Genomic DNA, 57671 nt, shown 5'->3' with positions numbered 1-57671 from the left:
TCGGGTGTTCCGGAAACGAGGTTTGGGTTGGACCGGCTGGATTTCGGCGGAAACGGCGAAACTGGTGACGGACGTGGAGACTCTGCGGAGTACTTCCCGCTCTCGCCCGCACAGCTGGGTATCTGGTACGCGCAGCACGTCGACCCACTGGTGCCGATCAACATCGCCCAGTTCGTCGACCTGCGTGGCCGCCTCGATGTCGCGATCCTCGAGCGCGCCAGCTCCGAGGCCGCCGCGGAGCAGCAGTCGGGCTTCCTGCGCATCGTCGAGATCGACGGCGAACCGATGCAGACCGTCGACCTCACCCAGGACGACACGCTGATCTATGTCGACCTGCGCGGCGAGTCCGACCCCGAGGCCGCCGCCGCGGAGTGGATGCGCGGCGAGTACAGCCGCCCGCTCGACATCGTCGCCGACCGCCTGGTCCAGGCCGCCGCGCTGCAGCTCGAGGACGAGCGCTGGTACTGGTATGCCCGCGTCCACCACATCGTGCTCGACGGTTTCGGCGCCAACAACTTCGTCACCCGCACGGCACAGCTCTACACCGCGGCCGTCACCGGCACCGAGGCACCGGCCGACAAGGCCACCGACCTGCGCACGCTCTACGAGTCGGAGATCGCCTACCGCGACAGCACCCGCTTCGAATCCGACAAGGCGCACTGGGCTCAGCGCGTCGCCGGGCTGGAAGAGGGCAGCAGCCTCACCGGCCGCTCGGCGGCGCCCTCGCCGGTCAACGATGTCACCAGCGCGGCACTGAGCCCGGCGCAGGACGCGCTGTTCAGCGATGCCATCACCCGCCACGACTCCACCTCGGCGCCGCTGCTGATCGCCGGTTTCGCGGCGTACCTGGCACAGATCACCGGCACCGAGGACGTCATCCTCAGCCTGCCGGTCACCGGCCGCACCACCGCCGTGATGCGCCGCTCCGGCGGTGTGACCTCCAACATCGTCCCGCTGCGCCTGCGCGTCGGCCACGACACCACCGTCGCCGACCTGCTGCGCTCGGTCACCACCGAGGTCTCCGGTGCCCTGCGCCACCAGCGCTACCGCCACGAGGACATCCGCCGTGACTCGGCGGGTGACGGCATGGTCGCCACGGAGTTCTTCGGCCCGTGGGTCAACATCATGCTGTTCGACAACGAGCTGCGCTTCGGTGACATGGACGGCACGCTCAACGTGCTCTCCACCGGTTCCATCGAGGACCTCGGCGTCAACTTCTATCAGTCGCACGGCGGCACCCGCTCGCACATCGACTTCGAGACCAACCCGAACCTGTACTCGGCGGCCGACGCGGCCACCCACCACAGCCGCTTCCTCGAGTTCTTCGACCGCTTCCTCGCCGCCGACGCGGTGGCCCCGGTGTGGAGCCTGCCGGTCACCGGCGCGGCCGAGCTGGAGCGCTCGCTGACCGAGTGGAACGACTCGGCGCACGAGGTCCCCGCGACCACGCTGCCCGCGCTGCTCGACGCGCAGATCCCGCTGACCCCGGACAGCATCGCCCTCGACTTCGAGGGCCAGACCCTCACCTACGCCGAGTTCGGCGCCAGGATCAACCGGCTGGCCCGGTTCCTGATCGCCGACGGCGTCGGCCCTGAGTCGCTGGTGGCGCTGGGCATGCGCCGCTCGCTGGACCTGGTCATCGGCATGCACGCCGTCCTGCGGGCCGGTGGCGCCTACGTGCCGATCGACCCGGATCACCCGGCCGACCGCACCGCCTACATCCTCGAGTCCGCGGCACCGGTCTGCGTGCTCACCACCACCGGCGACGACCTGGACCTGCCGGACACGGTCGCCAGGGTGGAGATCGACACCCTCGACACCACCGCGTTCGCCGACACCCCCGTCACCGACGCCGAGCGCTTGGCGCCGCTGCGCCCCGACAACACCGCCTACGTCATCTACACCTCGGGTTCGACCGGCCGCCCCAAGGGCGTCGCGGTGACCCACCACGCGATCGTCAACCAAGAGCTGTGGATGCTCGACGAGTACCGGTTGACCGCGGACGACGTCTACCTGCAGAAGACCGCCACCACCTTCGACGTGTCGCTGTGGGGCTACTTCCTGCCGCTGATGGTCGGCGCCAAGCTGGTCATCGCCTCGCCCGACGGCCACCGCGACCCGCTCTACGTCGCGGACATGATCGAACGCCACGGCGTCACCGTGACGGACTTCGTTCCGTCCATGCTCACCGTCTTCGTCTCGCACGCCACCCAGGCCCAATGCGCAACGCTGCGTGCAGTTTTCGTCATCGGTGAGGCGCTGCCGCCGGAGACCGCCGCCGGTCTGCGCGCGATCTCCACCGCCGGCCTGCACAACCTGTACGGCCCGACCGAGGCCGCGGTCTCGGTCACCTACTGGGAGGCCACCGAGGCCGACACCGTCACGGTGCCGATCGGTATCCCCGAGTGGAATGTCGAAGTCTACGTCCTGGATTCGCGGCTGCGCCCGGCCGCGATCGGCGCACCGGGTGAGCTGTACCTCGCGGGCCGTCAGCTGGCCCGCTGCTACCGCGGCCGCCCCGACCTGACCTCGGACCGCTTCGTCGCCAACCCGGTCGGTGCCCCCGGCGAGCGCATGTACCGCACCGGTGACCTGGTGCGCTGGAACGCCGACGGCGTCCTGGAGTACATCGGCCGCACCGACTTCCAGGTGAAGTTCCGCGGTCAGCGCATCGAGCTCGGCGAGATCGAGACCGACCTGCTCGCGCACCCGACCGTCAGCCAGGCCGCGGTGCTCGTTGTCGACACCGCGACCGGCCAGCAGCTGGTGGCCTACATCGTGTCCGCGCCCGGCCAGTCCGCCGATCCGGCGACGCTGACCCGTTTCGTGTCCGAGAAGCTGCCCACCTACATGGTGCCCGCGTCGATCATGGTGCTCGACGCGTTCCCGCTCAACACCTCGGGCAAGCTGGACCGCAAGGCCCTGCCCGAGCCCGTGTTCAGCGCGGCCGCGGGCGATTTCCGCGCGCCGCGCACCCCGGCCGAGCAGATCGTGGCCGGCATCTTCGGCGATGTGCTCAGCCAGGAGCGGGTCGGCGCCGACGACAACTTCTTCGAACTCGGCGGCAACTCGCTGGTCGCCACCCAGGTCGTCGCCCGGATCGGCGCCGCGTTCGGCATCCAGCTCGGTGTGCGCGCGCTGTTCGAGACCCCGACCGTGGCAGGCCTGGCCGCGCGCGTCGAATCCGCGACGCCTGCCGATGTTTCAGGCACGCGTCCGCCGCTGGTCGCCAAGCAGCATCCGGATCAGGTGCCGCTGTCGCTGGCCCAGCAGCGGATGTGGTTCATCAACCAGTTCGACCCCGCGGCGCCGACCTACAACCTGCCCTTCGTCGTGCGGATGAAGGGCCGGGTCGACGTCGACGCGCTGATCGACGCGCTGAACGACGTTGTCGTGCGCCAGGAATCGCTGCGCACGATCTTCCCGGACGCCGACGGCGGCTTCCAGCAGGTGCTCGGCGCCGACGAGTTCGACCTTGGCATCACGGTGACCCCGATCGATCAGTCGCTGCTGCACGACGAGCTGATCAACTTCGCCTCCACCGGTTTCGACGTCACCCTGGAACTGCCGATCCGCGTGCGGATCTACCAGGTCACCGGCGGAACCACCAACGGCACACCGGAATTCGCGGTCGCCTTCGTCGTCCACCACATCGCGGCCGACGGTTTCTCCTTCGGCCCCCTGGCCCGCGACGTCGCCACCGCCTACCTGGCCCGCTCGGCGGGCGAGGCCCCCGGCTGGGCGCCGCTGCCGGTGCAGTACCGCGACTACACCCTGTGGCAGCGCGAACTGCTCGGCGCCGAGAGCGATCCGGCGTCGATGGCCGCGCGCCAGCTCGACTACTGGCAGCGGGCGCTGGACGGCCTGCCCGACCAGCTCGACCTGCCCAGTGACCGCCCGCGTCCGCAGCAGCAGAGCTTCCGCGGCGCGCGCGTCGGCTTCGACATCGACGCCGAGACCCACGAGCAGCTGGCCGCGCTGGCCCGCGCCAACGGCGTCACCCTGTTCATGGTCGTGCACGCCTCGCTGGCCGTGCTGCTGGCGCGGCTGTCGGGCACCACCGACATCGCGGTCGGCACCCCCATCGCCGGCCGTGGCGAGCAGGCGCTCGACGACCTGATCGGCATGTTCGTCAACACCCTGGTGTTGCGCTCCGACGTCGACCCGACCCAGCCGTTCAGCGAATTCCTCGCGCGCACCCGCGAAACCGACCTGAGCGCGTTCGCCAACGCCGACGTGCCGTTCGAGCGGCTCGTCGACGTGCTCAACCCGTCGCGTTCGCAGGCCCGCCACCCGCTGTTCCAGGTGGTGCTCTCGTTCCAGGAGATGTCGCACGGCACCCTGGAACTGCCCGGTCTTTCGGTCGATGCCGACGAGGTCGAGGTCGACATGGCCAAGTTCGACCTGCAGTGGACCCTGACCGAGGAGCACACCGGTTCGGGCTCGCTGTCGGGTATGACCGGCGTGCTCACCTACGCCGTCGATCTGTTCGACCGGTCGACCGTCGAGGAACTGCTGCTGCGCTGGCGGCGCGTGCTCGGCGCGATCCTGGCCGACCCGGCCGTCACCGTCGGCGCGATCGACGTGCTCGACGACGCCGAGCGCACCGACCTGGTCACCCGCTACGGCGCACCCGCCGCGGTCGCGCGCACGCTGCCGCAGCTGATGGCGCAGGCCGCCCTCGACACCGAGGCGACCGCGGTCGTGTTCGAGGGGACAGCTGTCTCTTATGGCGAGCTCGATCGCCGCTCGAACCAGGTGGCGCGCTTGCTGATTCAGCAGGGCCTCGGCGCCGAGGACTTCGTCGCCGTCGCCGTGCCGCGCTCGCTGGAGTCGGTGCTCGCGGTGTGGTCGGTCGCCAAGACCGGCGCCGCGTTCGTGCCCGTCGACCCGAATTACCCGGCCGACCGCATCGCGCACATGATCACCGATGCCGGTGTGTCCGTTGGTATCACGGTCACCTCCGACGCGGGGGAGCTGCCGGAGTCGGTGCGCTGGATCGAGATCGACGACATCGATCTCGACGACTTCTCCGACGCCCCGCTGGCGCCGCGCGAGCTGGTCCGCCCGACCGATCCCGCGCAGCCCGCCTACCTGATCTACACCTCCGGTTCCACCGGTGTGCCCAAGGGCGTCGTGGTCACCCATGCCAGCGTCGCCAACTTCTGCGCCGAGCAGATCGACCTGTACTCGCTCGACTCCGACACCCGCGCACTGCATTTCGCCTCGCCCTCGTTCGACGCGTCGGTGCTGGAACTGCTGCTGGCGCTGGGTCGCGGCGGCACGCTCGTCGTCGTCCCGCCGGGCGTCTACGGCGGTGAGGAACTGCGCGACATCCTCATCACCGAGGAAGTCACCCACGCGTTCGTGACCCCGGCCGCGCTGGCCACCTTCGACGCGCGCGGCCTGGACCACCTGCGGGTGCTCGCGGCCGGTGGCGAGGCGGTCCCGCCGGAGCTGGTCACCAAGTGGGCGGTCCGCCTGCCCGACGGCTCGCGCCGCATGCTGGGCAATGTCTACGGCCCCACCGAGACCACCATCGCCTCCAACCTCTCCGAGGGCCTGATCCCGGGGGAGCGGGTCGTCATCGGTGGCCCGATCCGCGGTGTCCACACCCTGATCCTCGACGACCGCCTGCGCCCCGTGCCGGTGGGCGTGGCCGGTGAGCTCTACATCGGCGGCGTCGGCATGGCGCGCGGGTACCACGCGCGCGCCGCGCTGACCTCGGATCGCTTCGTCGCCAACCCGTACGCGCCCGGTCAGCGGATGTACCGCACCGGTGACGTGGTGCGCTGGACCGCCGACCGCAATGTCGAATACGTCGGCCGCTCCGACTTCCAGGTGAAGGTCCGCGGTTTCCGTATCGAACTGGGCGAGATCGACTCCGCGCTCGCCTCGCACGCGACCGTCGACTTCGCGGTCAGCATCGGCCACAAGAACAAGGGCGGCAGCACCTCGCTGGTGTCCTATGTCGTCGCGGTGCCGGGCAGTTCGATCGACATCCCCGCGCTGACCGAGCATGTCGCGCAACGCCTGCCCGCGTACATGGTGCCGTCGTCGATCATGGTGCTCGCCGCCATCCCGCTGACGGTCAACGGCAAGCTCGATCGCCGTGCGCTGCCCGCGCCGGTGTTCGAGGTGCGCGAGTTCCGCGCCCCGACCACCCCGATCGAGCAGATCGTCGCGCAGGTCTTCGCCGAAGTGCTCGAGCTCTCGCGGGTCGGTGTCGAGGACGACTTCTTCGAGCTGGGCGGCAACTCGCTGATCGCCACCCAGGTCGCCTCCCGCATCGGCATCGCCCTGGACACCCGTGTCCCGGTGCGCATGCTGTTCGAGGCGCCCACCGTCGCGGCCCTGGCCGCGCGGGTGGAGTCCCAGGCCGGTGACGGCGCGCGCAAGGCGCTGGTCGCCCGTGAGCGGCCCGGCCAGGTGCCGCTGTCGCTGGCTCAGCAGCGCATGTGGTTCCTGAACCGCTTCGACACCGCCTCGGCGGTCAACAACATCCCGGTCGCGATCCGGCTGTCCGGTGACCTCGATGTGGCCGCGCTGCAGGTCGCCGTCATCGACGTGATCGACCGGCACGAGTCGCTGCGCACCGTGTTCCCCGAGTCGGGCAACGGCCCGGTGCAGGTGGTGCTCGACGCCGCGCAGATCGTCCCCGACCTGACCCCGTACCGGGTCACCGAGGACAACCTCATCGACCACCTGATCGACCTGGCGTCGATGGCCTTCGACGTGACCAGCGAAGTGCCGCTGCACGCACGGCTTTTCGAGATCAGCGAGACCGAGTACGTGCTCGGCATGGTGGTGCACCACATCTCCGCCGACGGCTGGTCGATGGCGCCGCTGTCGCGCGATGTCATCGTCGCCTACGCCGCGCGCACCTCGTGGGAGGCGCCGACCTGGGCCGAATTGCCGGTCCAGTACGCCGATTACGCGCTGTGGCAGCGCGAGGTCCTCGGTTCCGAGGACGACCCGCAGTCGCTGATCTCCTCCGAGATCGACTACTGGACCCGCGAACTCGCCGATCTGCCCGACGAGCTGGTGCTCCCGGCCGATCACCCGCGCCCGCCGGTCGCCACCTATCGCGGCGGCACCTACAGCTTCGTCATCTCCGGCGACACCCAGCGCGCCCTGGTCGAACTGGGCCGCCGCTACAACGCCTCGCTGTTCATGGTCATGCACAGCGCGCTGGCCGTGCTGCTCGCCCGCGCCAGCGGCACCAGCGACATCGCCATCGGCACGCCGGTGGCCGGTCGTGGTGACCAGGCCCTCGACGACCTCGTCGGCATGTTCGTCAACACCCTGGTGCTGCGCAGCCAGGTCGACGGCGCGACCCCGTTCGCCGCCCTGCTCGACCAGGCCCGCGAGACCGACCTGCAGGCGTTCGCGCACGCCGACGTGCCGTTCGAGCGGCTCGTCGAGGTGCTCAACCCGCCGCGCTCGCAGGCGCGTCACCCGCTGTTCCAGGTGATGCTGTCGTTCCAGAACAACAAGCAGGCCTCGCTGCAGCTGCCCGGCCTTTCGGTCAGCGGCATCGACTACGACTCCCAGCTGGCCAAGTTCGACCTGCAGCTGACGCTGACCGAGGTGCAGGACACCGACGGGGAAGCCGGCGGCATGTCGGCCGAATTCTCTTACGCGCTCGACCTTTTCGAGGAGTCGACGGTCGCCGCGTTCGCGCGCAGGCTCGACAACATCTTCGCCGCCATCGTCGCCGATCCCGAGGTGTCCGTCGGCGACATCGATCTGCTGGCTCCCGAGGAGCACGCGCAGGTCCTCGTCGACTGGAACGACACCGCGCGCGAGGTGCCCGCCGGCACCCTGGTCTCGCTGTTCGACGCGCAGGTCGAGCGGACCCCCGACGCGGTCGCGCTGGTCTTCGAGAACGAGTCGCTGTCCTACCGCGAGCTGCAGGAGCGGGCCAACCGCATCGCCCGCAGCCTGATCGCCTCCGGCGTCGGCCCCGGTGACCATGTGGCACTGGCGATCCGGCGTTCCACCGAACTCGTCGTCGCCATGTACGCGGTGCTGCAGACCGGTGCCGCGTACGTGCCGCTCGACCCGGACCAGCCCGCCGACCGCATCGGCCACATCATCGAGACCGCGCAGCCACGGCTGGTGCTCACCAGCCGCCGCGACGCGTTCGAGGCCGACGGCGTCACCGTCCTCGCGGTCGAGAACATCGAGCTGCCCGCCGATTTCAGCGCAGCGCCGATCACCGATGCCGAGCGCGCCCGCCCGCTGCGGGCGTCCAACACCGCCTACGTGATCTTCACGTCGGGTTCGACCGGCCGCCCCAAGGGCGTCGGGGTCGACCACGCCGCGATCGTCAACCGCCTGCTGTGGATGCAGCACGAGTACCCGATCGACGCCGCCGACGCGGTGCTGCAGAAGACTCCGGCCACCTTCGACGTGTCGGTGTGGGAGTTCTTCTGGCCCTTGCAGACCGGCGCGCGCCTGGTCGTCGCCAAGCCCGACGGCCACCGCGACCCCGTCTACCTGGCGCAGATTATCGCCGAACGTGGCATCACGACAGCGCATTTCGTGCCGTCGATGCTGTCGGTGTTCGTGTCCACCCTCGGCAGCAACGGCAATGGTGACGCGGTCCGGCTGCGTCAGGTGTTCGCCTCCGGTGAGGCGCTGCCAGCGCCGACCGCGCAGCGCCTGCGCGAGCTCACCGGTGCGCGCCTGCACAACCTGTACGGCCCCACCGAGGCCGCGGTCGACGTCACCTATCACGAGGTCGTCGACACCGACGTGGAGTCGGTGCCGATCGGCCGTGCGGTGTGGAACACCAGGGTGTTCGTGCTGGATTCGCGCCTGCATCCGGTGGCCCCCGGTGTCGCGGGTGAGCTGTATCTGGCGGGCGATCAGCTCGCCGTCGGCTACCTCAACCGCTCCGATCTCACCGCCGACCGTTTCGTCGCCAACCCGTACGGCGCGGCCGGTTCGCGCATGTACCGCACCGGTGACCTCGTCACCTGGACCCGCGACGGTGAACTGAACTACCTGGGCCGCACCGACTTCCAGGTCAAGCTGCGCGGTCTGCGCATCGAGCTCGGCGAGATCGAGGCGACGCTGCTGGCCCAGCCGGGTGTCGCGCAGTCGGTCGTCGTCGTTCGTGCCGACGCGCACGCCGGTGACCAGCTCGTCGGTTATGTGGTGCCCGAAGCGGATTCGAGCATCGATATCGCCGCGGTGAAGGCGGGGATCACCGCCGAGCTGCCCGTCTACATGGTGCCCGCGGCGCTGGTCGTGCTCGACGAGTTCCCGCTCAACGCCTCCGGCAAGCTCGACCGCAAGGCGCTGCCCGCGCCGGTGTTCGAGGCCAAGGTGTTCCGCGCGCCCTCGACCCCGATCGAGGAGATCGTGGCCGAGATCTTCGCCGACCTGCTCGGCGCCGAGCGCGTCGGCGTCGACGACGACTTCTTCGCCCTCGGCGGCAACTCGCTGGTGGCCACTCAGGTCGCGGCCCGGCTGAGCAAGGCCCTGGACGCCGAGGTCGGCGTGCGCACCCTGTTCGAGGCGCCGACCGTCGGCGCGCTCGCGGCCCGCGTGGAATCGCACGCGGGCACCGGCGTGCGCGCCGAGCTCACCGCGCGTCAGCGTCCCGAGCACCCGCCGCTGTCGCTCGCGCAGCAGCGGATGTGGTTCCTCAACCGCTTCGACCTCGGCGACACCGGCGACACCGGCACCTACAACATCCCGGTCGCCGTGCGCCTGCAGGGCCTGCTCGACCTGCCCGCGCTGCGCGGCGCGGTCGCCGACGTGATCGCGCGGCACGAGTCGCTGCGCACCGTCTACCCGTCCTACGACGGCACCGCCTTCCAGAAGGTCCTCGCGGCCGCCGTTTCCATCCCCGAGCTGGAACTCGTCGAGGCCGACGAGACCGACATGGCGACCTCGCTCTACGAGTTCGCCCGTCGCGGTTTCGACGTCACCGCGCACGCCCCGGTCCGCCTGCGGGTCTACGAGCTCGGCGAGCGCGAGCACGTGCTGGTGATGGTGGTCCACCACATCGCCGCCGACGGTTTCTCGCTGCGCCCGCTGGTGCGCGACCTGATGACCGCCTACGTGGCGCGCACCGCCAACGCCGAGCCGGGCTGGCCGCCGCTGGAGGTGCAGTACGTCGACTACGCGCTGTGGCAGCGCGAAACCCTCGGCGAGGAGACCGATCCCACCTCGCTGATCTCCGAGCAGCTCGACTACTGGCGCGGCGCGCTCGCCGATCTGCCCGACGAGCTGCGCCTCGGCCACAAGTCGCGGCCCGCGCAGGCCACCTACCAGGCGGGCACGCACCGCTTCGACGTGCCAGGCGAACTGGTCGACGCGCTGAACCGGGTCGCGCACGAGCACGGCACCACGCTGTTCATGGTGGTGCACAGCGCCTTCGCCGCGCTGCTGTCGCGCCTGTCCGGCACCGAGGACATCGCCGTCGGCATCCCCGTCGCCGGTCGTGGCGAGCAGGCGCTCGACGACCTGGTCGGCATGTTCGTCAACACCCTGGTGCTGCGCGCCAGGGTCGACCCCGCGGTCTCCTTCGCCGACCTGCTCGGTCAGGTCCGCGAGAACGACCTGGCCGCCTTCGCGCACGCCGACGTGCCGTTCGAGCGCCTCGTCGAGGTGCTCAACCCGGCCCGCTCGCAGGCGCGGCACCCGCTGTTCCAGGTGATGCTCTCGTTCCAGAACCTGGGCCGCACCACCCTGGAACTGCCCGGCCTCACCGTCTCCGAGCTGGGCATCGACCAGCACGTGGCCAAGTTCGATCTGCAGCTGGCGCTCAGCGAGGTGCCCGCCGACGACGACAGCCACATGGAGGCCGAACTCGTCTACGCCACCGACCTTTTCGACGCCGGTTTCGCCGCGACCTTCGGCGCGCGTCTGCTGCGCGTGCTCACCGGCATCGTGGCCGACCCGTCGATCGCCGTCGGTGACATCGAACTGCTCGACGACGCCGAGCGCACCCTGGTGCTCGACCGGTGGAACGACACCGAATTCGCCGTCGACGCCGCGCTGAGCACCCCGAGCGACGACGACCCGGCCACCCTCAACGCCCTGTTCGAAGCGCAGGTCGCGCGCACACCCGACGCGACCGCGCTCACGTTCGAGGGGACGAGTCTGTCCTACGCCGAGTTCGCGGTGCGGGTGCGTCAGCTGGCGCGCTGGCTCAAGGACGCCGGTGTCGGCCCGGAATCGTATGTGGCCCTTGGTATGCGGCGCTCGATCGACCTGCTGGTCGGCATGTACGCCGTGTCCGCCGCCGGTGGCGCCTACGTGCCGCTCGACCCCGATCACCCGGCCGAGCGCATCGAGCACATCCTCGACACCGCGCAGCCGGTGTGTGTGCTGACCGCCGGGGAGAGCCTGCCCGGAGCCGCCGGTCGCGAGGTGCGCATCGACCAGCTCGACCTGTCCGGCCACTCGGCCGAGCCGGTCACCGACGCCGACCGGCATCGCCCGCTGCGCTCGGACAACACCGCCTACGTCATCTTCACCTCCGGCTCGACCGGTCGGCCCAAGGGTGTGGCGGTCAGCCATGCCGCGATCGTCAACCGCCTGGTGTGGATGCACGCCGCCTACGGCCTGGCCGCCGACGACGTGGTGCTGCAGAAGACGCCAGCCACCTTCGACGTGTCGGTGTGGGAGTTCTTCTGGCCGCTGCAGGTCGGCGCGCGTCTGGTCGTCGCCAAGCCGGACGGGCATCGCGACCCGGCCTACCTGGCCCGCCTGATCGCGGCCGAGCAGGTCACCACGGTGCACTTCGTGCCGTCGATGATGGCCGTGTTCGTCACCGAACCCCTTGCCGCGGACTGTGTCTCGCTGCGCAATGTGTTCGCCTCCGGTGAGGCGCTGCCCTCGCCGACCGCGCAGCGCCTGCGCGAGCTGACCGGCGCCGCGCTGCACAACCTGTACGGACCCACCGAGGCCGCGGTCGACGTGACCTATCACGAGGTCACCGACGCCGACACCGACACCGTGCCGATCGGCGCGCCGGTGTTCAACACCCGTCTGTACGTGCTGGATTCGCGGCTGCGGCCCGTTCCGGTCGGTGTCGCGGGTGAGCTCTATCTCGCGGGTGTGCAGCTGGCGCACGGCTATGTCGGTCGCCCCGACCTCACCATGGACCGCTTCGTCGCCGACCCGTTCGCGCCCGGCGAGCGCATGTACCGCACCGGTGACCTCGTCACCTGGACCGCCGACGGCGAGCTGGAATACCTGGGCCGCACCGACTTCCAGGTGAAGCTGCGTGGTCTGCGGATCGAGCTCGGCGAGATCGAGTCCGCGCTCACCGCGCTGCCGCAGATCGCCCAGTCGGTGGTCGTTGTCCGCGCCGACGAGCGCACCGGTGACCAGCTGGTCGCCTATGTCATCCCGCAGGCCGGTGCCACCGTCGACACCGACGCGGTCAAGGACGCGCTCGGCGCCGAACTGCCGGTGTACATGGTGCCCGCCGCGTATGTGGTGCTGAACGCGTTCCCGCTCAACGCTTCCGGCAAGCTCGACCGTAAGGCGCTGCCGGCGCCGGTGTTCGCCGCGCGCACCTTCCAGGCGCCGGTCACCCCGGTGCAGCAGATCGTCGCCGCCACCTTCGCCGAGGTGCTCGGCGCCGGTCAGGTCGGCCTCGACGACGACTTCTTCGAACTCGGCGGCAACTCGCTCGTGGCCACCAGGGTCGCGGCGCGCCTGTCCGAGGCGCTCGACACCCAGGTGCCGCTGCGCGCGCTGTTCGAGGCCTCGACCGTCGCCGCGCTGGCGGCCCGCGTCGAGACCGCCACCGGTCGCGGCGGGCGCATCCCGCTGGTGCCGCAGCCGCGCCCCGAGCTGGTGCCGCTGTCGCAGGCTCAGCAGCGGATGTGGTTCCTCAACCGCTTCGACAACCGCACCGCCGTCAACAACATCCCGGTGGCGATCCGGCTGACCGGCGACCTCGACGTCGCCGCGCTGGAAGCCGCCATCGCCGATGTGACCGCGCGGCACGAGTCGCTGCGCACCTTCTACCCCGAAGTCGAGGGCGCCGGCTACCAGCAGGTGCTGCCCGCCGACGAGGTCCGCTTCGCGCTGCCCGCCCAGCCGGTCACCGCGAACGAGGTCGTCGCCCGCGTGGTCGAGCTCGCGAGCGTGCACTTCGACGTCACCCGCGAGGTGCCGTTCCGCGCGAGCCTGCTGCGCGTCGACGAGCGCAACCACGTCGCCGTGCTGGTCATGCACCACATCAGCGGTGACGGTTTCTCGCTGCGCCCGCTGCTGCGCGATGTCGTCGTCGCCTACACCGAGCGTGTCCGCGGCGAGGTCCCCGCGTGGGCCCCGCTCGAGGTGCAGTACGCCGACTACACGCTGTGGCAGCGTGAGGTGCTCGGCGAGGAGTCCGATCCGGAGTCGGTCTCCGCGAGCCAGATCGGCTACTGGACCGAGCAGCTGCGTGACCTGCCCGACCAGATCGAGCTGCCCGCCGACCGGCCGCGTCCCGAGATCGCCACCAATGCCGGTGACCTGTACCGCTTCTCGGTCGACGCCCGACTGCACCAGGCGCTGACCGACATCGCCCGCGCGCACGGCGTCACCCTGTTCATGGTGATGCACGCGGCACTGGCCACCTGGGCCGCGCGCCTGTCCAACAGCACCGACATCGCCATCGGCACCCCGATCGCGGGCCGTGGCGAGCGTGCCATCGACGACCTCGTCGGCATGTTCGTCAACACCCTGGTGCTGCGCAGCGAGGTCGACCTCGGCGGCAGCTTCGGCGACCTGCTCGACCAGGTCCGCAAGGTCGACCTGTCCGCGTTCGCCAATGCCGACGTGCCGTTCGAGCGCCTCGTCGACGTGCTCAGCCCCACCCGTTCGCAGGCCCACCACCCGCTGTTCCAGGTGGCGCTGACCTTCGAGGCGGCCACCGCCGCCGACACCGGCACCGTCGCCCTGCCCGGCCTCGATCTGAATGTCGTCGACTTCGACCCGGGCACAGCGAAATTCGACGTGCAGCTCACCGTGGGCGAAGCCGCCGACGGCTCGCTGGCCATGTCGTGGAACTACGCCACCGATCTGTTCGACCCCGAGACCGTCGCCGCCTTCGGCGACCGCCTGATCCGCATCCTGCGCAGCGTCGCCGAGAACCCCGACGTGATCGTCGGCGACATCGACCTGCTCGGCGAGGCCGAACAGCGCGACGTCGCCCAGCGCTGGGTGTCCTCCGGCGCCGACGCCATCGCCCTGCCGGTCATCCACGACGCCAGCACCCCGGCGGGCCACCGCCGCGGCCTGTTCGGCAACAAGCACACGACGCTGGTCGACCTGTTCGACGCGGCGGCCGCCGCCTACCCGGACCGCATCGCGGCCAAGTTCGGCGTCGAATCGCTGACCTACGCCGAGCTCGACCGCGGCGCGAATGTGCTGGCGCGCAGGCTGATCGCCGACGGCGCGGGCCCGGAGTCGCTGGTCGCGGTGATCCTGCCGCGCTCGCTCGACCTCGTCGTCGCGCTGCTGGCCGTCGTCAAGACCGGCGCCGGTTACGTGCCGGTCGACCCGACCTACCCGGCCGAGCGCATCGCCTACGTGCTCGAGGATTCCCGCCCGACCAGCGTCGTCCTCGACTCCACCGTCCAGGTGACGGTGCCCGCCGACCTGCCCTCGGTGGTGCTCGACGGCTTCGCCGTGGAGACCGGCAATGTCGAAGACGCCGACGACCTGCCGATCACCGACGCCGACCGGCTGGCCCCGCTCTCGCCGGACAATGTCGCCTACGTCATCTACACCTCCGGCTCGACCGGCCGCCCCAAGGGTGTCGCGGTCGCGCATCGGAACGTGGTGCGCCTGTTCGCCAATACCGATCGCGACTTCGGCTTCGGCCCGCGCGACGTGTGGACGCTGTTCCACTCCTACGCCTTCGACTTCTCGGTGTGGGAGCTGTGGGGTCCGCTGCTGTTCGGCGGCTCGCTGATCGTCGTCGACTACTACACCTCGCGCTCGCCCGAACAGTTCCTGGAACTGCTGCGCGTGGAGCAGGTGACGGTGCTCAACCAGACGCCGTCGGCGTTCTACCAGCTCGCCGAGGCCGACCGGATCGCCGGACCCGGCCTGGAACCGCTTGCCCTGCGCTACGTCGTCTTCGGTGGCGAGGCGCTCGAACTGCGCCGCCTCTCGGATTGGGTCGCCCGCCACGGCGACAGCTCGCCGACGCTGGTCAACATGTACGGCATCACCGAGACCACGGTGCACGTGTCGTTCCGCGCGCTCGACGCGAAAACCATTGCCGCCGCGGCCGGTTCGGTCGTCGGCCGGGCCATCGCGGGCCTGAGCGTGTACGTGCTCGACAACCGGCTGCGCCCGGTGCCGGTCGGTGTCGCGGGTGAAATGTATGTCGCCGGACCGCAGTTGGCGCGCGGCTACCTCGGCCGCCCCGACCTGACCGCGACCCGCTTCGTCGCCAACCCCCTCGCCGGCCCGAACCAGACGGGTTCGCGCCTGTACCGCTCCGGTGACCTCGCGCGCTGGAACCGCTTCGGCGAACTGGAATACCTCGGCCGCGCCGACGATCAGGTGAAGGTCCGCGGCTTCCGCATCGAACTCGGCGAGATCGAAGCCGCCGTGCTCGCGCAGCCTGGCATCGCGCAGGCCGCGGTCATCGTGCGCGAGGACCAGCCGGGTGACCAGCGCATCGTCGCCTACGTGGTCGCCGACGGCGACGCCCAGCCCGACCTCGACGTCGTGCGCAGCGGTGCCGCCGAACAGCTGCCCGCCTACATGGTTCCGGCCGCGCTGGTCCGCCTCGAGTGGATCCCGCTGACCGTCAACGGCAAGCTGGACCGCCGTGCTCTGCCCGCTCCCGCGGTGCAGGCGCGTGCCTTCCGCGCGCCCGTCACCCCGGTGCAGGAGACCGTCGCCGCGGTCTTCGCCGACGTCCTCGGCCTGGACCGGGTCGGTGTCGACGACGACTTCTTCGACCTCGGCGGCAACTCGCTCATCGCCACCCGCGTGGTCGCCCGCATCGGCGCCGCGCTCGGCGCCACCGTGCCGGTGCGCGCGCTGTTCGAAGCCTCGACCGTGGAAGCCCTCGCGGCCCGGGTGGAATCGCACACCGGCGGCACCGCGCGCGCGGCGCTCGTCGCCCGCGAGCGCACCGAGGGTGAACTCGTGCCGCTGTCGTTCGCGCAGCAGCGCATGTGGTTCCTCAACAAGTACGACACCACCTCGGCGGCCTACAACCTGCCCGTCGCGATCCGCCTGACCGGCGCCCTCGACACCGAGGCGCTGTCGCTGGCGCTGGCCGACCTGGTGCGCAGGCACGAGTCGCTGCGCACCCGCTACCCCGAGCACGGCGGCACCCCGGTGCAGCAGATCGTCGCGGCGGAACGTATTTCGCTGGACCTGCGCCCGGTCACGGTCGCGCAGGATCAGCTGTTCGGTACCGTCACCGAGTTCGTGTCCACCGGTTTCGATGTGGCCGAACAGGTTCCGCTGCGCGCCCGCCTGTTCAAGGTCACCGACACCGAACACGTCCTGGTCGTGGTCGTGCACCACATCGCCGCCGACGGTTTCTCCATCGCGCCGCTGACCCGCGACGTGATGCTGGCCTACACCGCCCGCGCCCAGGGCACCGCGCCCGGCTGGGCGCCGCTGCCGGTGCAGTACGCCGACTTCGCGATCTGGCAGCGCGCGGTCCTCGGCACCGAGGACGACACCGATTCGCTCCTGTCGCGCCAGGTCGGATACTGGCAGCGCCAGCTCGCGGGCATCCCCGACGAGCTGACCCTTCCGTTCGACCGTGCCCGCCCGGCCATCGCCTCGCATCGCGGCGCCACCGTGCACCGCGAGCTCGCGCCGGAGCTCATCGCCAAGCTCGACGAGGTGGCGCGCCGTCAAGGCGCGTCGCTGTTCATGGTCATGCACACCGCGCTGGCGGTGCTGCTGGCGCGCCTGTCCGGCTCCGACGACATCGCCATCGGCACGCCCATCGCCGGCCGTGGTGAGCAGGCACTCGACGACCTGGTCGGCATGTTCGTCAACACCCTGGTGCTGCGCACCGGCGTGCGCCCGGCCGAGTCCTTCACCGACCTGCTCGAGCAGTCCCGCAAGGCCGACCTCGACGCCTACGGCAATGCCGACGTGCCGTTCGAGCGCCTGGTGGAACTGCTGGCGCCGGAGCGCTCGCAGTCGCGCAACCCGCTGTTCCAGGTGATGCTGGCCTTCCAGAACCTGGACCGCACCACCCTGGAACTGCCCGGCCTGGCGGTGTCGGCGCTCGATCTCGACGAGAGCGTCGCCCGCTTCGACCTGCAGTTCACCCTCTCCGAGCTCGGTGAGCCCGGCAGCGGCGGCATGGCGCTGGCACTGAACTACGCCACCGAACTGTTCGACGAAGCCACCGTCGGCACCATCGCGACCCGCTGGGAGCGCGTGCTCGAAGCGGTCGCCGCCGATGCCGCGGTGACCGTCGGCGCGATCGACGTCCTCGATGCCGCCGAGCGGGCCGACCTGGTGTTCCGCGTCGGCGAACCGCCGGTACCCGCCCGCACCCTGCGCAGCCTGCTGGCCGACGCCGTCGACCAGAACCCGACCGGCGATGCCGTCGTGTTCCAGGGGACAGCTCTCTCTTACGCCGAGCTCGACGAACGCTCGAACCGCCTGGCGCGCTTGCTGATCGCCGAGGGCATCGGCGCCGAAGACCTCGTTGCGGTCGGTATCCCACGTTCGGCCGACTCGGTGCTGGCCGCGTGGGCTGTCGCCAAGACCGGCGCGGCCTTCGTCCCGGTCGACCCGACCTACCCGGCCGACCGCATCGCCCACATGGTCACCGATTCCGGTTCGCCGCTGGGTATCACCGTCGCGTCGGTGCTGGGCGGCCTGCCCGACATCGCGCCGCCTGCCGCGAGCGACTCCTCGCCCGCTGAGCGTGCCGACATCGCGCAGGCTGGGGCGCAGGAGTCCGAGACCACGCTCGACGGCCCGGCTACGGACGCGTCCGCGGCCGGTTGGCTCGTGCTCGACGATCTCGACCTCGCTCGCTTCGACGGCGGCCCGATCGCCGACGACGAGCTCGTGCGGGTGACCACCCCCGAGCAGCCCGCCTACGTCATCTACACCTCCGGCTCGACCGGTGTGCCCAAGGGCGTCGTCGTCACCCATGCCGGTCTGGCGAACTTCGGCGAGGAGCAGGCCAAGCGCTACGCCCTCGACTCCGGCACCCGCGCACTGCATTTCGCCTCACCCTCGTTCGACGCATCGATCCTCGAGCTGCTGCTGGCGCTGGCCCGCGGCGGCGCGCTGGTCGTCGTCCCGCCGGGTGTCTACGGCGGTGACGAACTGTCCGAGCTGATCCGCGCCGAGCGGGTCACCCACGCCTTCATCACCCCCGCCGCGCTGGCGACCTTCGACCCGAGCGGCCTGGATTCGCTGCGGGTGCTGGTCGCCGGTGGTGAGGCGGTGCCCGCCGATCTGGTGAGCAAGTGGGCGGTTCCGTTGCAGGCGCTTCCGGCGGGCCCGGAGGCGGCAGCGGAGCGTGACCACGCAGGGCCCTCGGGAGCGCCCGTCGGCTCAGTCGGCACGGCTCGCGCCTTCCACAACGGCTACGGCCCCACCGAGACCACGATCATGACCAACATCAGCGCCGCGCTGGTGCCGGGCGAGCTGGTCACCATCGGTGGCCCCACCCGCGGCATGCGCTCGCTGATCCTGGACGCCCAGCTCCAGCCCGTTCCGGTGGGTGTCGCGGGTGAGCTGTATCTGTCGGGCATCCAGCTGGCGCGTGGCTACCACGCCCGCGCCGGGCTCACCGCCGACCGCTTCGTGGCCGATCCGTTCGTGCCGGGGGAGCGGATGTACCGCACCGGTGACGTCGTGCGCTGGACCGCCGACGGCACCGTCGAATACGTCGGCCGCTCCGACTTCCAGGTCAAGATCCGCGGTTTCCGTATCGAACTTGGCGAAATCGACTCGGCCCTCGCCTCGCACGAGACCGTCGACTTCGCGACCACCGTCGGCCACAAGAGCACCGCGGGCGCGGTCTCGCTGGTCGCGTATGTGGTTGCCGCGCCGGGCCGTTCGATCGACGTCGCGGCGCTGACCGCGCACGTCGAGGATCGCCTGCCCGCCTACATGGTGCCCTCGTCGATCATGGTGATCGACCACGTGCCGCTGACCCCGGTCGGCAAGCTCGACCGCAAGGCGCTGCCGGAGCCGGTGTTCGCCACCGAGGTCACCTTCCGCGCCGCGCGCACCTCGATCGAGCAGACCATCGCCGAGGTCTTCGCCGAGGTGCTCGGTGTCGAGCGCGTCGGTGTCGACGACTCGTTCTTCGCCCTCGGCGGTGACTCGATCGTCTCCATCCAGCTCGTCTCCCGGGCCAAGGCCCGCGGCGTGCTGTTCACCCCGCGCCACGTCTTCGAGCAGCGCACCGTCGCCGGTCTGGCCTCGGTCGCCGAAACCGCCGATGTGGCAGCGGCCGCCGCGGTCACCCTGGCCGAGCTGCCCGGTGGCGGCGTCGGCGAGCTGCCACTGACCCCGGTGGTCCGGTTCATGGCCGAGCGGCCCGGTTCGTTCGACCGGTTCAACCAGACCATGGCGCTGGAACTGCCGGTCGGCATCGACCGGGCGGGCATCACGGCTACCGTCGGCGCGGTCATCGACCGCCACGACATGCTGCGCTCGCGCCTGCACCAGGTCGACGGCCGCTGGGTCGTCGACACCGCGCCTGCCGGCGCCGTCGACGCCGACGCGCTGATCGACCACAGCACCTTCGACGCGAACGTCACCGACGACGAGCTTGTCGAGATCGCCTCCGCCGCACTGGATGCCAGCCTGGACCGGCTCGATCCGGCCGCCGGTGTGGTCGTCCGCTTCGTGTGGCTGGAGCCGGCCGTGAGCGCGTCGGCGCCCGTGGTTTCGCTGCCCGGCACCGAAGCCGCGGCTCCGGCGAAGGCCACCCGCGCCGGACGCTTGATCGTCGTCGCCCACCACCTCGTGGTCGACGGTGTCTCCTGGCGCATCCTGGTGCCCGACTTCGTCGCCGCCTGGGGCCAGCTCTCCGCTGGTCAGCAGCCGGAACTGGTCGCCCCGGCCACTTCCATGCGGGCCTGGGCGCACGCGCTCGCCGACGAGGCGCGCGCCCCGGAACGCGCCGCCGAGCTCGACTTCTGGCGCGAGGTCGTCGCCACTCCGGATCCGCTGCTCACCGAGCGGCCGATGGACCCGGCCGTCGACGTCTCCGGCGTCATCGAGAAGCTGCCGGTGGAGGTGTCCGCCGAGGTCACCAAGGCCCTGCTGACCACCGTGCCCGCCCTGTTCCACGGTGGCGTCAACGACGGTCTGCTGACCGCGCTCGCCCTTGCCGCGGCGAAATGGCGCTCCACTCGCGTCCCCGCCACCGGCGCGGTCGACGGCTCCGCGCACCGCGACGGCCGGCGCACCGACTCCGCCCGGTCCGACCGCGATGCGCTGCTGGTCCGCCTCGAAGGCCACGGCCGTGAGGAAGAGGTCGCGCCCGGCGCCGATCTGTCGCGCACCGTCGGCTGGTTCACCGCGATCTTCCCGGTCCGCCTCGACCTGGCAGGTATCGACATCGACGCCGCGCTCGCCGGTGGCCCCGCGCTGGGCCAGGCCGTCAAGGCCGTCAAGGAACAGCTGCTTGCCGTGCCCGACAAGGGCATCGGTTACGGCCTGCTGCGGTACATGAACGCCGACACCGCGGCGGAACTGCCCGCCCAGCTGCCCGGCCAGATCAGCTTCAACTACCTGGGCCGCGTCGCCGACAGCGACGTGCCCGACGCGCTGCGCGGCTTCGGCTGGATCCCCGCGCCCGAGCTGGCCGCCCTCGGCGGCGCCTACGACGCCGACATGCCCGCGATGGCGCCGCTGGACGTCAACGCGATCGTCGTCGGCGACAAGCTCAGCGCCAATATCGGCTACCCGAGCACCCTGCTCGGCGCCGCCGAGGTGCGCGAGTTCGCCGACCTGTGGGTCACCGCGCTGGAAGCCGTTGCCCGGCACGCCAACTCGGCCGACGCGGGCGGTCACACGCCGTCCGACTTCGCACTGGTGCGCTCCACCCAGGGCGATATCGACGTCTGGGAGAAGCGCTACCCCGAGCTGACCCAGGTGTGGCCGCTGGCCGCGCTGCAGGCAGGTCTGTTCTTCCACGCCCGCCTGGCCGCCAGCTCCGTCGACGTCTACACCGCGCAGGCGGTCCTGACGCTGACCGGCCGGGTCGACGCCACCCGTCTGCGCGCCGCCGCCCAGGCACTGCTCGACCGGCACGAGACCCTGCGCACCGCGTTCGTCACCGACCACGACGGCAATGCCGTGCAGATCGTCCTCGACCACGCCCAGGTGGCGTGGACCGAACACGACCGCACTGTGTCCGATGGCGGTGCTCCCGAGGGCTCTGCGTGGTCACGCTCCGCTACCGCCTCCGAGCCCGCCACTCGCACCGCGGCGACCGGCGAGTTCGCCGACCTCGTCGAAGCCGACCGCAATGCCCGCTTCGACCTGGCCGCGCCGCCGCTGATCCGCTTCACGCTGATCCGCATCGCCGAGGACGAATGGCGCTTCGCGGTGTCCAACCACCACATCCTCCTGGACGGCTGGTCGACGCCGCTGGTCATGCGCGACCTGCTCGCGCTCTACGCCCTGCACGGCGACACGAGCGCGCTGCCCGCCGTCCGCTCCTACCGCCACTTCCTGGAATGGGTTGCCCAGCAGGATCACTCGGTGTCGGTCGCGGCGTGGTCCGACGCCCTGCGCGGCGTCACCGAGCCGACCCTGCTGGCCCGCCCCGACGCCAGCCGCGAGATCGCGGCGCTGTCGGACGAGTACCTGTTCGACCTCGACGAGCCGACAACGGCCCGCCTGGTCGCGCTGGCCGCCGACCTCGGCGTCACCCCGAACACCGTGCTGCAGGTCGCCTGGTCGATCGTGCTCGGCCGGATGACCGGCCGCGACGACGTGCTGTTCGGCACCACCGTCTCGGGCCGCCCTGCGCAGCTGTCCGGCGTGGAATCCATGGTCGGCCTGTTCATCAACACCGTCCCGGTGCGCGTGCGCTTCGACGCCGCCGAATCGGTGCGCGAGGTGCTGACCCGCACCCAGGGCGAGCAGGCCGACCTGCTCGACCACCACTACATCGGCCTGGCCGACATCCAGTCGGCCGCCGGCATCGGTGGCCTGTTCGACTCGCTGGTGGTCTTCGAGTCCTACCCGGTCGACGCCGAGGGCATCAAGGCCCAGGCCGCCGACATCGACGGCATGGCCGTCACCGGCCTGGACGCCGCCGACGCCACGCACTACCCGCTGTCGCTGATCGCGCAGTTGGACACGCAGCTCCGTATTCGGGCCGGCTACCTGAGCGACCTGTTCGACGCAGCCACCGTGCACCGCATCGCCGAGCGCCTGATCCGGGTGCTCACCGCGATCACCACCGAACCCGGTGTGGCCGTCGGCGATATCGAGCTGCTCGACGCCGCCGAACGCGAACTGGTCGTGCGCGACTGGAACGCCACCGCGCACGAGGTCGACCAGCAGGCCACGCTCGTCTCGATGTTCGAGGCGCAGCTGGCACGCACCCCGCAGGCCACCGCCCTCTCCTTCGAGGGGACGAGTCTGTCCTACGCCGAGTTCGCCCAGCGGGTCTACCGCCTGGCGCGCTGGCTGATCGATCGCGGTGTCGGCCCGGAAACCTATGTGGCCCTTGGCATGCGCCGCTCGATCGACCTGGTCGTCGGCATGTACGCGGTGAGCGTGGCCGGTGGCGCCTACGTGCCGCTCGACCCTGATCACCCGGCCGAGCGCACGGAATACATTCTGGCGACGGCGGATCCGGTGTGTGTGCTCACCTCGGAGTCCGACCTGGAGATCGACACCGCGCAGGTCCGCATCGACCTGCTCGACCTGGTCGGCTACACCGACACCCGCGTCACCGATGCCGAGCGCACGGCGCCCCTGCGTCCGTCGAACACCGCGTACGTGATCTTCACGTCGGGTTCGACCGGTCGCCCGAAGGGTGTGGCGGTCAGCCATGGCGCGATCGTCAACCGTCTGGTGTGGATGCAGGCCGCCTACGGCCTCACCGAGGCCGATGTCGTCTTGCAGAAGACCCCCGCCACGTTCGACGTGTCGGTGTGGGAGTTCTTCTGGCCCTTGCAGATCGGCGCTCGCCTGGTCGTCGCCAAGCCCGACGGTCACCGCGATCCGGCCTACCTGGCCGAGATCATCCGCCTCGAAGGCGTGACCGTCACCCACTTCGTGCCGTCGATGCTCGCGGTCTTCGTCGCCGACGCCGCGGCCGCCCGCTGTGAATCGCTGCGGATGGTGTTCGCTTCCGGTGAGGCGCTGCCGCCCAAGCCCGCGCACCGCCTGCGCGAGCTCACCGGCGCGGCCCTGCACAACCTGTACGGCCCCACCGAAGCAGCGGTCGACGTCACCTTCCACGAGGTCGTCGACACCGACACCGACACCGTCCCGATCGGCGCCCCGGTGTTCAACACCGAGGTCTACGTACTGGATGCGCGCTTGCGCCCGGTCCCGGTCGGTGTCGCCGGTGAGCTGTACCTGGCGGGCACCCAGCTGGCGCGCGGCTACGTCGCCCGTCCGGACCTGACCGCCGACCGCTTCGTCGCCAACCCGTTCGAGGACGACGGCGCCCGCATGTACCGCACCGGCGACCTCGTCGCCTGGACCGAGCACGGCGAGCTGGAATACCTGGGCCGCACCGACTTCCAGGTGAAGCTGCGCGGTCTGCGCATCGAGCTGGGCGAGATCGAGTCGGCGCTGACCGGCCTCGACGAGGTCGCCCAGTCGGTCGTCGTGGTCCGCGGCGACCAGCACACCGGCGACCAGCTGGTGGCCTACGTCATCGCCGCGCCGGGCCGCACCGTCGACATCGAGGACGCCCGCGAGGAACTGGGCAACAACCTGCCCGCCTACATGGTGCCCGCGGTCATCATCGTCCTCGACGAGTTCCCGCTCAACGCCTCCGGCAAGCTCGACCGCAAGGCGCTGCCCGCGCCGGTGTTCGAGGCCGCGGTGTTCCGCGCCCCGACCACCCCGGTCGAGGAGATCGTCGCCGCCACCTTCGCCGACGTGCTCGGCCTGGAGCGGGTCGGCCTCGATGACGACTTCTTCGCCCTCGGCGGCAACTCGCTGACCGCGACCCAGGTCGCCGCCCGCCTGTCGGCCTCGCTGGAGACCGACATCGGCGTCCGCGAGCTGTTCGAGGCCTCCACCGTCGCCGGGCTGGCCGCGCGCGCCGAGACGCACTCCGGCACCGACCGCCGCGCCGCCCTGGTCCCGCAGCATCGCCCCGAGCGGGTGCCGCTGTCGCTGGCCCAGCAGCGCATGTGGTTCCTCAACCGCTTCGACCCCGAATCCGCGGTCGACAACATCCCGGCCGCCGTGCGGCTGTCGGGCCTGCTCGACCGGCAGGCGCTGCAGGTGGCCGTGGCCGACGTGCTCGCCCGCCACGAGTCGCTGCGCACCTACTACCCGGAGGTCGCGGGCGCGGCCCACCAGGTGATCGTGCCGACCGGCAAGGTCATCCCCGACCTCGCGCCGATCGAGACCACGGGTGCCGAACTGCCCCAGCGTCTTTCGGAGCTGGTACTCACCGCGTTCGACGTCACCGCCGAGGTGCCGTTCCGCGCCGCCCTGTTCGAGATCAGCCCGACCGAACACGTGCTCGCCCTTGTCGTGCACCACATCTCGGCCGACGGCTTCTCCATGGGCCCGCTGACCCGCGACGTGATGACCGCCTACAGCGCCCGCGTGGAAGGCGCCGAACCGGCCTGGCGTCCGCTCGAGGTCCAGTACGCCGACTTCGCGCTGTGGCAGCGCGCCGTGCTCGGCGACGAGGACGACGCCAAGTCCGTGATCTCCCAGCAGATCTCGTTCTGGGGACAGCAGCTGCGCGGCCTGCCCGAGCAGCTCGACCTGCCCGCCGACCGGCCGCGCCCCGCGGTCGCCAGCGGTCGCGGTGCCACCCACACCTTCGAGATCGACGCCGAAACCCATGCGGCACTGGCCGAGCTGGCCCGCGGCCGCGGCGCGACGCTGTTCATGGTCGCCCACGCGGCGCTGGCGCTGCTGCTCTCGCGCCTGTCCGGCGAGCACGACATCGCCATCGGCACCCCGATCGCGGGCCGTGGCGAGCGTGCCCTCGACGACCTGATCGGCATGTTCGTCAACACCCTGGTGCTGCGCACCGAGGTCGACGGCGACGCGAGCTTCACCGACCTGCTCGGCGAGGTTCGCGCGGCCGACATCGCCGCCTTCGGCCACGCCGACCTGCCGTTCGAGCGCCTGGTCGAGATCATCAACCCGGCCCGCTCGCAGGCACGCCACCCGCTGTTCCAGGTCATGCTGGCCTTCCAGAACACCGGCCAGTCCAACCTGGAACTGCCCGGCCTGACGGTCAGCGGCGTCGAGCTGCCGATCGATGTGGCCAAGTTCGACCTGAACGTGGTGCTCACCGAGAAGCCCGCCGACTCGCCGTCGGGCATCGTCGCCGAGCTGATCTACGCCACCGACCTGTTCGACGCGGCCACGATGGCAGCCTTCGGGCAGCGGTTCGCGCGGGTGCTCGCCGCTGTCGGCGCCCAGCCGGAGCGTGCGGTCGGTGACGTCGATCTGCTCGACGGCCGCGAACGCGAGCTCGTTTTGTCGGAGTGGAACTCCAACGAGCTCATCTGCATGGGCGGTGTTGGGCGCGGCAGCTTCGTGGTTCCGGCCGATACCGGGGAGACCCTGCTCGACCTGTTCCGGCTCGCCGAGCACGACGCCGACGCGACCGCGCTGACGTTCGAGGGGACAGCTCTGTCCTACGGCGAGTTCGCCGGGCGGGTGCACCAGCTGGCGCGCAAGCTCATCGACTCCGGCGTCGGCCCCGACACCCTGGTCGCCCTCGGTATCCGCCGCTCGGCCGACCTCGTCGTCGCCATGTACGCGGTGCTCGCCGCGGGCGGCGCCTACGTGCCGCTGGACCTGGATCAGCCCGCCGACCGCATCGCCTATGTGCTGGAGACGGCGCAGCCGGTGGCGGTGCTCACCACCGCGTCCGACGCCTTCGCCCCGGCCGGTATCCAGACCCTGGTGGTCGACGAACTCGACCTGTCCGGCTACCCGGCCACCCCGGTCGACGACAGCGAACGTCGTGCGCCGCTGCGGAATTCGAACCTGGCCTACGTGATCTTCACCTCCGGCTCCACCGGCCGCCCCAAGGGTGTCGCGGTGTCGCACGCGGCGGCGGTGAACCAGATCCGCTGGATCACCGACGAATACGCGCTGACCGCCGACGATGTGGTGCTGTTCAAGACGCCGCAGACCTTCGACGTGTCGGTCTGGGAACTCTTCGGCACCATCGTTCGCGGCGCCCGCATGGTGATCGCGACGCCGGACGGGCATCGCGACCCGCAGTACCTGGCCGAGCTGATCGCCGCGGAAGGCGTCACGCTCACCTCGTTCGTGCCGTCCATGCTCGCCGTGTTCGCCGGTGTCGCGGCACCGGCGCAGCTGGCCTCGGTGCGCGCGCTGCTCGTCGCCGGTGAGGCGTTCACCTCCGATGTCGTCGAGGCGATCCGCCGGGTCAGCTCCGCCGAGCTGCACAACCTGTACGGCCCGACCGAATTCACGGTGCACGCCACCTACGCGCCGGTCGCCGGCGACGTGCAGGGCCCGGTGCCGATCGGCCGCCCCGTGCTCAATGCCAAGTCCTACGTGCTGGATTCACGTCTGCACCCGGTCGCCCCCGGTGTCGCGGGTGAGCTGTATCTGGCAGGCATCCAGCTGGCGCGCGGCTATGTCGGCCGCGCCGACCTGTCCGCCGACCGTTTCGTGGCGAACCCGTTCGCCGGCGGCGAGCGGATGTACCGCACCGGTGACCTCGTCCGCTGGAACGCCGACGGCACCATCACCTACCTCGGCCGCACCGATTTCCAGGTCAAGCTGCGTGGTCTGCGCATCGAGCTCGGCGAGATCGAGGCCGCGCTCACCGGCCACGACACCGTCGCACAGTCGGTCGTGGTCGTGCGCTCGGATGCCCGCACCGGTGACCAGCTCGTCGGCTATGTGGTGCCCGCCGCGGGTGCCACTGTCGAGGTCGACGCGCTGCGCGCGCAGCTCGCCGCGCAGCTGCCGTCGTACATGGTGCCCGCCGCGTTCGTCGTGCTCGACGCGATGCCGCTGAGCGCCAACGGCAAGCTGGACCGCCGCGCCCTGCCCGAGCCGGTGTTCGAGGCGCGGGAGTTCCGCGCGCCGAGCACACCGATCGAGGAGATCGTCGCCGCGACCTTCGCCGAGGTGCTCGGCCTGTCCGGTGACCGCGCCATCGGCCTGGACGACGACTTCTTCGACCTGGGCGGCAACTCGCTGATCGCCACCCAGGTGGTCGCCCGCCTCGGCGCCGCCCTCGACACCCGCGTCCCCGTGCGCGCGCTGTTCGAGGCGCCCTCGGTCGCCGCGCTGGCCGCCAAGGTGGAATCGCACGCGGGCAGCGGCAGCCGTCGCGAGCTCGTCGCCGGAGCCCGCCCGGAGCAGATCCCGCTCTCGCTGGCCCAGCAGCGCATGTGGTTCCTCAACCGCTTCGACAGCGCGACCGGGGTCAACAACATCCCGCTCGCCGTCCGCCTGACCGGCGCCCTCGACATCGACGCCCTGCGCCAGGCCGTCGCCGACGTGGTCGACCGGCACGAGGTGCTGCGCACCGTCTACCCCGAGACCGCCGAGGGCCAGGGTGTGCAGGTCGTGCTGCCCGCGGGCCAGGTGCCGATCTCGCTCACCCCGGTCACCGTCGGCGAGGACGAGATCCGCGAACGGATCAGCGAGCTGGTGCTCGCCGGGTTCGACGTCACCGCCGAGGTCCCCGTGCGCGCCGCGCTGCTGCGCGTCGCCGGCTCCATGGACGGCTCGACCCCCGACACCCACGTGCTCGTCTTCGTCGTGCACCACATCTCCGGTGACGGCTGGTCGGTGCGCCCGCTGGCCCGCGACGTGATGATCGCCTACGCCGCGCGCTCGCGCGGTGAGGCGCCGGGCTGGGCGCCGCTGCCGGTGCAGTACGCCGACTTCGCGCTGTGGCAGCGGGAGACCCTCGGCGCCGAGGGCGACGCGTCCTCGATGATCGCCCAGCAGGTCGCCTACTGGTCCCAGCACCTGGCCGGCCTGCCCGATCAGCTCGACCTGCCCGCCGACCGGCCGCGTCCGGCCGTTGCCTCCAATCGCGGTGGCGTGCACGAGTTCTCGATCGACCCGGCACTGGCGGCGAGCCTGAACGCGCTGGCCCGCGAACACGGCGCCAGCCTCTTCATGGTCGTGCACGCCGCGTTCGCGGCCCTGCTGGCCCGCCTGTCCGGCAACGACGACATCGCCATCGGCACCGCCGTCGCGGGCCGTGGTGAAGCGGTCCTCGACGACGCGATCGGCATGTTCGTCAACACGCTGGTGCTGCGCAGTGCCGTCGACCCGGCCCAGACGTTCACCGAGCTGCTCGCGCGGACCAGAGAAAGCGATCTGGCCGCCTTCGGCCACGCCGACCTGCCGTTCGAGCGGCTCGTCGAGATCCTCAACCCGGCTCGTTCGCAGGCACGTCACCCGCTGTTCCAGGTGATGCTGTCGTTCCAGAACACCGGCGAGGCCTCCTTCGAGCTCCCCGGCCTCGAGGTCGCGGGCGTGCCGCTGGACGTGGTCACCGCCAAGTTCGATCTGCACCTGAACCTGGCCGACCGGCACCGCGCCGACGGTTCCGCCGACGGCATGACCGCCGAATTCGCCTACGCCACCGACATGTTCGACGCCGACACCATCGCCGGTCTCGCGCAGCGGATGGTGCGGATGCTGACCGCCGTGGTCGCCGCGCCGGATCGGGCGATCGGCGAGGTCGAGCTGCTGGCCCCCGCGGAACGCCGCCAGGTCGTCACCGACTGGAACGCCACCGCGCACCCGGTCGACGAGGCCGCCACGCTGGTGTCGATGTTCGAGGCTCAGGCGCTGACCAGCCCGAACGAGATTGCCCTCACCTTCGAGGGGACGAGTCTGTCCTACGGCGGGTTCGCCGCAAAGGTGAACCGCCTGGCTCGCCACCTCATCGCCCAGGGCGTCGGCCCGGACACCATGGTCGCGCTCGGCATGCGCCGATCGCTGGACCTGGTGATCGGCATGTACGCGGTGAGCGTGGCCGGTGGCGCGTACGTGCCGCTGGACCCCGACCACCCGGCCGAGCGCACCCACTACGTGCTCGAGACCGCCGCGCCGGTCTGCGTATTGACCACCGCGCGTGATGAATTCGACGCGGGCTCGACCGCCGCACTGAACATCGAGAGCCTGGATCTGTCGGGCTACTCGGACGCACCGGTCACCGATGCCGAGCGGATCGCCCCGCTGCGTCCGTCGAACACCGCGTATGTGATCTTCACGTCGGGTTCGACCGGCCGCCCGAAGGGTGTCGCGGTCAGCCATGGCGCGATCGTCAACCGCCTGGTGTGGATGCAGGCCGCCTACAGCCTCACCGCAGCTGACGTGGTGTTGCAGAAGACCCCCGCCACGTTCGACGTGTCGGTGTGGGAGTTCTTCTGGCCCTTGCAGATCGGTGCACGCCTGGTCGTCGCCAAGCCCGACGGTCACCGCGATCCGGCCTACCTCGCCGAGATCATCGCCGCCGAGGGCGTCACCACCGCGCACTTCGTGCCGTCGATGATGTCGGTGTTCGTGGCCGAGCTGGCCGAGTCCGCCGCCGTCGCCCTGGCCGACGGCCGCCAGGCCACCAGCAGCCTGCGCCTGGTCTTCGCCTCCGGCGAGGCGCTGCCCGCACCGACCGCCCAGCGCCTGCGCGCGCTCACCGGCGCGGCCCTGCACAACCTGTACGGCCCCACCGAAGCCGCCGTCGACGTCACCTTCCACGAGGTCACCGACGCCGACATCACCTCGGTGCCGATCGGCGCCCCGGTCTTCAATACCCAGGTGTACGTGCTGGATTCGCGCCTGCACCCGGTGCCCGTCGGCGTGCCCGGCGAGCTGTACCTGGCCGGTGTCCAGCTGGCGCGCGGCTATGTCGCGCGTCCGGACCTGACCGCCGACCGCTTCGTCGCCGACCCGTTCGGCGACGACGGCGCCCGCATGTACCGCACCGGTGACCTCGTCACCTGGACCGCCGACGGCGAGCTGGAATACCTGGGCCGCACCGACTTCCAGGTGAAGCTGCGTGGTCTGCGTATCGAGCTCGGCGAGATCGAGTCCGCGCTCACCGCGCTGCCGTCGATCGCGCAGTCGGTCGTGGTCGTCCGCTCGGATGATCGCCTCGGTGACCAGCTGGTCGGCTACCTCATCCCAGCCGCAGGCACGAGCATCGACCTGGACGCCGTGCGCACCGAACTCGGCAGCGCGCTGCCGGGCTACATGGTGCCCACCGCGTTCGTGATCCTGGACGCCTTCCCGCTCAACGCCTCCGGCAAGCTCGACCGCAAGGCGCTGCCCGCGCCGGTGTTCGAGGCCAAGGTGTTCCGCGCGCCGTCGACCCCGATCGAGGAGATCGTGGCGGGCACCTTCGGTGACGTGCTCGGCGTGACCCGGGTCGGCGCCGACGACGACTTCTTCGAACTCGGCGGCAACTCGCTGCTGGCCACCCAGGTCACCGCCCGCATCGGCGCCGCCCTGGACACCCAGCTCTCGGTCCGCGACCTGTTCGAGGCGTCCACCGTGTCCGCGCTCGCCGCCCGCGCCGAGCACAACGCCGGCTCCGGCCGGACCCGCCCGCGCCTGACGGCGGGGGAGCGGCCCGCGATCATCCCGCTCTCGCCCGCCCAGCAGCGCTACTGGTTCCTCAACCAGTTCGACACCTCGACCTCGGCCGTGGACAACATCCCGCTGGCCGTTCGCCTCACCGGCGAGCTCGACGTGCCCGCGCTCGAGCAGGCCATCGGCGACGTGTTCGCCCGGCACGAGATGCTGCGCACCACCTACCCGCGCTCGGCCGACGGCCCGCACCAGGTGATCCTGCCGATCTCGCAGAGCCGTGCCGTTGTCCACCACATCGAGGTCGACGAGGCCGAGCTGCTCGGCACCGTCATCGAATTCGCGATGACCACCTTCGACGTCACCGAAGAGGTGCCGCTCAAGGTCGCCCTGTTCAAGCTGAACGAGACCGACCACGTGCTCGCGTTCACCGTGCACCACGTCTCCGCCGACGGTTCCTCGATGGGCCCGCTGGCCCGCGACATCATGGCCGCCTACGTGGCCCGCGTGCAGGGTGAGGCCCCGCAGTGGGCGCCGCTGCCGGTGCAGTACGCCGACTACGCGCTGTGGCAGCGCGAGGTCCTCGGCGACGAGACCGACCCGGAATCGCCGGCCGCCAAGCAGGTCGCGTACTGGAGCAAGGCCCTCGCGGACCTGCCGGATCAGCTGGAACTGCCCGCCGACCGGCCGCGCCCGCCCGCGCAGTCGTTCCAGGGCAAGGCGATCCGCTTCGAGATCGACCCGGTGCGCCACGCCGCGCTGCACGAGCTGGCAAGGGCCAACAACGCCTCGCTGTTCATGGTCGTGCACGCCGCCCTCGCGGTGCTGCTCGCGCGCCTGTCCGGCACCGACGACATCGCGGTCGGCACCCCGATCGCGGGCCGTGGTGAACGCGAACTCGACGACCTGATCGGCATGTTCGTCAACACCCTGGTGTTCCGTACCGCCATCGACCCGGCGGCCTCGTTCGCCGAGCTGCTGGCCGACGTGCGCGAACGCGACCTGGAAGCCTTCGCCAACGCCGACGTGCCGTTCGAGCGCCTCGTCGAGGTGCTCAACCCGGTGCGCTCGACCGCGCGCAACCCGCTGTTCCAGGTGGGCCTGTCGTTCCAGAACCTGGCCGACACCACCTTCGAACTGCCCGGCCTGACCGTCAGCGCCGTCGACTACGACTCGCAGCTGGCCAAGACCGACCTGCACGTCACCCTCTACGACCGCTACACCGACGACGGCGCACCGGCCCAGCTGGTCACCGAATTCGGTTACGCCATAGACCTGTTCGACGAGGCGACGGTCCAGAGCTTCGCCGACCGCTTCCTGCTCGTGCTCGACGCGGTCGCCGCAGACGCGACCATCCCGGTGGGCGATATCGACCTGCTGACCGCGCCGGAGTCCGCGCAGATCGTCACCGCGTGGAACGACACCGCGCACGCGGTCGACACCGACGCCACGCTGGTGTCGCTGCTCGACGCGACCGTGGCCGCCACTCCGGATGCCGTCGCGCTGGTTGTCGACGAGGTCGACGGTCGCCGTGAGCTGACCTATGCCGAACTCGATGCCGAGGTCAACCGCCTCGCGCGGCACCTGATCTCGCGAGGGATCGGCGCCGAGGATCGGGTGGCGCTGGCCATCCGCCGCTCCGCCGAGCTGATCATCGCGATGTACGCGGTGGCCCGCACCGGTGCCGCCTACGTGCCGATCGACCCCGATCAGCCCGCCGAGCGCACCGACTACATCCTGGAGACGGCTGCCCCCGCGGTCGTGCTGACCACGGCGAGCGCCGAATTCAGCACGGCGGCCGCCGAAGTGGTCGTTCTCGACGAACTCGACCTGAGTGACGTCGGCGCGTCCGCGATCACCGAGCGCCGTGGCGACCTGCTGCCGGCGAACACCGCGTACGTGATCTTCACGTCCGGCTCCACCGGCAAGCCCAAGGGTGTCGCGGTCTCGCACGGCGCGATCGTCAACCAGTTGCTGTGGGAGACCGCAGAATTCGGCATCGGCGCCGATGATGCGGTGCTGCTCAAGACGGCGGCCACCTTCGACCTCTCGGTCTGGGAGTTCTGGACCGCCGCCGTCGCGGGTGCCCGCCTGGTGGTCGCCACCGCCGACGGTCACCGCGACCCGGCCTACCTCAACGACCTGATGTGGGCCACCGGCGTCACCACCCTGCACGTGGTGCCGTCGATGCTCGACGCGCTGCTCACCGAGTCGGGTGCCGCGCTGCCGCGCACGCTGCGCCGGGTGCTGGCCATCGGTGAGGCGCTGCCCGCCTCCACCGCGCAGCGCTTCCGCACCGCCAACGCCGCCGAACTGTTCAACCTCTACGGCCCGACCGAGGCCGCGGTCTCGATCACCAGCCACGCGGTGACCGACGCCGACCAGGTGTCGGTGTCGATCGGCGCGCCGGAGTGGAACAGCCGTGTCTACGTGCTGGATTCGCGCCTGCGCCCGGTGCCGGTCGGTGTCTCCGGTGAGCTCTACCTGGCCGGCGCCCAGCTGGCCCGCGGCTACTACGGCCGCGCCGACCTCACCGCCGACCGCTTCGTCGCCGACCCGTTCTCGGTGACCGGCGAGCGCATGTACCGCACCGGTGACCTGGTGGCCTGGAACGCCGACGGCGAACTGGACTACCGCGGCCGCACCGACTTCCAGGTGAAGATCCGCGGCTTCCGCATCGAGCTCGGCGAGATCGAGGCCGCGCTGCTGCGCCAGCCCGGCATCACCTCGGCCGCCGTGCTCGCCCACACCGATCCGGTGGTCGGCGACCGCTTGGTCGCCTACGTCGTCGCCACGTCCGATGGCGTCGCGGCGGCGGGTTCTGCTGCCGAGGCCGCCGGTATCGACAAGCTGGCTCTGCGTGCCGCGCTGGCCGCCGAGCTGCCGTCCTACATGGTCCCGACCGTGTTCCTGCAGCTCGACGCCCTGCCGCTGAACGCCAACGGCAAGCTGGACCGCAAGGCCCTGCCGGAGCCCGAGGTCGAGAAGGCCGTGTTCCGCGCGCCGGTCAGCCCGAGCGAGCAGCTCGTGGCCGCCACCTTCGCCGAGGTCCTGCGGCTCGGCGCCGACAAGCGCTTCGGTCTCGACGACGACTTCTTCGCCTGGGGCGGTAACTCGCTGCTGGCGACGCAGGTCGCCGCCCGCCTCGGTGAGGCGCTGAACACCCGGATTCCGGTGCGCCTGCTGTTCGAGGCGTCCACGGTCGCCGCGCTGGCGCACCGCGTCGAGCAGCACGCCGAGACCGGTGATCGCAAGGCGCTCACCGCCGGTCCGCGTCCCGAGCACATCCCGCTCTCGCTCGCGCAGCAGCGCATGTGGTTCCTCAACCGCTTCGACACCCAGTCGGCGGCCTACAACGTGCCCGTCGCGGTCCGCCTCACCGGCGACCTCGATGTGGCCGCGCTGCGGGCCGCGATCACCGACCTGGTGTCGCGCCACGAGATCCTGCGCACGGTGTACCCGCAGACCGAAGCCGGTGCGGCACAGGTGATCCTGTCGCCCGCACAGGCCGCGCCGGAACTGATCGAGCGCACCGTCGCCGCCGGCGAGATGGAATCGGCTGTCGCGGAACTGATGTCGACCATCTTCGACGTCACCGTCGAGGTGCCGCTGAAGGTCGCGCTGTTCCGCGCCGAGAACGCTGTGTCCGATGGCGATCCCGCCGCGCCGAGCACGGTCTTCGGGCCCGCCCGCACCATCTCCGGCGACTTCGTGCTCGCCATGGTCGTGCACCACATCTCCGGTGACGGTTCTTCGGTCGCCCCGCTGACCCGCGACCTGATGACCGCCTACGCGGCCCGCTCCACCGGCCAGGAGCCCGGCTGGGCGCCGCTGGCCGTGCAGTACGCGGACTACAGCATCTGGCAGCGCGAACTGCTCGGCAGCGAGGACGATCCGGACTCGATGGCGTCCAAGCAGGTCGCGCACTGGAAGCAGGCCCTGGCCGAGCTGCCCGATCAGCTCGACCTGCCCGCCGACCGTCCGCGCCCGGCCGTGCAGACCTTCGCGGGCAGCAAGGTCGACGTCCAGATCGACGCCGCCACCCATCGCGCGCTGGTCGAGCTGGCCCGTGCCGAGGGCGCCACGCTGTTCATGGTCGTGCACACCGCCCTCGCGGTGCTGCTGGCCCGCCTCTCGGGCACCGACGACATCGCCATCGGCACCCCGATGGCCGGTCGTGGCGAAGCGGCCCTCGACGACATGATCGGCATGTTCGTCAACACCCTGGTGTTCCGCACCAAGGTCGACGGCGGCGAGGCGTTCACCGAGCTGCTGGCCCGCCAGCGCGAGGACGACATCGCGGCGTTCGCCAATGCCGATGTGCCGTTCGAGCGTCTGGTCGAGGTCCTCAACCCGGTCCGCTCCACCGCGCGCCACCCGCTGTTCCAGGTCGGTCTGTCGTTCCAGAACCTCAGCCGCGCCACCCTGGAGCTGCCGGGCCTGACGGTGTCCGGTCTCGACATCGACTCCAAGCTGTCGCAGTTCGACCTGCACCTGATCGCCACCGACCGCTACGGCGATGCCGGTGAGCCCGAAGGCATTTCGGGCATCTTCACCTACGCCACCGATCTGTTCGACCACGCCACGGTCGAGGGCTTCGTCGAGCGGTTCGTCCGTCTGCTCGGCGCGATCGTCGCCACCCCGCGCACCGCGGTCGGCGAGATCGAACTGCTCGCACCGGCCGAGCGGGCCCAGATCCTGGATGCCCGCAACGCGACCGGCTACCGGGTCGACACCGAGGCCACCCTGGCCACGCTGCTCGACGCGACGGTGGCCGCCGATCCGAAGTCGACCGCCCTGGTCACCGACGACGGCGCCCAGCTCTCCTACGCCGAACTCGACGCGAAGGTGAACCGCCTCGCGCGGCACCTGATCTCGCTGGGTGTCGGCCCGGAGGCCCGTGTCGCGCTGGCGCTGCGGCGCTCGGTGGACCTGATCGTCGCGATGTACGCCGTCACCAAGTCCGGTGGCGCGTATGTGCCGGTCGACCCCGATCAGGCGGCGGAGCGCACGAACTACATCCTCGAGACGGCGGCACCGGTCTGTGTGCTGACCAACGCCGAGGCCGAGTTCGACACCGATGTCGCGCCGCTGGTGCGCATCGACGAGCTCGAGCTCGACGAGGTCGGCGCCGCACCGGTTTCCGACGCGGAGCGCACCCAGCCGCTGCGTCCCGAGCACACCGCGTACGTGATCTTCACGTCCGGTTCGACCGGCCGCCCGAAGGGTGTCGCGGTGCCGCACGGCGCCATCGCCAACCAGCTGCAATGGAAGCTGATCGAGTTCGGCATGGACGCCGCCGACGCGGTGCTGCTCAAGACCGCCGCCACCTTCGACCTCTCGGTCTGGGAGTTCTGGTCGGCCGCCGTCTGCGGTGGCCGCCTGGTCATCGCCTCGGCCGACGGCCATCGCGATCCGGCGTACCTGAACGAGCTGATGTCGCGCGAGTGGGTCACCACGCTGCACGTGGTGCCGTCCATGCTCGACGCGCTGCTTGCCTCCGGCATGCCCGATTCGCTGTGGCGGGTCCTTGCCATCGGTGAGGCGCTGCCCGGTTCGCTCGCGCAGCGGTTCCGCACCGCGTTCCCGCGCACCGAGCTGTTCAACCTGTACGGCCCCACCGAGGCCGCGGTCTCGATCACCTCGCATCGGGTGAACGCCGCGGACCAGGGCTCGGTCTCCATCGGTGGGCCCGAGTGGAACAGCCAGGTGTACGTGCTCGACGCGCGGCTGCGCCCGGTGCCGGACGGCGTCGCGGGCGAGCTGTACCTCGCCGGCGCGCAGCTGGCGCGCGGCTACTTCGGCCGCCCCGACCTGACCGCCGACCGTTTCGTGGCCAACCCGTTCACCCCCGGCACCCGCATGTACCGCACCGGTGACCTGGTGGCCTGGCACAACGGTGAGCTCGACTACCGCGGCCGCACCGACTTCCAGGTGAAGATCCGCGGCTTCCGTATCGAGCTCGGCGAGATCGAGGCCGCGCTGCTCGCGCTGCCCGAGATCGCCCAGGCCGCGGTCATCGCGAAGTCCGACCCGCGCACCGGCGATCGCCTCGTCGCGTACCTGGTCGGCACGGATGTGGATGTGGCGCAGGTGAAGTCGACGCTGGCCGCCGGGCTGCCGTCGTACATGGTGCCCGCCGCGTTCGTGGTGATGGCCGCGCTGCCGCTGAACGTCAACGGCAAGCTCGACCGCAAGGCACTGCCGGAGCCGGAGTTCGAGGCCCAGGCCTTCCGCGCGCCGTCGACCCCGATCGAGGAGATCGTGGCCGGCGTGTTCGCGGACGTGCTCGGTGCCGAGCGCGTCGGCGCCGACGACGACTTCTTCGCCCTCGGCGGCAACTCGCTGCTGGCCACCCAGGTCGCGGCCCGCCTCGGCGCCGCCCTGGACAGCCGGGTGCCCGTGCGCCTGCTGTTCGAGGCGTTGACCGTCGCCGGTCTCGCGGTGAAGGTCGAGCAGGGCGCAGGCGCCGGTGGGCGGCGCGCGCTGGTCGCCGGACCGCGTCCGGCGCAGGTGCCGCTCTCGCTCGCGCAGCAGCGCATGTGGTTCCTGAACCAGTTCGACACCAGCTCCGCGGTCAACAACATCCCGGTCGCCGTCCGCCTGACGGGCGCGCTGGATGTCGAGGCGCTGCAGCTCGCGGTCGCCGATGTGCTGGCCAGGCACGAGACCCTGCGCACGGTGTACCCGTCGACCGACGGCACGCCGCACCAGGTGATCCTGCCGGTCGAGGGCAATGTCCCGGATCTGACGCCGGAAACCGTTGCGCCCGACCAGGTCCGGGACAAGATCGCCGCCCTGATCTCCACCGGCTTCGACGTGCTCGACGAAGTTCCGTTGCGCGCCAAGCTGATGCAGGTCGCCGATGACGAATTCATCCTCGTCTTCGTCGCCCACCACATCAGCGCCGACGGCTGGTCCATGGGCCCGCTGACCCGCGACGTGATGGTGGCCTACGCCGCCCGCGCCGCCGGGGAACGCCCGGGCTGGGCGCCGATGCCGGTGCAGTACGCCGACTTCAGCGTCTGGCAGCGCGATGTCCTCGGCTCCGAAGCCGACGACGCCAGCCTGATCTCCCAGCAGGCCGACTACTGGAAGCGCGCCCTCGCCGGCGTCCCCGACGAGCTGAACCTGCCGCTGGACCGGCCGCGTCCGAGCACGCAGTCCTTCGCCGGTGGCCGGGTGCTGTTCCCGATCGGCACCGAGATCCACGCCGGGCTCGCGGCCATCGCCCGCGAGCAGAACGCGACGCTGTTCATGGTCGTGCACACCGCGCTCGCGGTGTTCCTGGCGCGCATGTCGGGCACCGAGGACATCGTCATCGGCACCCCGATCGCCGGTCGTGGCGAGGCCGAACTCGACGACGTCATCGGCATGTTCGTCAACACCCTGGCCCTGCGCACCCAGGTCGGCGGCCAGCTCAGCTTCGCCGAGCTGCTGACCCAGGCCAAGGAAGCCGACCTGGCCGCCTTCGCGCACGCCGACATCCCGTTCGAGCGTCTGGTGGAACTGCTCAACCCCGAGCGCTCCACCGCGCGGCACCCGCTGTTCCAGGTGGCGCTGTCGTTCGAGAACCTGCCCGACGCCGGCTTCGAGCTGCCCGGCCTGTCGGTCTCGGCCGTCGACTTCGACGTCGACACCGCCAAGTTCGACCTGCTGCTCACCGTGCGTGAGGCGCAGGCCGGTGACGAGGCGGGCGCCTACGCCGAGTTCTCCTACGCCAGTGACCTGTTCGACCAGTCGACGGTCGAGAAGTTCGCGCAGCGCTTCCAGCGCCTGCTCGCCGAGGTCGTCACCGACACCACCACCCCGGTCGGCGATCTGGAACTCCTCGACGGCACCGAGCGCACCGAACTGCTCACCCGCACCGGCGGTCCCGCCGCGTCGACGAGCACCCTGCCGGAGCTGCTGGCCCAGGCCGTGGCGACCAACCCCACCGGTCAGGCCATCGTCGCGCCGGGCGAGTCGGCTTCCTCGCTCACCTACGCCGAACTCGACGCGGCCTCGTCGCGTCTGGCACGGGTGCTCATCGAGCGTGGCGCGGCACCGGAGACGGTGGTCGCCATCGCCATGCAGCGTTCGCTCGACACCACGCTGGCCATCTGGGCCGTCATCAAGTCGGGCGCCGCGTTCCTGCCGGTCGACCCGAAGTACCCGGCCGAGCGCATCGCGCACATGATGTCGGATTCCGGTGCGGCACTGGGTATCACGGTGTCGTCCGAGGTCGATCACCTGCCCGCGCCCGCACTGGGTGACTGGCTGGTCCTCGACGACGCGGCGCTGCGCGCCGAGATCGCCGAGCAGTCCGAGGCGCCGATCTCCGACGCGGACCGGCACGGCGCCGTCCGGTCCGGCAACACGGCCTACATGATCTACACCTCGGGTTCGACCGGCCTGCCCAAGGGCGTCGTCGTCAGCCACACCGGTGTGGCCAACTTCGCCGCCGCCCAGGTGGCGCAGTTCGGGCTCGACAAGGACGCGCGCACGCTGGCGTTCGCGTCCCCGTCGTTCGACGCGTCGATCCTCGAGTTCCTGCTCGCGGTCGGCTCGGCGGGCACTCTCGTCATCACGCCGGTCGGCGTGGTCGGCGGCGAGGAACTGGCCGAGATCATCGTGGGTCAGCAGCTGACCCACGTGTTCCTCACCCCGCTGGTCGCGGCGTCGATGGAACCCGCGGCGCTGGCCGACGTGGAAGCGCTGATCGTCGGTGGCGACAAGGCCCCCGTCGACCTGGTCGCGAACTGGCACAGTGCGGGCACCGACCCGGCGCGCCACCGGTTCTACAACGCCTACGGCCCGACCGAGGCGACCATCGCGACGAACCTGTCCGACCCGCTGCTGCCCGGTGACACCATGAACATCGGTGGCCCGATCGCCGGCGCCACCGTGTACGTGCTCGACAACCGCCTGCGTCCGGTCCCCGAGGGCGTGGCCGGTGAGCTGTACCTGGGCGGCGTCCCGCTGGCCCGCGGCTACCACGCGCGCCACGGCCTCACCGCCGAGCGTTTCGTGGCCAGCCCGTACGCCGAGGGCGAGCGGCTGTACCGCACCGGTGACGTCGTCGCCTGGCGCACCGTCAACGGCGAGTCGGTCGTGGAATACGTGGGCCGCAACGACTTCCAGGTGAAGATCCGCGGCTTCCGCATCGAACTGGGCGAGATCGACGCGGTCCTCACCGCGCACGACGACGTCGAGTTCGCCGCCACCATCGGCCGCAAGACCGACGCTGGCGCCACCATCCTGGTGTCCTACGTGCGCGGCGACGTGGACCCGGCCACCCTGGTCGAGTACGCGACGCAGCACCTGCCCGCGCACATGGTGCCCGCCGCCGTCATGGTGCTCGACGAGATCCCGCTGACCCCCGCGGGCAAGCTGGACCGTCGCGCCCTGCCCGAGCCGGTTCTCGCTCCGCGCGAGTTCCGCACGCCGACAAGCGAAGTCGAGGCGATCATCGCCACCGTCTTCGCCGAGGTGCTCGGTGTCGACGCGGTCGGCCTCGACGATTCGTTCTTCGCCCTCGGCGGTGACTCGATCCTGTCCATCCAGCTGGTCTCGCGTGCCAAGGATCGCGGCGTGCTGTTCAAGCCGCGTGACGTGTTCGAGAAGCGCAGCGTGGCAGGCCTGGCCGAGATCGCCGTGCTCGCGGGCGACGCCGACCAGATCGTGCTCGAGGAACTGCCCGGCGGCGGTGTCGGTGACATCCCGATGCTGCCGATCATGCGCCAGATCCTGAGCAGCGGCTCCACCTACGACCGGTTCTCCCAGTCGATGGTGCTGCGCCTGCCGGAGAACATCACCGACGAGGTCCTGCACGCCACCATCGGCGCGGTCTTCGACCACCACGATGTGCTGCGCTCGCGGGTGGCCAAGGATGCCGAGAAGGGCTGGATCTTCGAGGCATTGGCGCCGGGCGAGGTCGATGTGACCGCGCTGGTGCGGCGCGTCGAGGTGCCCGGTGAGATCACCGACGAGCAGCTGTCCAAGCAGGCCTCCGTCGAATACGACGAGGCCATGGGCCGACTCGATCCCGCGAACGCCGCCATGGTGCAGTTCGTCTGGTTCGCCTTCGGCGAGAACGCGGACGGCCCGCGCCGTCGCGACGCGCTGCTCATCGTCGGCCACCACTTCGTGATCGACGGCGTCTCCTGGCGCATCCTGATCCCGGACCTCGGCATGGCCTGGGGCCAGATCGCCGCCGGTCAGCCGGTGACGCTGCCCGCCAACGGCACCTCGATGCGCCGCTGGGCGCACAGCCTGGCCGAGCAGTCGACCGATCGTCGCGCGGAACTGCCGTTCTGGCGCGAGGTCTCGGCCACCGCCGATCCGCGGCTTGGCGCGCGGGCGTTCGACCCACAGGTCGACACCTTCGCGACCGTCGACCGGGTGCAGGTCACCCTGTCGCCGGAGGTCACCGACGCGGTGCTCACCGCGATCCCGAGCCTCTACCACGGCGGCGTCAACGACGGTCTGCTCACCGCACTCGCGCTGGCCGTATCGCGTTGGCGCGGGGACGAATCCGGTACCGCGGCGCTGATCAAGCTGGAGGGCCACGGCCGCCAGGAAGAGATCGTCGCCGGTGCCGACCTGTCGCGCACCGTCGGCTGGTTCACCACCGCCTTCCCGGTCCGCCTCGACCTGGCCGGTGCGGATCTCGACGATGCCTTCGCGGGCGGCGCCGTGCTCGGTGAGGTGATCAAGTCGGTCAAGGAGCAGATGCTGGCCGTGCCCGACAAGGGCATCGGCTACGGCATGCTCAAGTACCTGACCACCGAGGGTGCCGATCTGCCGAGCGTCGGCCAGATCAGCTTCAACTACCTCGGTCGCGCGACGGCGGGCGAGATCCCCGCCGAACTGGCCGAGCTCGGCTGGGTGCCGGTGGCGGATCTGGGTCAGCTCGACGCCGAGATGGACCTGGACATGCCCGCCAACGCGACGCTGGACATCAACGCCATCGTGAACGACGGCGACGAGGGCCCGCAGCTCGGCGCGAACATCGCGTTCCCGACCGGGCTGCTCACCCAGGACAAGGCCCAGGAGTTCGCCGACCTGTTCGTGGCGGCGCTGACGGCGCTGGCCACGCACGCGCAGCGCACCGACGCGGGCGGTTTCACCCCGTCCGACATGCCGCTGGTGCGGGTCGACCAGTCCGATATCGAGCTGTGGGAAGGCAACTACCCGGCCCTGGCCGAGGTGTGGCCGCTCTCGCCGCTGCAGGCGGGCCTGATGTTCCACGCCATGCTCAGCTCGGCGACCGTCGACGTGTACACCGTGCAGGCCGTCCTCGACCTGACCGGCACGCTCGACACCGAGCGGCTGCGCCGCGCGGCCCAGGCCGTGCTCGACCGGTACCCGAACCTGCGGACCGCGTTCGTCACCGACTCGGCCGGTCAGCCGGTGCAGGTCGTGATGTCGGAGCTCGAGGTCCCGTGGCGCGAGGTCGACCTGACCGACCTGCCTGCCGATGAGCGACTGCCGCGCATGCAGCAGCTGCTGGTCGCCGACCGCGCCGACCAGTTCGACATGGCCACGGCTCCGCTGATCCGCTTCGGTCTGTACAAGACCGGCGAGGGTCAGTCCCACCTGGCGATCACGGTGCACCACATCCTGATCGACGGCTGGTCCATGCCGCTGCTCATGCGCGACCTGCTTGTCCTCTACGCGGTGCACGGTGACCTCACCGCGCTGCCGCGCGTGGCCTCCTACCGCAACTTCCTGTCCTTCCTGTCGGGCTGGGATCGCGAAGTGTCGCTGCAGGTCTGGGCCGAAGCGCTGAACGGGGTCGACGGCCCCACCCAGCTGGCGCCCGCGCCGCGCACCGAGGAGCGCTACGAACTCGGCAAGGTCATCGTCGAGATCGACAACGACCGCACCAGGGCGCTCGGCAAGCACGCGGGCGAGCTCGGTGTCACCGTGAACACGCTGCTGCAGACCGCGTGGGGCATCGTCGTCGGCCGCCTCACCGGCCGCGACGACGTGGTGTTCGGCGCGACCGTGTCCGGCCGCCCGGCCGAACTGCCCGGTGTCGAGTCGATGGTCGGCCTGTTCATCAACACCCTGCCGGTGCGGATCCAGATCGACGACCGGATCAGCGCGGAGGAGCTGACCAAGCGGGTGCAGGCCGAGCAGGCCGACCTGCTCAGCCACCACTTCGTCGGCCTGTCCGACATCCAGCGGGTGGCCGGGGCGGGCGCGCAGTTCGACACGCTGCTGGTGTTCGAGTCCTACCCGATGGACAAGGACGCCGTCACCGCGGCGAGTTCGATCGACGGCATGCAGGTCACCGGTGTCGGCCTCGACGACGCCACCCACTACCCGCTCACGCTGGTGGTGATGGCCGAGTCGACCATCGAGATCACCCTGCGCTACCTGCGCAGCACCTACACCGAGGACGAGGTCCGCACCCTGTCCGCGCGTCTGCTGCGGGTGCTCGACGAGCTGCTCGACAACCCGACCGGCATGGTCGGCGACATCGACATCCTCGACGCGGGCGAACGCGCCCAGCTGCTCGCCGAATCCGGTGTGACGGCCGCTGTCTCGGCCCCGGTCGCGACGGCGGGCGTCGGCGCGCAGACGGTGGCCAAGGTGCTCGGCGAGGTCGTCGAAGCCGACCCGCAGGCTCCCGCCCTGCTCCGTGGCGACAGCGAAATCGCCTACAGCGCACTGGATCGCAAGTCCTCGCAGCTGGCCCGCGTGCTGATCGCCCGCGGTGCCGGCCCCGGTGATGTGGTCGCGATCTCGCTGCCGCGCAGCGTGGACTCCGTCCTCGCCGCCTGGGCCATCCAGAAGGCGGGCGCCGCGGTCCTGTTCGCCGGGGAGCTGTCCGGCGTCGAGATCGCCGCGACCGGTGCGTCCTACGGCGTCAGCGACACCCCCGTCGCCGGCGTCGCGGGCGACTGGCTGATCCTGCCCGATGTGGAAGCCGAGATCGCCGCCGCCGCAGCGCATCCCGTCTCCTACGCCGACCGCGTCCGCCCGCTGTCCGAAGACCACCCCGCCTTCGTCCTGGCCGGGGCCGGGGCGACCTCGACGCTCACCCAGAGCGCCGCGCTCGCCCTCGCCAAGACCCTGCGCGACACCCACGGCGTCGACTACGAATGCACCACCTTCACCACCCACGCCTCCGGCCCGGCGGCCGTCCAGGAATTCCTGGTCTCCGCCACCGTGGGCGCCCTGTCGGTCCTCCCCGGCGGCCCGGTCGAAGACGACCTGTCCGACGGTGAGGTCACCCACTGGTTCGTTGCCCCCGGCGACGCGACCGGTGCGGCCGACGGTGAGGTCACGGTGATCGTCGCGGAGTAGGCAGTAGCCGAGCGTCGCGGAGGTCACCTCCGCGGCGCTCGGCGCTACCGGTCGGCAACCCGTGGGTAGCGGCCTCGACAGTGCTGCGCGGGATCCGATGGAACCAACCAGGCTCCCGCCGCGTCCAAGTAGGCATGTACCCCAAACACCCACGGACTCCGACCGGATACTTCAATCACTACGACGATCCGGACGAGTTCTGGGACGAGGAACCTCTTGTCAGGAAGTCGGCGCCGCCGTGGGAGACCTCGCCTGCTCCCGCTCCGCCGCCGAGCTCCTCCCGGCCCGACCCCGCAGCGCCTCGTGCTACGAATCCATTCGACATCGACGAGCTCCTGCAAGAGCTCGCGAAATTCCATGGGTACACCCAGGCGATCTCCGGCTTGATGCAGGAGGTGATGTCCGCCGGGCCGGATCGAGCTACGGCCCGCGACGGCACCGGAGTCGTCGAAGTCGGTATCAGCAGTGCCGGCGAGCTGATCGAGATAGCGGTATCGGACGACTGGCGGCGGGTTCTCGATCAGAGCACTATCGGACAGGCCGTGACCGATGCGGTCATGAATGCCGAGCGGAAGCTCCTCGAATCGACGAGTATCGCCGCGGTCGACAACGGCACGGTAGACCGGCTCGAGGCGCTGAGCATGGACGACGTCGTACCGACGAAGTTCACCGCGCCCGAGCCCACTTCTGCGCCGACCGGCGACTCGGGCCGGTTGCTCGAAGACGCGCTGCAGATTCTGTCCGGTCGTACCCAGGCCGCGAAGGTCGACACCTTCGTGGGCGAGGTCGGCATGGAGTCGGAGATCTCCGTGTCGACCACGCTGGGCCGAAATGGCATCGCCGAGTGCGTTATCCGCATTCCTTGGGGGATGGACGTCGGGGGCAGCTCGATTTCCTGGGCGGTCAAGGAATCGTACGACCAGGCATACCGTCGTCGACTCGATGCCGGGTCCGGTGGAATCGGATCCGCCGGCGGCGCGATCAATGAGGCGATCCAGGCGCTTGTCGATCTGCAGATTCGACCACCGCGGTGATACGGGCGGGGCATTCGACTCATCACATCGAGGAAGGGAACGGCAATGGGTGCTGATCCGGAGAAGCTCGCGGTCGCCACGGGATCGTTGCGGAACGACGCGAACGTGTGGGACGGCAAATCCGCCACCATGTCGGAGATTCAGGCGAAGATTCAGTCCCTGACCTTCACCCACATCGAAGCGGGACTGTTCTTCACGATCACGAGTGCGAACGACGAACTCGTAACAGACCTGACCGGCCGATCGGGGGAGGCCGCGCAGCGCTTCACCGAGGTGGCCAACGTACTGCGTATCTGTGCGAATACCTATGAGGCCGAAGACAACGCGGGTAAGCACAACCTCGATAGCATCTGGTAGACCAGGAAGCAGATCATGACTTTTGATATCTCCCAATACAATTCCGTGCTCGATGGACTGGACAAGTTCTTCGACAAGGTCGACAGCGCGATCACGACGGATGTCCCGAACGCGCAGTCCGACGCTCTCGATCTTCCGTACGTGCGGTTGCTGCCGTCGCTGCAGAAAGTCATCAACGCCTGCGCGGACAAGATCGTCGAGATCTGCAATTGGATCTGGACGAAGATCAAAGAGATATATACCGGAATACGTGCGCCGTACGAAATGTATCTCCGCAGCAAGGACTGGGCCGATGTCCGCGACGATGCGAACGGCGTCAAGCAGGGCATCGATCCCAATAATGTGGAAGCTCTACGGTATTGGGAAGGCGCGGCGCGCATCGCGTACCTGCAGACGTCCACCAGTCAGAGCACGGCCGCGGGAACGTTCTCCGACATCGCCGAGAAGGCCCGCAGCGCGATGATGGATGCCGCGGTGGGCGGCCTCGCCTTCTACGTCGGGATCCTGGTCATCTGCGCCGAGTTCTTGCTCGGTCTCGCCAGGGCGATCGGCGAGCTGCTCTCCGGCGTGGGCGCGCCCATCAGCATCGTCGACATCGCCGCCACCGCCGGCATCTCCACCGCCGCCATCTGGGCGGCGATCGCCGCGCTCTCGACGTTCCTCGGCGCGCAGGCGAAGGCCTTCGGGGACCTGGACAGGTCCTTCCCCGAGGGGAAGTGGCCGGATTCGCAGTCCGCGAGTTTCGGTGACGCATCGGTCGAAGGGGACAACGAATCCAGGTGGAAGATCGCGTGAGCGTGTCTCCGGATCAGGTCAGGGACGTCACTCGCTGGGAACAGCGTGTCCGCTTGTTCGGACTCGCTGTGTCGGCGGTGCCGCCCACGCTGATCGGGTGTGGACTGATGTTCACCTTTGTCGGCGAGTGGGCGGGTGTCGGACCGGTTCAGCGCGTTGTCATCGGCTGCGCGTTGCTGATGCAGGTGCCGGCGATCTGGGTCAGCCGGCGGGTGCCGCCGACCGGACGGCGCCTGGTCGCGGTGCGCAGCGCATTCTTCGCTACCTACGCGGCGGTGACGATAGCTGCGGCTCTGCTGGCCCGCGAGGAGGACTGGGAGATCTTGTCCATCCCCGTCTTCCTGATGCTGATCTTCTCCCTCCACGCCCTGTACGAACGCTGTGTCCACCGCTTCGAGAAGTTCGGCAGGGCGAAGGGCGGGGAGTGACGTGCAATCTTTCGTTCCGAAATGTGCGCGACGCGACCGGTATAAGGTCCGATCGAACCACGTTATGTCGGCAACGAGGAGTATGCCCAGTTGATCGTCGCCGAGTAGTGCTGTGCTGCTCGCCTACCCTGTTTCCCCTGGTAGGCGAGCAGCATCAACGCTTCACGACTGCCAGTCAGCCGCTAGACTCGAATCGTTCGGCGCGAGCGGCGCGCTGTGCTCAACGAATCGGAGGTGTTCGGGTGGCGATGCCGTTACCGCACTCCGATCACTGGACTGCCGCGGGGTGCCGGTGGGTCAGGTCGAACTCGCTGTCGAGGTGGTGTCGAAGTCGACCACCCTGCAAGATCGCCTGGTGAAGCCGGTCCTGTACGCGCAGGCTGGGATCCCCACCTACTGGCGATTCGAGATCAACTCGTTCGAAGGCCAGCTGCCCGGCGAGGCACTTCCGGTTCTTTTCGCCTATTCGCTGGGGGTCGATGGCGAATACGAACAGACCCATCGCGCGTCGGCGGGTAGCCCCGTGACGTTGCGTGCACCGTTCGAGGTCACGTTCGACCCCGCTGCGCTGCTTCCTCGCTAGCCCGCCGATCCCGTCCGTACCACGTCTGCGATATCCAGGGCGTGGCGTGCGGTCTTGCGTTCCGAAATGTGCGGAACGAGGAACCGGGATAAGGTCCGGTTCTCTACGGGAACAGGAAGGGAGCGGTTGCCATAACGCTTCGGATTTGGCTGAGCAGTGCGGGCGCAGCGACTGTCCAGGTTATGCGGTTGCTGCGCGAGAACCCCGACGGTGTGGATGTCACCGTGTACGCCAGCAATGTGGATCCGAGTGCGGCTGCCCTCTCGGTGTGCGATGTATCGGCGGTCGAACCTCGGTACGTCGACAACGAGGAGTACGCGCAGTTCGCGCTCGACTTCTGTCGGACGCACCGTATCGATGTCCTCATCCCGCCCCGGCGCCTCGACGCGCTCGCGGGCCGGGTCGCGGACTTCGCCGCGGTCGGCACCAGTCTCATGTGTTCGCCGTTGTCCGCGGTGCGGGCGCTGACCAGTAAAGTCCGCACCTACGAGATCGCCGGTGCGGCGGGCATTCCTGTGCCACCGTGGCGGGAGGCGAGCGACGCCTGCGAGTTCTACGCCGCCGTCGACGAATTGTCGCGAGACGGGGAGGCGTTGTGCATCAAGCCGAGTGGCGAGTACTCGGCGTTCGGCTTCCGCATCCTGGACGACCGTCCGCTGACCATGGCGAGCCTGCGGGTCGCTCCCCGGCCGGTTGCCTCGGTCGAGGCGGTGGCGGGGGCCTTGCGGCGGGCGGCCGAGGCGGGCGAGTTCGTGCCCCCACTGCTGGTCATGCCGTTTCTCGAAGGTCCGGAGATCAGCATCGACTGCCTGTCGGCTCCGGGAGGTGAACTGCTGGTGGGTATTCCGCGCGCCAAACAGGGCCGCTTCCGCACGCTGCTGGACGACCCCGCGGTGGTCGACATCGCCCGGCAGCTGGTCCAGCGCTTCGAACTGGCCTACCTGACCAACGTGCAATTGCGTTATCGCGGTGGACAACCAGTGCTGCTCGAGGTCAACCCACGCCCGTCGGCGGGCCTGTTCCACACCGCCTTCGCCGACGTGAATCTCCCCTGGGCCGCGGTCCGCCTACTGCTGGAACGGGATTCGGGCCTGCGGCTTCCACCGCGCCTAGGCGCCCGCCTCGCCGTGGCGGAAGCGGTCATGGAGGTCACCCCGCACCGCGACGATCCGGCTCCCGATCGGGTACGCCGGAGCGCGGACCTGGTTCCGGGCTGACCGGGTTACCCGGCGGGCTTCTCGATCCCGGTGATGCCGGAGAACGCGGCTGTTCCGGAATAGCCGATGAGGAAGCCAACCAGGAGGCCACCCCAGAAGTCCTCGACGGTGACGAAGGATTGAGCATCGGCCTTGCGTGCCGCGAAAACGATGGCGACGCCGCTGAGCAGGACGGCCAGCAGCAGTGCGCTGGCCGTCTGCCCGGAAACGACAGACCCACCGGCTTGATTGTCCTGCAACGTCCGCGCCGCACTGCCGAGAGATCCGCCGAGGCCACCTCCGAGCATCACCTTCCAGAGTGCGGCTTTGACCGCGACGGTGAGCGAAGTGGTGTTGGAGTACGTCCGTGGTGTCTGCGGGGACACGACGGCGTGATCGTCGTTCGGCAGCAGCGGCTGCGTCTGATAGATGACGGTGAGTTGCAGGTGGTACTTGGCCGGGAGGAACAGCGGGTTTCTCCCGGTTCCCAGCCGAATCGTCCACACGTCCGTGCATCCCGGTTCGAGCGCGGTACCCCGGGGCAACGAGCCGACCAAGGGCACTCGCTCGGACTCGTCCGGCTGCGAGTGGATACTGACCGTCGAGTTCCTGCTCGCGGTGACGTTCAGGTGCTCCAGGGGGCCGAAATATCGAATGTTGGCGCCGTCATCGGCGTCGACATTGGCGGTTTGCCCCTGCCGCAGCAGCCGGTGGGCACTGTCGATCTCGGCGGACAGTTCCCGGACTTCGCCTTCGATTCGTCGGCGGAGCGGGTCATTGTCTTCGTCGTTCGGCAGCTTTCGAAGTTGGTTGCGGAGCTTCTTGATCGTGCCCTCTCGGTCACGGAGTCCGCGCAGTACTTCCTTCTCCCATTGAGTGCCCGAGGGGTCTTCTCGTCTGCCTGCTGTTTCGGTCGATCGCCACGCAAGTTGCGTCGGCAGACTCAACTCGACCGCGCTGATCCAGACCGAAGTCTCGAAGGGATTCTTGATGTGTAGGTAGACGGTGAAGTCGCTGCCGGAATAGACCTCGGGAACCGATAGATCAACCGAGAGATCGAGCAGGCCTCGTTGCAGCGGGATTGGATCGCCGGCGGGTGCCACCACGGGAGCAGCTTAGCGCTATTGCTCTGCGGCCATGGTGATTACGAACGCAGCTCCCTAGCTGGGCTGGAGTAGGCGGTTCAGGCCGTCGAGGAGTAGGTCGAGGCCGAAGGTGAAATCCGCTAGTCCGGAGTGGGTTCCGTCGATGACCAGGGTGGCGAGGGTGTGCATGTGGGGGTGGGTTTCCGGCGGAATCAGGGGGAGGAATTGCGTTGCTGCCGAAACGTATTCGGAGGGGTCGAGGGGGAAGTTGATGGCTTGCAGGGTGAAGCCGTAGATGTGGCTGTCCAGCGCGTTCCAGGCTCGGTCGGCTTGTTCGTAGGTGAAGCCCGCGGTGATCAGGCAGCCGAGGGTGGCGTCGATGTAGCGGAGCATGGCGGGGCCGACGTTGACGCGGGAGCCGAGCAGACCGGTGGCCCAGCGGTGGCGGAGCAGGACTTCGTGGGCAGAGGTGGCGCGGCGGCGGAGTTCTGATTGCCAGTCGCCGCCGGCTTCGGGAACGTAGATCTCGGCGACGACCAGGTCGATGATGCCGTCGAGGAGGTCGTCCTTGTTGGCGACATGGTTGTACAGCGACATCGCCTCCACGCCGACCGCCTTGGCGAGCCTGCGCATCGAGAGTGCGTCGAGTCCCTCCTGGTCAGCGAGTTCGATTGCCGCGCGCAGGACTCGTTCCCTGGTGAGCGGGGTGCGGGGCGTCATGACGAATCCTCCTTGACCTACTTACGGCGTAAGCGTACCGTCTGCGAATAGAGGCTTACGCTGTAAGTGCGAGATGAGGGACGCTCATGACCGATGTGGATACGGCTTCGATGACCGCGTGGGTAGCGCCTCGGTACGGCGGAGGTGAGGTGCTGCGCGCCGAGATCGTGCCGCGGCCGATGCCAGGCGAGCGGGATGTGGTGGTCCGGGTGCGGGCGGCGTCGCTGTGTAGCGGTGACCTGCACTTGCTCAACGGAACGCCGTATCTGCTGCGCCTCGGGTTCGGGTTGCGCAGGCCCAAGCGCCGGATGATCGGGCAGAACCTGGCGGGAGAAGTCGTGTCCGCCGGCGGGCTCGTCACCGAATTCCAGGTCGGTGACCGTGTATTCGGTGAGGTGCCCAGTGGCGCATTCGCCGAATACGTTCGCGCCGATGCCGGGTCGTTCGCCGTGGTTCCCGCCGAGCTCGGCATGGAAGAGGCTGCCGCCATACCGGATTCGGGGATGACCGCGTTGCAGGGATTGCGCGATATCGGCAAGGTCGGACCGAGGCAGCGGGTGCTGATCAACGGTGCGTCCGGCGGAGTAGGCAGCTTCGCGGTGCAGATCGCGAAGGTGCTAGGCGCGCACGTGACCGCGGTGTGCAGCACCCGCCATATCGACATGGTGCGACGTATCGGCGCGGACGACGTCATCGACTACACCGTGGACGATTTCACCCGGACCGACGTCCCGTACGACGCGATCTTCGACCTGGCGGGCAACCGTACGCTGCGCGAGTACCGCCGAGTGCTCACCCCGGAAGGTATCTACATCTCCTCCGCAGCCGCACCGGGCGACAACTGGATCGGCCCGATTCGCTGGCTCGGTTCGGTCGTCCTGGCAAACCTCTTCACCCGCCAGACCCTGAAACCACTGCTGATGCGCCCTGCTGCCGCCGACCTGAACTACCTGGCGGCCATGGCGATCGACGGTTCTCTCCGGCCAGTGATCGAACGCCGAATTCCCCTGGCGGAAACGCCTTCTGCCATTGCCGCCTTCGCCGCAGGCCACGCCTCGGGCAAGACCGTGCTCGTCGCATTGGACAGCTGATCACCAGGCTCCGGTGGCGGCATCGTGCGAGAGGCGATCGCCACCAGAGCCTGGTGATCTTGATCAGCGGAACAGGGCGGCGAGGTCGATCGTGCCCGCCATGGCCGCGGCGCCCGCGTCGTTGAGGTGCATGCCGTCGCCGCTGTCGAACTCGGGGCGGATGAAGTCGGGGCGCTCCGGGTCAGCGACCGCGCGATCGACGTCGAAGACGGAGTCGAAAACATCGGTGGTGCGCAGCCATTCGTTCACGGCGTGGCGGGTCGGCTGGGTTTCCAGCAGGGGCATGCCCGGGTAGACGCAGCCCGCGTACGGGCCGATGGTGGCGGCGTGGATGCGGAGTCCGGCCGCGTGCGCGCGGGCGGCCAGCTCGGTGAATCCGGCGATGAGATCCTCCGCGGTCGCCGACGGCTGACCGCCCATCGCGCCGAGGATGAGATCGTTGATGCCGAAGTTGACCAGGACATCGGTGACACCCGGCACCCGGAGTGCGTCGGATTCGAAACGGCCGAGCCCGGATCGGCCGATCTGCTCGGCGGTGAGGCGGTTGCCCGCGATGCCGTTGTTGACCACCCACCCGCGGGTCAGCCGGGAATTGAGCGCGTCGACCGAGCGGCGATTGGCGCTCAGGGTGGTACCGACGCCTTCGAACCAGGAGTCACCGAACGCCACCGCGATCGGCGGCGGATCCGCCACCAGCACATCGATCCCGGTGACGAAGAACCGGAACGGAACCTCCTGCGCGTCGGTGAGTTCCACGTCGGCGGTGTGCTCGCCGGGGGCCAGATAGGCGATCTCGGTCGGCTGGTGGGCGAAGGTCGCGAGCCCGGTCGAGGTGGGCAGGTACAGGCTGAGCAGCAGGTCCTCGCCGGCGGCGACCGGCAGGTCGATCGGATCGCTCACCAGCTCGGCGCCCGGGTCGATGGTGAACGCGGCCGCGCCGTCGAACCTGATTTCGCGATCGGTGTCGGCGATGGCGGCCGAGCCCTCCTTGCGCTGCGCGATCCGCGCGGCCCCGATCCGCACGGGCGCGGTGCCGTAGCGGTTGGTCAACCGCACCCGCAGCGCGTCGCCGCCACCGGCCAGGCGCACGACGTGGCGCACGGTCTCGTCGCTGAACTCCCGCGATTCGGCGAGCTTGATCTGCTCGTTCGGGTCGATGACGCCGGTCCGGAACCCGGCGACCCACGTGTTGTCCTGCATGATCACTCCAATATTTGCCGTGAGGACTATTGCGTATGCATAGATCTACTCTGAGGTATTCCTCTTGTCAACTATCCGCACGGCAAATATTGGCTAGAGTGGTGCTCATGTCCGTGTGCGAACTGTTCGACGACCCCCGGCTGACGATTTCCGGCCTGCTCTTCGAGGCCCACAGCGGCCTGCTCGCGAAGCTCGAGCCGACGTGGAAGGCACACGGTCTCTCCGGCCTCGATCTCAATGCCCTCACACGCTTGAGCCGATCGCCGGAGCTGCGGCTGCGCATGTCCGACCTGGCCGCCCAGACCGAGCTGTCGACCAGCGGGGTCACCCGGCTGGTCGATCGGCTGGCCGCATCGGGCCTGGTCGAGCGCAAGCTCGACCTTGCCGACCGGCGCAGCGCCTACGCGGTGTTGACCGACGCGGGGATTCGCCGCCTCGAGGAAGCTCTTCCCGACTATCTGGCTGCCCTGGAGCGATGGCTCACCGGGCTCCTGACGCCCGACCAGCTGGACGGCTTGGTCGCGGGCCTGCGCGTTATCAGGGACGCGACAAACCCGGCGGCTACCGCCATCGCCGACCAGGGCTGACGCTATTCGCCGGAGTCGTGGGCCTCGCGGTACTTGCGGACCTTCGTGAGATTGCCGCAGCGGTCCATGGAGCACCAGCGGCGACGGCCGGGGCGGGACGCGTCGACGAAGAGCAGGCCGCAATTGTCGGAGGCGCAGACGCGGATGCGGGTGGCCAGCGGGCCGGAGAACAGGTCGATGGCATCGCGGGCGAGGGTGGAGAGGGCGGCGCGTGCGGTCGGAGCCGGGTAGCCGCGGGTGCCGTCGGGGTGCAGTCGCGGGATCAGGGGTGGCTCGGTCGCCGCGACGTTGATCGTGTCGATGTCGGTGGGGTCAGGGGGGATTCCAGCCGCGATCCCGAAAGCGGCTCGGGAGAGTGCCGCGCGGAGAGTCCGGAAAGCGGCGATGTCATGGCCCTCGGCGGCGATGTCGGGGATCTCGAGGACGACGCTCAGCCAGTGACCCAGGTCCTCGGCGGTGTGCACGATCTCCCACACCGCGAGCTCGCCCTCACCACCGGTGTGCACCAGGTCGAGAGAGACGCGACCGGTCTGGAAACGGCGCCGGACCGCCGGTGGGAGAGATTTTCGCCCTTGCATGACACCAGTTTAACTGGTTACCGTTGGTTCATGGCTATCTCGACGTACATCAATCCCGAATCCCTGCACAGCAACCCGGCCTTCTCCCAGGCGGTCCGGGTTCCGGCCGGTGCCGACCTTGTCTACATCGGCGGTCAGAACGGTGTCGACGCCACCGGTCGCGTCGTCGGCCCTGACCTCGCCTCCCAGGTGAAACAGACCCTCGACAACCTGCGTACCTGCCTCGCCGCCGCGGGCGCCGAACCCGGCGACGTGGTCAAGTGGAACCTCCTCATCAAGGAGGGTGAAAGCCTGCAGGAGGGTTTCGCGGCCTTCGGCGCGGCCTGGGGGCGCATGCCCAACCCGCCCGCGATCACCTTCGCCTTCGTCTCCGGTCTCGCCGTCGATGGCGCGCTCATCGAGATCGAGGCGGTCGCCGCCGTCGCGCCATGATGCGCTGAATCAGTCCGCGAGTTCGCCTGCGGTGCGCCAGGATTGGCGCTCGGCAGCGAAGGCCTCGGCTTGGACGGCACGGAAGTCCGCGATGGCTGAGGCGTTGTCGGCGAGGAATCGGCGATAGTCCGCGAGCCGGAATTCGCCGTCCTCGACGGTGACGTCCACCTTGCCGGCGGCGAAATCGGCGCGGAGGTCGAGCAGTTCGCCGGCTTCGACGGGGTGCCAGCGGATGCGGTCGAAATAGCGCAGGAGCCACGGGGTTTCCGCGTCGGTGGCGAAACGGTCGACGCCGGGTCCCGCGGTGCCGCCCGGTCTGGCGCGGTGATTCCACACCTGGGTGGTGCGGCCGACGAACTGGTAGCCACCGGGGCCTTCCATGCCGTAGATGCAGAGGTAGGCGCCGCCGATGCCGACGGCGTTCTCCGGGGTCCAGGTGCGGGCTGGGTTGTATTTGGTGGTGACGAGGCGGTGGCGGGGGTCGGTGGGGGTGGCGACCGGGGCGCCGAGGTAGACGTCGCCGAGGCCGAGGACCAGGTATTCGGCGTCGAAGACGGTGCGGTAGACGTCGTCGACCGAATCCAGGCCGTTCATGCGGCGGATGAACTCGATGTTCCACGGGCACCAGGGGGCGTCGGCGCGGACGCCGTGCATGTAGCGGGTGATCGCCTCGCGGGTGGACGGGTCGTCCCAGGAGAGGGGCAGGTGGACGGTCCGGCTCGGGACGACGAGCTGATCCGAATTCGGCAGTTGCGCTTCGGCTTCGGCGAGCAGGTCGAGGAGCTGCCGGACTGGGAGGACGGCGGGGTCGACGCGGACTTGCAGCGAGCGGATGCCCGGGGTGAGCTCGATGACTCCTCGCGGACCGGCTTCGATCAGGTGCTGGTGCAGGGCGTGGACCCGGGCGCGAAGACCGAGATCCAGGGTGAGCGTGCCATATTCGACAAGAACGCCGTCGTCGCCCTGTCTGCGATAGGTCACGCCGGTCTCGTCGTCTACGTCGGTGCGGCGCAGGATTCCGTCGTCGCCGTCGCGTCCCGCCGAGAGGACGGTGCCGAACGAGGCGCGGCGGTGTGCGCCGAGTTCGTGTGCGGGAGCGGCATGTTCGGCGCGAATGGGAACGAAGCGGACCGTGTCGCCCGGTGTGAGCTGGCCGAGTTTCCAGCGGTCGGCCGCGACGACCGTCACCGGGCAGACGAAACCGCCCAGGCTCGGGCCGTCGGGGCCGAGCAGAATCGGGGTGTCGCCGGTGAAGTCGAGCGCGCCGATGGAATAGGCGTTGTCGTGGATGTTCGACGGGTGCAGGCCCGCCTCGCCGCCGTCGGTGCGCGCCCACTCCGGCTTCGGGCCGACCAGGCGGACGCCGGTGCGGTCGGAGTTGAAGTGCACCTCGTAGTCGGTGCCGAGGATGGTGTCGACATCGTCGCGGGTGAAGAACTCCGGTGCGCCGTGCGGGCCCTCGGTGACGGCCAGTTCCCAGCGGTGGCCGAAGGCGGGGATGTCGGCCATCGGGACGGCGGGGGCGCGGCGATGCGCTGGTTCGCCGAGCGTCAGTGACTCGTCGGCGCGCAGTGCCGCGCCGGTGCCGCCGCCGAACTTGCCGAGGGTGAATGTCGCCGCGCTGCCGAGGAATTGCTCGACGTCGATGCCGCCGGAGACGAGGATATAGGTGCGCATGCCGGGTCCGCGGATGGCGCCGACATCGAGGACGCCACCGGCCGGCACCTCGACGGTGCGCCATTGCTCGACCGGATGACCGTCGACGCGCACCTCGGCGACCGCGCCGGTGACACACACCCAGGTCGACTCGCTGAAGCGCAGCGCGGGCCCACCCAGCGTGCACTCCAGCCCAGCCGCGCCCTCCTGGTTGCCGAGCACCCGGTTCCCGAGCCGGAACGACAGGTCGTCCATCGGACCGGACGGCGGAACGCCGATGTGCCAGTAGCCGATTCGCCCCGGCCAGTCCTGCACGGTGGTCTGCATTCCGGGACGCAGGACGTCGATGTGCGGGGCGGCGTCGGGTAGCGGAACCTCGGGGCTCGTCGTTACCTCAGGACGGCGGGCGGGTGTCTCGGCCGAGCCGAGGTCCGAGGTCGGGACGGTGAGACTCATCGGGTCACCACCATGCGGACCGGCGTCGGGTCGAAACCGTTGCAGGGGTTGTTGATCTGGGGGCAGTTGGAGACCAGGACCAGGGTGTCGACCTCGGCCCGCAGGGTGACCTTCTTGCCCGGCGCCGACAGTCCGTCGACGATGCCGAGGGTGCCGTCGGCCTCGACCGGCACGTTCATGAACCAGTTGATGTTGGGCACCAGATCCCGCTTGCCCAAACCCCATTCGAGGGCAGCGGTCAGGAAGTTCTCCACGCAGGCGTGCTGGTGACGGGTGTGATGGCCGTAGCGCAGGGTGTTGGATTCCTGGGAGCAGGCGCCGGCGATGGTGTCGTGGTTGCCGACCTCGTCGGCGACGACCGTCATCAGCGGGGTGCCGCGTTCGGTACGCAGGACGCTGCCCGTGGTGAGGAAGATATTGCGCTGGGCGGCGACGGTGGCCTGGGCGCTGTAGCGGTCGGTGCGGTCGGCGGCGGAATAGAGCAGGCAGTCGACGGCCTGGTTGCCGTGCAGGTCGATGATCTCGAGCTGATCGCCGGCGCGGACGATCGCCGACCACGGCGCCTGGGCGGGGACGGTCTCGTCGAGGACGACGGTGCGGGTGGTCGTTGTCATGCCAGAACCTCCGTGTTCTGCGCGGCGGCCCAGGCGGCTTCGGTGTTGTCTACGGCCCGCCGGTATTCGGGGTCGTCGTTGGGTGTGGCCGCGAGATCTGCCGGCGAGGACCAGGCGAGGACGTCGAGGTCGCCGGTGGGGCGGTCGTCGAGGGGGTGGGGAGCGTTGGCGACCAGGAGGGTCACCGGCAGGTGGATGATCAGGTCGACGGCGGCGCCCGCCGGGCCGTTGCCGGTCGACTCGATCGCGCCGTCCGCGGCGACCCGCGCACCGCGGAACAACGCGATCGACGGGCCGATGTCGCGTGGCTCGAGGCCCTGCTTGGCCCCGGCCAGGTGGAGTTGGTGGCGGCCGTCGGTGGTGGGGCCGCACAGGGTGTCGTGGTGGCCGGCGGAGTCGGCGACCACGGTGGCCATGACCCGGCCCTGGTCGGACAGCAGCGGATGTCCCGCGCTCAGGTAGGCCTGCCATGGCACCTTCACGGTGTCGGCGACATTCAGCCGCTCCCAGGGTGATTCGGCGCGCAGCAGGAACAGGTGAGCGCAGGTGGTGCCGGTCGGGTCGGCAAGCCGGACCCGGGTGCCTCGGCCGAGGACCACATTCGCGTAGCCGCCCGCCGGAATACGTTGCGCGAGAACGACTGCTGCCGGGTCGACTCCGGCGGGGATGTCGGGGCGGGCGATCGTGGCCGCCGCGGCCTGGGCTCGCGCATGTGCACGGGCGCCGTCGGTGGAGTGGGTACTCGTCATCGTTCTCCTGTGTTTTTGGAGCGCTGGCGCGCTCGAGTCGGCGGCCCCTTGTGTCCCGCCGGTCAGGCACCGTTGCTTGCTCCTTCGTCGCCTACGCAACGGCGCC

The 57671-nt window shown here is 69.9% G+C and carries 17 protein-coding genes; 10 read left to right on the top strand and 7 right to left on the bottom strand.

The genetic code is table 11. From position 1 onward, the window contains the following. The first annotated feature begins 27 nt into the window (after positions 1-27). The 7 genes from ACWF82_RS10715 to ACWF82_RS10685 all read left to right on the top strand — a co-directional run bounded on the left by ACWF82_RS10715 (position 28) and on the right by ACWF82_RS10685 (position 48418). Complete coding sequence (locus tag ACWF82_RS10715) at positions 28-44004, top strand: non-ribosomal peptide synthase/polyketide synthase (RefSeq protein ID WP_452500090.1); 43977 nt, start codon at positions 28-30, stop codon at positions 44002-44004. A gap of 386 nt (positions 44005-44390) precedes the next feature. Continuing rightward, positions 44391-45038, top strand: coding sequence for a hypothetical protein (locus ACWF82_RS10710; protein WP_452500088.1), 648 nt, complete (start codon positions 44391-44393; stop codon positions 45036-45038). A 45-nt stretch (positions 45039-45083) separates the two neighbouring features. Beyond that, positions 45084-45395, top strand: a complete 312-nt coding sequence (locus tag ACWF82_RS10705) for a hypothetical protein (RefSeq protein ID WP_452500086.1) — start codon at positions 45084-45086, stop codon at positions 45393-45395. A 15-nt stretch (positions 45396-45410) separates the two neighbouring features. Continuing rightward, positions 45411-46190 (top strand): hypothetical protein, encoded by a 780-nt coding sequence (locus tag ACWF82_RS10700; RefSeq protein WP_452500084.1) that lies wholly within the window; start codon positions 45411-45413, stop codon positions 46188-46190. Further along, the gene (locus ACWF82_RS10695) at positions 46187-46618 is read left to right on the top strand and encodes a hypothetical protein (RefSeq protein WP_452500082.1); all 432 of its coding nucleotides are present in this window, start codon (positions 46187-46189) and stop codon (positions 46616-46618) included. The genes ACWF82_RS10700 and ACWF82_RS10695 overlap by 4 nt, the downstream gene beginning before the upstream one ends. A gap of 286 nt (positions 46619-46904) precedes the next feature. Further along, positions 46905-47201 (top strand): Uma2 family endonuclease, encoded by a 297-nt coding sequence (locus ACWF82_RS10690; RefSeq protein ID WP_452500080.1) that lies wholly within the window; start codon positions 46905-46907, stop codon positions 47199-47201. 131 nt (positions 47202-47332) lie between these two features. Next, positions 47333-48418, top strand: a complete 1086-nt coding sequence (locus ACWF82_RS10685; RefSeq protein ID WP_452500373.1) for an ATP-grasp domain-containing protein — start codon at positions 47333-47335, stop codon at positions 48416-48418. Between the two features lie 5 nt (positions 48419-48423). Here ACWF82_RS10685 and ACWF82_RS10680 read toward each other — a convergent pair whose 3' ends face one another. After that, positions 48424-49503, bottom strand: coding sequence for a hypothetical protein (locus ACWF82_RS10680; RefSeq protein ID WP_452500078.1), 1080 nt, complete (start codon positions 49501-49503; stop codon positions 48424-48426). 54 nt (positions 49504-49557) lie between these two features. After that, positions 49558-50202 (bottom strand): TetR/AcrR family transcriptional regulator C-terminal domain-containing protein, encoded by a 645-nt coding sequence (locus tag ACWF82_RS10675; RefSeq protein WP_452500077.1) that lies wholly within the window; start codon positions 50200-50202, stop codon positions 49558-49560. A gap of 86 nt (positions 50203-50288) precedes the next feature. Here ACWF82_RS10675 and ACWF82_RS10670 point away from each other — a divergent pair, with 86 nt between their 5' ends. Continuing rightward, positions 50289-51293, top strand: coding sequence for an NAD(P)-dependent alcohol dehydrogenase (locus ACWF82_RS10670; protein WP_452500075.1), 1005 nt, complete (start codon positions 50289-50291; stop codon positions 51291-51293). A gap of 63 nt (positions 51294-51356) precedes the next feature. On the opposite strand, the gene ACWF82_RS10665 is transcribed toward ACWF82_RS10670, so the two are convergent. Then, complete coding sequence (locus tag ACWF82_RS10665) at positions 51357-52493, bottom strand: GDSL-type esterase/lipase family protein (protein WP_452500073.1); 1137 nt, start codon at positions 52491-52493, stop codon at positions 51357-51359. Between the two features lie 107 nt (positions 52494-52600). Between ACWF82_RS10665 and ACWF82_RS10660 the strand changes: the two genes are divergently transcribed. Next, positions 52601-53080: a MarR family winged helix-turn-helix transcriptional regulator gene (locus ACWF82_RS10660; protein WP_452500071.1), complete on the top strand. Its 480-nt coding sequence runs from the start codon at positions 52601-52603 to the stop codon at positions 53078-53080. A gap of 2 nt (positions 53081-53082) precedes the next feature. Here the strand turns inward: ACWF82_RS10660 and ACWF82_RS10655 are convergent, their stop codons facing one another. After that, entirely contained in the window at positions 53083-53658 is a 576-nt protein-coding gene (locus ACWF82_RS10655) for a CGNR zinc finger domain-containing protein (protein WP_452500069.1), read from the bottom strand. A gap of 30 nt (positions 53659-53688) precedes the next feature. Between ACWF82_RS10655 and ACWF82_RS10650 the strand changes: the two genes are divergently transcribed. Next, positions 53689-54090: a RidA family protein gene (locus tag ACWF82_RS10650; protein ID WP_452500067.1), complete on the top strand. Its 402-nt coding sequence runs from the start codon at positions 53689-53691 to the stop codon at positions 54088-54090. A 9-nt stretch (positions 54091-54099) separates the two neighbouring features. Here the strand turns inward: ACWF82_RS10650 and ACWF82_RS10645 are convergent, their stop codons facing one another. The 3 genes from ACWF82_RS10645 to ACWF82_RS10635 are packed head-to-tail and all read right to left on the bottom strand — an operon-like array spanning position 54100 to position 57565. Next, complete coding sequence (locus ACWF82_RS10645) at positions 54100-56202, bottom strand: 5-oxoprolinase/urea amidolyase family protein (RefSeq protein ID WP_452500065.1); 2103 nt, start codon at positions 56200-56202, stop codon at positions 54100-54102. After that, complete coding sequence (locus ACWF82_RS10640) at positions 56199-56816, bottom strand: urea amidolyase associated protein UAAP2 (RefSeq protein WP_452500064.1); 618 nt, start codon at positions 56814-56816, stop codon at positions 56199-56201. The genes ACWF82_RS10645 and ACWF82_RS10640 overlap by 4 nt, the downstream gene beginning before the upstream one ends. After that, positions 56813-57565 (bottom strand): DUF1989 domain-containing protein, encoded by a 753-nt coding sequence (locus ACWF82_RS10635; RefSeq protein WP_452500062.1) that lies wholly within the window; start codon positions 57563-57565, stop codon positions 56813-56815. The genes ACWF82_RS10640 and ACWF82_RS10635 overlap by 4 nt, the downstream gene beginning before the upstream one ends. Positions 57566-57671 lie beyond the last annotated feature (106 nt).

It is taken from the genome of Nocardia sp. NPDC055053, assembly GCF_053608285.1.
The sequence above is the reverse complement of the archived record's forward strand: the minus strand, read 5'-3'. Positions and strand labels throughout refer to the sequence as shown.

Bases quoted from the DNA above. Each gene is read 5' to 3' on its own strand.
- ACWF82_RS10710 (WP_452500088.1), top strand. From the start codon at position 44,391: ATGCAGGAGGTGATGTCCGCCGGGCCGGATCGAGCTACGGCCCGCGAC.
- ACWF82_RS10705 (WP_452500086.1), top strand. From the start codon at position 45,084: ATGGGTGCTGATCCGGAGAAGCTCGCGGTCGCCACGGGATCGTTGCGG.
- ACWF82_RS10700 (WP_452500084.1), top strand. From the start codon at position 45,411: ATGACTTTTGATATCTCCCAATACAATTCCGTGCTCGATGGACTGGAC.
- ACWF82_RS10675 (WP_452500077.1), bottom strand. From the start codon at position 50,202: ATGACGCCCCGCACCCCGCTCACCAGGGAACGAGTCCTGCGCGCGGCA.
- ACWF82_RS10670 (WP_452500075.1), top strand. From the start codon at position 50,289: ATGACCGATGTGGATACGGCTTCGATGACCGCGTGGGTAGCGCCTCGG.
- ACWF82_RS10665 (WP_452500073.1), bottom strand. From the start codon at position 52,493: ATGCAGGACAACACGTGGGTCGCCGGGTTCCGGACCGGCGTCATCGAC.
- ACWF82_RS10660 (WP_452500071.1), top strand. From the start codon at position 52,601: ATGTCCGTGTGCGAACTGTTCGACGACCCCCGGCTGACGATTTCCGGC.
- ACWF82_RS10655 (WP_452500069.1), bottom strand. From the start codon at position 53,658: ATGCAAGGGCGAAAATCTCTCCCACCGGCGGTCCGGCGCCGTTTCCAG.
- ACWF82_RS10650 (WP_452500067.1), top strand. From the start codon at position 53,689: ATGGCTATCTCGACGTACATCAATCCCGAATCCCTGCACAGCAACCCG.
- ACWF82_RS10645 (WP_452500065.1), bottom strand. From the start codon at position 56,202: ATGAGTCTCACCGTCCCGACCTCGGACCTCGGCTCGGCCGAGACACCC.
- ACWF82_RS10640 (WP_452500064.1), bottom strand. From the start codon at position 56,816: ATGACAACGACCACCCGCACCGTCGTCCTCGACGAGACCGTCCCCGCC.
- ACWF82_RS10635 (WP_452500062.1), bottom strand. From the start codon at position 57,565: ATGACGAGTACCCACTCCACCGACGGCGCCCGTGCACATGCGCGAGCC.